The sequence below is a fragment of the Acidimicrobiales bacterium genome (genome assembly GCA_035630295.1).
Classification (GTDB): Bacteria; Actinomycetota; Acidimicrobiia; order Acidimicrobiales; family Iamiaceae; genus Iamia.
Genome location: DASQKY010000007.1, coordinates 1 through 45106, shown reverse-complemented (window position 1 = coordinate 45106; position 45106 = coordinate 1). Strand labels below are relative to the sequence as shown.

Annotated in this window: 45 protein-coding genes, 1 tRNA gene and 1 pseudogene; 30 read left to right on the top strand and 17 right to left on the bottom strand. The window is 72.0% G+C overall.

The genetic code is table 11. The features are described from left to right. From VEW93_02570 to secG, 5 genes are all read left to right on the top strand, one after another. A partial coding sequence (locus VEW93_02570) for an RNase adapter RapZ (protein ID HYI60669.1) occupies positions 1-313 on the top strand: 313 nt, incomplete at its 5' end. 78 nt (positions 314-391) lie between these two features. Next, positions 392-1402, top strand: a complete 1011-nt coding sequence (gap, locus tag VEW93_02565; protein ID HYI60668.1) for a type I glyceraldehyde-3-phosphate dehydrogenase — start codon at positions 392-394, stop codon at positions 1400-1402. Between the two features lie 5 nt (positions 1403-1407). Then, positions 1408-2556, top strand: a complete 1149-nt coding sequence (locus VEW93_02560) for a phosphoglycerate kinase (GenBank protein HYI60667.1) — start codon at positions 1408-1410, stop codon at positions 2554-2556. Positions 2557-2566: 10 nt separating this feature from the next. Continuing rightward, complete coding sequence (gene tpiA / locus VEW93_02555; protein ID HYI60666.1) at positions 2567-3340, top strand: triose-phosphate isomerase; 774 nt, start codon at positions 2567-2569, stop codon at positions 3338-3340. Between the two features lie 143 nt (positions 3341-3483). After that, the gene (gene secG, locus VEW93_02550; protein HYI60665.1) at positions 3484-3717 is read left to right on the top strand and encodes a preprotein translocase subunit SecG; all 234 of its coding nucleotides are present in this window, start codon (positions 3484-3486) and stop codon (positions 3715-3717) included. Positions 3718-3724: 7 nt separating this feature from the next. Here the strand turns inward: secG and VEW93_02545 are convergent, their stop codons facing one another. The 3 genes from VEW93_02545 to VEW93_02535 are packed head-to-tail and all read right to left on the bottom strand — an operon-like array spanning position 3725 to position 6245. Next, entirely contained in the window at positions 3725-3868 is a 144-nt protein-coding gene (locus VEW93_02545) for a hypothetical protein (GenBank protein ID HYI60664.1), read from the bottom strand. Then, positions 3856-5592, bottom strand: a complete 1737-nt coding sequence (locus VEW93_02540; GenBank protein HYI60663.1) for a family 20 glycosylhydrolase — start codon at positions 5590-5592, stop codon at positions 3856-3858. Before VEW93_02540 ends, VEW93_02545 begins: the two co-directional genes overlap by 13 nt. Continuing rightward, positions 5589-6245 carry a GNAT family N-acetyltransferase gene (locus VEW93_02535; GenBank protein ID HYI60662.1) on the bottom strand — a complete coding sequence of 219 codons (657 nt, stop codon included), beginning with the start codon at positions 6243-6245 and terminating at the stop codon, positions 5589-5591. The genes VEW93_02540 and VEW93_02535 overlap by 4 nt, the downstream gene beginning before the upstream one ends. 71 nt (positions 6246-6316) lie before the next feature. Here VEW93_02535 and VEW93_02530 point away from each other — a divergent pair, with 71 nt between their 5' ends. The 4 genes from VEW93_02530 (at position 6317) to VEW93_02515 (ending at position 8985) form a co-directional block, all read left to right on the top strand. Further along, on the top strand, positions 6317-6982 hold the full coding sequence (locus tag VEW93_02530) for a hypothetical protein (GenBank protein ID HYI60661.1): 666 nt from the start codon (positions 6317-6319) through the stop codon (positions 6980-6982). A gap of 31 nt (positions 6983-7013) precedes the next feature. Further along, positions 7014-7100: transfer RNA gene (locus VEW93_02525), tRNA-Leu, on the top strand. Between the two features lie 519 nt (positions 7101-7619). Beyond that, a complete protein-coding gene (locus VEW93_02520) occupies positions 7620-7826 on the top strand; it encodes a hypothetical protein (GenBank protein HYI60660.1) in 207 nt (68 codons plus the stop codon). Between the two features lie 163 nt (positions 7827-7989). Then, entirely contained in the window at positions 7990-8985 is a 996-nt protein-coding gene (locus VEW93_02515; GenBank protein HYI60659.1) for a DUF4917 family protein, read from the top strand. A gap of 101 nt (positions 8986-9086) precedes the next feature. Here the strand turns inward: VEW93_02515 and VEW93_02510 are convergent, their stop codons facing one another. Continuing rightward, complete coding sequence (locus tag VEW93_02510; protein HYI60658.1) at positions 9087-11282, bottom strand: hypothetical protein; 2196 nt, start codon at positions 11280-11282, stop codon at positions 9087-9089. 424 nt (positions 11283-11706) lie between these two features. Here VEW93_02510 and VEW93_02505 point away from each other — a divergent pair, with 424 nt between their 5' ends. Further along, positions 11707-12648 carry a toll/interleukin-1 receptor domain-containing protein gene (locus tag VEW93_02505; GenBank protein HYI60657.1) on the top strand — a complete coding sequence of 314 codons (942 nt, stop codon included), beginning with the start codon at positions 11707-11709 and terminating at the stop codon, positions 12646-12648. A 345-nt stretch (positions 12649-12993) separates the two neighbouring features. Here the strand turns inward: VEW93_02505 and VEW93_02500 are convergent, their stop codons facing one another. Next, positions 12994-13833, bottom strand: a complete 840-nt coding sequence (locus VEW93_02500) for a hypothetical protein (GenBank protein HYI60656.1) — start codon at positions 13831-13833, stop codon at positions 12994-12996. Between the two features lie 95 nt (positions 13834-13928). Then, complete coding sequence (locus VEW93_02495; protein HYI60655.1) at positions 13929-14828, bottom strand: hypothetical protein; 900 nt, start codon at positions 14826-14828, stop codon at positions 13929-13931. Positions 14829-14908: 80 nt separating this feature from the next. Between VEW93_02495 and VEW93_02490 the strand changes: the two genes are divergently transcribed. Both VEW93_02490 and VEW93_02485 read left to right on the top strand, forming a co-directional pair. Further along, positions 14909-15094 (top strand): hypothetical protein, encoded by a 186-nt coding sequence (locus VEW93_02490; protein HYI60654.1) that lies wholly within the window; start codon positions 14909-14911, stop codon positions 15092-15094. Positions 15095-15103: 9 nt separating this feature from the next. Beyond that, positions 15104-15349 (top strand): hypothetical protein, encoded by a 246-nt coding sequence (locus VEW93_02485; protein ID HYI60653.1) that lies wholly within the window; start codon positions 15104-15106, stop codon positions 15347-15349. A gap of 608 nt (positions 15350-15957) precedes the next feature. Here VEW93_02485 and VEW93_02480 read toward each other — a convergent pair. Then, complete coding sequence (locus tag VEW93_02480; protein ID HYI60652.1) at positions 15958-16227, bottom strand: hypothetical protein; 270 nt, start codon at positions 16225-16227, stop codon at positions 15958-15960. 160 nt (positions 16228-16387) lie between these two features. Between VEW93_02480 and VEW93_02475 the strand changes: the two are divergent. The 3 genes and pseudogenes from VEW93_02475 to VEW93_02465 all read left to right on the top strand — a co-directional run bounded on the left by VEW93_02475 (position 16388) and on the right by VEW93_02465 (position 19092). Beyond that, positions 16388-16976, top strand: a pseudogene (locus tag VEW93_02475) (IS3 family transposase). Positions 16977-17135: 159 nt separating this feature from the next. Beyond that, the gene (locus tag VEW93_02470; GenBank protein ID HYI60651.1) at positions 17136-18230 is read left to right on the top strand and encodes a hypothetical protein; all 1095 of its coding nucleotides are present in this window, start codon (positions 17136-17138) and stop codon (positions 18228-18230) included. Between the two features lie 22 nt (positions 18231-18252). Continuing rightward, positions 18253-19092, top strand: a complete 840-nt coding sequence (locus VEW93_02465; GenBank protein HYI60650.1) for an endonuclease/exonuclease/phosphatase family protein — start codon at positions 18253-18255, stop codon at positions 19090-19092. A 202-nt stretch (positions 19093-19294) separates the two neighbouring features. On the opposite strand, the gene VEW93_02460 is transcribed toward VEW93_02465, so the two are convergent. Beyond that, positions 19295-19486 (bottom strand): hypothetical protein, encoded by a 192-nt coding sequence (locus VEW93_02460; protein ID HYI60649.1) that lies wholly within the window; start codon positions 19484-19486, stop codon positions 19295-19297. 188 nt (positions 19487-19674) lie between these two features. On the opposite strand from VEW93_02460, the gene VEW93_02455 reads away from it, so the two are divergent. Then, the gene (locus VEW93_02455; GenBank protein HYI60648.1) at positions 19675-20076 is read left to right on the top strand and encodes a hypothetical protein; all 402 of its coding nucleotides are present in this window, start codon (positions 19675-19677) and stop codon (positions 20074-20076) included. 11 nt (positions 20077-20087) lie between these two features. Then, positions 20088-21131, top strand: a complete 1044-nt coding sequence (locus VEW93_02450; GenBank protein HYI60647.1) for a phosphotransferase — start codon at positions 20088-20090, stop codon at positions 21129-21131. A gap of 18 nt (positions 21132-21149) precedes the next feature. On the opposite strand, the gene VEW93_02445 is transcribed toward VEW93_02450, so the two are convergent. Together VEW93_02445 and VEW93_02440 are read right to left on the bottom strand one after the other, a co-directional pair. Then, a complete protein-coding gene (locus VEW93_02445; protein ID HYI60646.1) occupies positions 21150-24269 on the bottom strand; it encodes a BTAD domain-containing putative transcriptional regulator in 3120 nt (1039 codons plus the stop codon). Positions 24270-24984: 715 nt separating this feature from the next. Continuing rightward, positions 24985-25833 carry a maleylpyruvate isomerase N-terminal domain-containing protein gene (locus VEW93_02440; GenBank protein ID HYI60645.1) on the bottom strand — a complete coding sequence of 283 codons (849 nt, stop codon included), beginning with the start codon at positions 25831-25833 and terminating at the stop codon, positions 24985-24987. Positions 25834-26042: 209 nt separating this feature from the next. On the opposite strand from VEW93_02440, the gene VEW93_02435 reads away from it, so the two are divergent. Continuing rightward, entirely contained in the window at positions 26043-27203 is a 1161-nt protein-coding gene (locus VEW93_02435; GenBank protein ID HYI60644.1) for a glycosyltransferase, read from the top strand. A gap of 183 nt (positions 27204-27386) precedes the next feature. Next, positions 27387-28895 carry a glycosyltransferase family 39 protein gene (locus VEW93_02430; GenBank protein HYI60643.1) on the top strand — a complete coding sequence of 503 codons (1509 nt, stop codon included), beginning with the start codon at positions 27387-27389 and terminating at the stop codon, positions 28893-28895. A 31-nt stretch (positions 28896-28926) separates the two neighbouring features. Here VEW93_02430 and VEW93_02425 read toward each other — a convergent pair whose 3' ends face one another. Together VEW93_02425 and VEW93_02420 are read right to left on the bottom strand one after the other, a co-directional pair. After that, positions 28927-31374 carry a glycosyltransferase family 2 protein gene (locus VEW93_02425; protein HYI60642.1) on the bottom strand — a complete coding sequence of 816 codons (2448 nt, stop codon included), beginning with the start codon at positions 31372-31374 and terminating at the stop codon, positions 28927-28929. Between the two features lie 13 nt (positions 31375-31387). After that, positions 31388-33142 (bottom strand): hypothetical protein, encoded by a 1755-nt coding sequence (locus tag VEW93_02420; GenBank protein ID HYI60641.1) that lies wholly within the window; start codon positions 33140-33142, stop codon positions 31388-31390. A 451-nt stretch (positions 33143-33593) separates the two neighbouring features. Here VEW93_02420 and VEW93_02415 point away from each other — a divergent pair, with 451 nt between their 5' ends. The 5 genes from VEW93_02415 to VEW93_02395 all read left to right on the top strand — a co-directional run bounded on the left by VEW93_02415 (position 33594) and on the right by VEW93_02395 (position 36535). Further along, positions 33594-34328 carry a hypothetical protein gene (locus VEW93_02415; GenBank protein HYI60640.1) on the top strand — a complete coding sequence of 245 codons (735 nt, stop codon included), beginning with the start codon at positions 33594-33596 and terminating at the stop codon, positions 34326-34328. Between the two features lie 63 nt (positions 34329-34391). After that, on the top strand, positions 34392-34829 hold the full coding sequence (locus tag VEW93_02410; protein ID HYI60639.1) for a hypothetical protein: 438 nt from the start codon (positions 34392-34394) through the stop codon (positions 34827-34829). 109 nt (positions 34830-34938) lie between these two features. Next, positions 34939-35430, top strand: coding sequence for a hypothetical protein (locus tag VEW93_02405; GenBank protein HYI60638.1), 492 nt, complete (start codon positions 34939-34941; stop codon positions 35428-35430). After that, positions 35427-36020, top strand: coding sequence for a hypothetical protein (locus VEW93_02400; GenBank protein HYI60637.1), 594 nt, complete (start codon positions 35427-35429; stop codon positions 36018-36020). The genes VEW93_02405 and VEW93_02400 overlap by 4 nt, the downstream gene beginning before the upstream one ends. After that, positions 36017-36535 (top strand): hypothetical protein, encoded by a 519-nt coding sequence (locus VEW93_02395; protein ID HYI60636.1) that lies wholly within the window; start codon positions 36017-36019, stop codon positions 36533-36535. Before VEW93_02400 ends, VEW93_02395 begins: the two co-directional genes overlap by 4 nt. Positions 36536-36546: 11 nt before the next feature. On the opposite strand, the gene VEW93_02390 is transcribed toward VEW93_02395, so the two are convergent. After that, a complete protein-coding gene (locus tag VEW93_02390) occupies positions 36547-36876 on the bottom strand; it encodes a phosphopantetheine-binding protein (protein HYI60635.1) in 330 nt (109 codons plus the stop codon). Positions 36877-36939: 63 nt separating this feature from the next. On the opposite strand from VEW93_02390, the gene VEW93_02385 reads away from it, so the two are divergent. Continuing rightward, positions 36940-37182 (top strand): phosphopantetheine-binding protein, encoded by a 243-nt coding sequence (locus VEW93_02385; GenBank protein HYI60634.1) that lies wholly within the window; start codon positions 36940-36942, stop codon positions 37180-37182. A gap of 474 nt (positions 37183-37656) precedes the next feature. Next, entirely contained in the window at positions 37657-38400 is a 744-nt protein-coding gene (locus VEW93_02380) for a hypothetical protein (GenBank protein ID HYI60633.1), read from the top strand. A 196-nt stretch (positions 38401-38596) separates the two neighbouring features. On the opposite strand, the gene VEW93_02375 is transcribed toward VEW93_02380, so the two are convergent. The 3 genes from VEW93_02375 to VEW93_02365 all read right to left on the bottom strand — a co-directional run bounded on the left by VEW93_02375 (position 38597) and on the right by VEW93_02365 (position 41280). Beyond that, the gene (locus tag VEW93_02375; protein ID HYI60632.1) at positions 38597-39424 is read right to left on the bottom strand and encodes an aminoglycoside adenylyltransferase domain-containing protein; all 828 of its coding nucleotides are present in this window, start codon (positions 39422-39424) and stop codon (positions 38597-38599) included. Positions 39425-39583: 159 nt separating this feature from the next. Continuing rightward, complete coding sequence (locus VEW93_02370; protein HYI60631.1) at positions 39584-40864, bottom strand: DUF6596 domain-containing protein; 1281 nt, start codon at positions 40862-40864, stop codon at positions 39584-39586. Beyond that, entirely contained in the window at positions 40861-41280 is a 420-nt protein-coding gene (locus VEW93_02365; GenBank protein ID HYI60630.1) for a YciI family protein, read from the bottom strand. Before VEW93_02365 ends, VEW93_02370 begins: the two co-directional genes overlap by 4 nt. Before the next feature lie 148 nt (positions 41281-41428). Between VEW93_02365 and VEW93_02360 the strand changes: the two genes are divergently transcribed. From VEW93_02360 to VEW93_02345, 4 genes are all read left to right on the top strand, one after another. Then, positions 41429-41884: a hypothetical protein gene (locus tag VEW93_02360; protein ID HYI60629.1), complete on the top strand. Its 456-nt coding sequence runs from the start codon at positions 41429-41431 to the stop codon at positions 41882-41884. Beyond that, positions 41884-43395, top strand: coding sequence for a GMC family oxidoreductase (locus VEW93_02355; GenBank protein HYI60628.1), 1512 nt, complete (start codon positions 41884-41886; stop codon positions 43393-43395). The genes VEW93_02360 and VEW93_02355 overlap by 1 nt, the downstream gene beginning before the upstream one ends. Then, entirely contained in the window at positions 43392-43916 is a 525-nt protein-coding gene (locus VEW93_02350; GenBank protein ID HYI60627.1) for a hypothetical protein, read from the top strand. The genes VEW93_02355 and VEW93_02350 overlap by 4 nt, the downstream gene beginning before the upstream one ends. 101 nt (positions 43917-44017) lie before the next feature. Further along, positions 44018-44527 (top strand): DUF4383 domain-containing protein, encoded by a 510-nt coding sequence (locus VEW93_02345; GenBank protein HYI60626.1) that lies wholly within the window; start codon positions 44018-44020, stop codon positions 44525-44527. Between the two features lie 18 nt (positions 44528-44545). Here VEW93_02345 and VEW93_02340 read toward each other — a convergent pair. Then, positions 44546-45106: TetR/AcrR family transcriptional regulator (locus VEW93_02340; GenBank protein ID HYI60625.1), on the bottom strand; the 561-nt coding region annotated here is incomplete at its 5' end.

Below are 45106 nucleotides of genomic sequence, written 5' to 3'. Positions count from 1 at the left end.
CCTCGTCATCGACTGCCGGTTCCTCCCGAACCCCCATTGGGTCGACGAGCTGCGCCCGCTGTCAGGTCTCGACGAGCCGGTGCGCGACTACGTGATGTCCCAGCCCGAGACCGCCGAGTTCATCGACCGGCTCGACGCCCTGTTCGAGCTGGTGCTGCCGGCGTTCGTGCGCGAGGGCAAGTCCTACCTCACCGTTGCCTTCGGCTGCACGGGTGGCCGGCACCGTTCCGTGGCGCTCTCCGAAGCGATCGCCGGGCGCCTGGCCGCCCACGGTCACCACCCCACGGTCACCCATCGCGACATCGACCGATAGCCCGCTCGGTGCCCATTGGCACACCCTCATCCCACGTGGTCGGATAGGACCACTGACCCATCCAGGAGGACTTCATCCATGAGCGTTCGTGTCGGGATCAACGGCTTCGGCCGGATCGGTCGCAACTTCTTCCGCGCCGCGAAGAAGCAGGGTGCCGACATCGACTTCGTGGCGGTGAACGACCTCGGGTCGATCGACGTCATGGCCTACCTCCTGGAGCACGACTCGGTGATGGGCCGCCTCGATGCGACCGTCGAGGCGAACGACGACGGGCTCGTGGTCGACGGCGACCAGCTCAAGGTGCTCGCCGAGCGCGACCCCGCCAACCTTCCCTGGGGTGATCTCGGCGTCGACGTCGTCATCGAGTCCACCGGCTTCTTCACCACCCGCGACGCGGCGGCCGCCCACCTCACCGCCGGCGCGCCGTACGTCATCGTCTCGGCTCCAGCGACCAACGCCGACGCCACGTTCGTGGTCGGCGTCAACGACGACACGTTCGACACCGAGGCGCACAAGGTGATCTCGAACGCCTCGTGCACCACGAACTGCTTCGTGCCGATGATCAAGGTCCTCGACGACGCCTTCGGCGTGGAGAAGGGCCTCATGAACACCATCCACGCCTACACCGGTGACCAGCAGCTCGTCGACGGGCCCCACAGCGACCTGCGCCGGGCCCGCGCCGCGGCCATCAACATCGTGCCCACCTCCACCGGCGCGGCCCGGGCCACCGGCCTGGTGCTCCAGGCCATGCAGGGCAAGCTGGACGGCACCTCCCTCCGGGTCCCGGTGCCCACCGGCTCCATCACCGACTTCACGGGCCTGCTGAAGACCGAGGCCACGGTCGAGGAGGTCAACGCCGCCTACGCCGCGGCGGCGGCCAGCGGCCCGCTGGCCAAGGTGCTGGCCTACTCCGAGGACCCGCTGGTCAGCTCGGACATCGTGGGCAGCCCGGCCTCGGTCACCTTCGACTCGGGGCTCACCATGTCGCAGGGCAACCTGGTCAAGGTGCTGGGCTGGTACGACAACGAGTGGGGCTACTCGAACCGCCTGGTGGACCTGGCCCTCATCGTCGGCGCCGCCAACCAGTAGCGCCGGTGAGCACCGCTGACATCCCGCGCCTGGAGGACCTGGAGGCCGCCCTCGGGGGCCTGGAGGGCAAGCGCGTCCTGGTGCGGGCCGACCTCAACGTCCCCCTGCGCGACGGGACCATCGCCGATGACCTGCGCATCCGGGCCGCGGTGCCCACCCTGCGGTGGCTCGTCCAGCGGGGGGCCCAGGTGACGGCCTGCTCCCACCTGGGCCGGCCCCAGGGGGCGCCCGACCCGGCCTTCTCCATGGACCCGGTGCGGGCCCGGCTGGCCGAGCTGGTGCCGGGGGTGGAGGTGCGGGAGAACCTGCGCTTCGACCCGGGCGAGACGGCCGACGATCCCGCCTTCGTGGCCCGCCTGGTCGAGGGCCAGGACGGCTACGTGAACGACGCCTTCGGGGCCTCGCACCGGGCCCACGCCTCAATCGTGGGCCCGCCCCGGCACCTGCCCAGCGCGGCAGGCCGCCTGTTGGCCGAGGAGGTCGACGTCCTGCTCCGCTGCCGCGACGCGCCCCGGCGGCCGTTCGTGGGCATCCTGGGCGGGGCCAAGGTCAGCGACAAGCTGGGCGTCATCGGCGCCCTGCTGGAGGTGTGCGACAGCCTGATCATCGGCGGGGGCATGTGCTTCACCTTCCTGGCCGCCCAGGGCCACCGGGTCGGCTCGTCCCTGCTGGAGGAGGACCAGGTCGACGCCTGCCGCCGGCTGCTGGGCTCGGGCGCCCCCCTGCACCTGCCCTCGGACATCACCGCCCTGGGCCCGGGCGGGAAGATCGGCGACCCCTCGGCCGGGGGCGACGTCCGCCAGGTGGGCCGGGACGTGCCCGACGGCTGGATGGGCCTCGACATCGGGCCCGGCACCGCGGCCGAGTTCTCCGACGTCGTGGCCGAGGCCCGCCAGGTCCTGTGGAACGGCCCCATGGGCGTGTTCGAGGACCCCCGCTTCGAGGCCGGCACCCGCACCGTGGCCGAGGCCGTGGCCGACTGCCGGGGCTTCACCGTGGTGGGCGGGGGCGACTCGGCCGCCGCCGTGGCCCAGTTCGGCCTGGCCGACCGCATCGACCACGTCTCCACCGGCGGCGGCGCCTCGCTGGAGCTGCTCGAGCAGGGTGACCTGCCCGGGCTCGAGGCCCTGCGCCGCGGCCGCACCCCGTCCTAGGAGGACACCCATGGCTCGCCTCCCGCTCATCAGCGGCAACTGGAAGATGCACCACAACCACTTCGAGGCCCTGTCCACGGTCCAGAAGCTGTCGTACCTGCTGGGCGACGACCTGGACGGCAAGGTGGAGGTGTCGGTGCACCCGCCGCTCACCGACCTGCGGACGGTCCAGACCACCATCGAGCAGGACAAGATGGCCATCGCCCTGGGGGCCCAGCACTGCCACTGGGAGGACAAGGGCGCCTTCACCGGCGAGGTGGCCCCGTCGATGCTGGCCAAGCTCAACGTGCGCTACGTGATCGTGGGCCACTCCGAGCGCCGGGAGGTCTTCGGCGAGACCGACGAGTGGGTCAACGACAAGGTGCTGGCCATCCTGCGCCACGGGATGACCCCCATCCTGTGCTGCGGCGAGACGCTGGAGGAGCGGGAGGCGGGCCGCACCGAGGAGAAGGTGGCCGGCCAGGTCCGGGCCGGGCTCCGGGGTGTGAGCCCCGAGCAGGTGGCCGGCCTGGTGCTGGCCTATGAGCCCATCTGGGCCATCGGCACCGGCCGCACCGCCACGCCGGAGGACGCCCAGGCCACCTGCGCCCTGGTGCGGGCCACGGTGGTCGAGGTGGCGGGACCCGAGGCCGCGGCCGCGGTGCGGATCCAGTACGGGGGGTCGGTGAAGCCGGCCAACGCCGCCGAGCTGATGGCCCAGCCCGACATCGACGGGGCCCTGGTGGGCGGGGCGTCGTTGGACGCCGAGGAGTTCGCCCGGATCGTGCGCTTCGGCGACGCCTGACCACCGGGGCCGGTTGCCGGGCGCCCGGCGACCCGGGGCGGTGCCGGGCGACGGGGTGATGGGGTGATGGACCTCCGGGGGCCGGGCCCCGCTACCCTGTCAGCCGGTCGTCCGTGGCCGCCCGACCCGAGGGAGTCCCGTTGCTGTACGTCGTCACCCCGCTCCACCTGGCGGCCTCGTCGATCCTCGTCGTCCTGGTGCTGCTGCACAGCGGCAAGGGCGGAGGCCTCTCGGACATGTTCGGTGGTGGCATCGGGGCGTCGGCCGCCGGTTCCACGGTGATGGAGAAGAACCTCAACCGCATCACCGTCGTGGTCTCGGTGGTGTGGAGCTTCACCACCATCGCCCTCGGGATGCTCCTCACCACCAACGCCTGATCGTCCCTCAGCGGAGGTCCCTGGGGCCTCCCGCGGGGATGGCCATCGCTGCGGCCAGGTCAGGGTCGAGGCGGGCCAGGCTGTCGGCCAGGCCACCGGGGCGGGCCCGGGCCAGCCAGGTGGTGGCCTGGCCTCGGATCAGCTCGGCCATGTCGTCTCGCAGGTGGTCGGCGCCGGGCCCCTCGGAGCCGAGCAGGCGCCAGGCCCCGTGGCGGGCCAGGCGGGCGGCCTGGCTGACCTCGGCCACCACGTCGCTCGTGTCGGTGCAGGTCGGCCGGGCGCCGGCCACCTCGGCCAGGGCGTCCTCGATGGCGCCGAGCACGTCCCGGACCCGGTCCCGGTCGGGGGGGCCGAGCACCAGGTGGACCACGCTCGGGAGGAGGGCGGCGGAGAGGGGGCTGCCGTTGAGGGCCCGTTGGCCGGTGCGGGCCCACTGCCGGCCCAGGGTGTCGAGGGCGGCGGCCAGCCGGCCGGTGGGGTCGCCGAAGACGTGGTGGGACAGGACGGCGCCCAGGTCCAGGTCGTGGTTGGCGTCGGCTCCCCAGGCCAGCGCCCCGCCCAGGACCAGCGGTCCGACGCTGCCGCGGGGGGCTGGTGGTGGCCGCCGTCGCCCCAGTCGGTGACGAGGTAGCCCTCGGTGTCGTGGGCCCGGCCCACCAGGGCGGCGTCCAGCAGGTTGGCCCTGGCGTTGTCGATCCGGCCCACCAGGGAGCACCACGACGAGGTCCCGGGGGCGACCCAGAACGGCACGCCGGCCTTGGCCAGGGGGGCGACCTGGGGTGCGAACCCGGAGAAGGCCTCGGGCCCGGTGCCGAAGGCGGCCATGAGCTGGACCACCGGCTCGGGGAGGTCCAGGGGGCGACCGCCGGGCGGCGGGGCCTCGTAGCACCAGGCCACGGGGACGATCCCCTCCGGCAGGTCCCGGGCCTGCTGGGGGTGGCGGCGCAGCACGTCGGCCCACACCTGGACCTGGCGGCCCTCGGCCAGGAGGGGATCGGCCAGGCGGCGCAGGTGCTCGACGTAGACCGGGCCCAGGCCCCGGGCCTCCACCGCGGCCCGGCTGGCCCCCCGGCCCAGCTCGAAGGGCTCGTCGCCGCCGATGTGGACGGCCCGGCTGCGGAAGGCGGGGAGCAGCTCGCCGAGGAGGCCGAGGGTGAAGGCGGCGTTCTCCGCGGTGGGGGCCAGGACCGAGGGCGGGAGGCGCAGGCCGGGGATGGGCTCCCAGCCGTCGGGGCACTCGGCCCGGTCGCGGTAGCGGTCGTGGGCCAGCCAACGGCCCATGTGGCCGAAGCAGTTCTGGTTGGCCACCAGCTCGATGCCCTGCGCCGCGCACAGGTCGTCGAGCCAGGCCACGTCGTCCGGGGTGAGGGGCGAGGCGCCGGCCCAGACCTCGTCGTGGCCGGGATAGGTGAAGGTGTGCTCGATGTAGAGCTGGAGCTGGTTGAGCCGGGCCAGGGCGGCGATCTCCACCAGGCGGGCCAGGGTGGCCCGGGTGGGGACCCGGTCGCGGCTGACGTCCAGCATCAGGCCCCGGGTGGGGATGTCGGGGTGGTCCTCGACGTGGAGGGCCGGGAGCCGGCCGTCGGGGCTCTGGCCGCGGACCTGGCCGAGGAGCTGGGTGGCGTAGCGCAGCCCGGCGTCGTCGCCGTGCTCGATGCGGATGCCGGTGGCCGCGGAGATGGTCAGCCGGAACCCCTGGGCGGGGAGGCCGGCGGTGGTGGCGGTGTGGACGGTCCCGCCGGCGTCGGCGAGGTGCCCGGCCGGCCCGACCTCGGTGGGCGGGGCCCCGACGGGGACGGGATCGGCGACGGTGCCGCCCAGGGCCTCGAGGTGGCGGGGGCGGGGCACCAGCACCAGGTCCTCGACCCGGCTCACGGGAGGGACCGGACCATGAGCTGGGTGTGGTGGCGGCTGCCGTCGCGGGCCCGCAGGCCGGGCATGGGCACGGGCCGGCCCCGGGGCTCGAAGCCCACGGACCGGAAGAAGGCGAGCGCCCCCGTGTTCTCGGCCCAGGTCCCCAGGTGGCAGCCGGCCACGCCGTCGGCCCGCAGCGTGTCCAGCCACCGCTCGATCAGCTGGCGGCCGAAGCCCTGGCCCCGGGCCCGGGGGAGGAGGTCGATGTGGAGGTGGGCCGGCCAGCGGCGGTCGTGGAACCCGCTGGCCGGCAGGTCTCGGTGGACGGCGGCCCGCCCGAGGTCGGCCACCGCCCGCCACAGCACCGGGGCCGTGCCGGGGCGGGCCAGCAGGCCTCGCCGGAGGAGGTGCCGGGCCACCAGGGTGCCGGGCGTGGCCACCCTGGTGCTGTCCCGGCAGCCGAGGAGGTAGCCGGCCACCGAGCCATCGATCTCGACCACCGAGGCGGAGCCGGGTTCGTGGTCGGTGTACCAGGAGGCGAACAGGTCGGCGAAGCTCTCGGGGTCGGACCACTGCCACGCCACCGGGTCGCCCATGTAGCCGGTGTCGAAGCAGATGCGCCGCACGGCCGGCCGGTCCCGGGGCTCGTAGCCCCTGATGCGCCCTTCGGCCACGGCCCGACAGTAGGCGCCGCCGGCCGGGGCGGGGCCCGAGGGGGCGATAGCCGTCTCCTACCATCGGGGCGATGGCCGCGGTCCCGAGGTCGGCGTCGGAGCACCCGGCGACGTGGAAGTTCGACATGCCGATCTTCCACGCCGAGAGCCGTGCCGCGTGGCGGGCCTGGCTCCAGGCCAACCACGGCTCCGAGCGAGGCGTCTGGCTGTGCTCGTGGCGGGGGTCCACCGGCCGGCCGGTGTGCCCGTACCCCGAGGCGGTGGAGGAGGCCATCTGCTTCGGCTGGATCGACTCGACGGTGAGCGTGCTGGACGAGGAGCGGGCGCTGCAGCTGATGACGCCGCGCAAGCCCAAGAGCTCGTGGACCCGCCTGAACCGCCGGCGGGTGGCGGCCATGGAGGAGGCCGGCCTGATGGCCGAGGCCGGCCGCCGGGCCGTCGAGGTGGCCCGTCAGAACGGCTGGTGGACGATCTACGACCCGGTCGGACCTCGTCGAGCCCGACGCCCTGGCCGCCGCGCTGGATGCGAACCCGGAGGCCCGGGCCCAGTGGGACGCCTTCCCGCCCAGCGCCCGGAAGATGATGCTGTGGTGGGTCATCAGCGCCGCTCGGGAGGCCACCCGGCAGCAGCGCATCGCCGCCGTGGTCGAGAAAGCTGCAGTGGGCCAGCGGGCCCATGGCTGACCCGCTGGGGGCCGGTGATCTTTCGGGCCTCTCAGGCGAGCGTGGTACCGTGATCGACCGCCCGAGGCGCACCTCGGGGGCCACGTCGGAGTGGCGGAATTGGCAGACGCGCTAGCTTGAGGGGCTAGTGCCCGCAAGGGCGTGGGGGTTCAAGTCCCCCCTCCGACACCACTAAGGACACGGCCCAGGTCGGCCGTCGCCACCACCCGGTTCTCGTCCGGCTGGTAGCGCAGCCGCAGGCCAAGGGATGCGTAGACCTGGGCCTTCTCGGTCGGCTCGGCCGCGCTGAGGACGCGCTCCAGTCCGCCGACCGCTCACCATGCACCGGCTCGGTCCCGACAGGAGCACCACCTCTGCGTGCCAATGCGGCGGATCCGCCGTCCAGCAGGGGAGCGGCGCCCGTGCCACCAAGGTCTGGCGCCCCGGCGTGGGCGTGCAGCGCCTACCTGACCCGGGCATGTGCCGGCCGCCGTTCGGTTACCTGGGATGCCCCAGCACAGGTGTGGTGCACACCAAGTGTGCGTGGGCGCGTATGTTCAGCCATCGTCGGGCCCTCCTACGAAGGGTTCGGCCACGGCCCCGGGCAGTTGGCGCTGCGCCGAGGCCACTTGCACCTCGGAGGTCGAGGGACACCCAGTACTACCACTGGTTGTCCACTTAGTCAACGGACGCGGCCTAGCGTGCCGCCTCGTGGGCCGACAGGTGGATGCCGACGATCTGGTCGGAGCTGGTGAGATCGCCGACCGCCTCGGCCTCGCCCACGTCGCCTCGGTCCACAACCTCGTCCGCCGCCACGCCGACTTCCCCCAGCCCATCGCCACCATCGGCCAGAACCGCGTCTGGCTCTGGGCCGAGGTCGAGGCCTGGGCCCGAAAGACAGGGCGGTCGTCAGGCTGACACACCTCCTGCGCATGGTCGTGAACCCAGGGCAGGTCGCCGTCGAGGGCCCCGTTCGGGCGTACGCTGCTAGCTGCTGAAGGGCAAGTTCGTTGACCACCGCCAAAGTCATCTCGTACGACGCAGCGCAGGACTGGTGCTCCGACGCCGGAGGCAAGTGTCAGTGATCCTCGGCAACGGCTTCAGCATGGCGTACGACCCCCACGCATTCGGCTACGACGCACTCGCAGACCACGCAGAGGCCCAAGCCCACCTGTCCGCAGCAGCGTTGCGGCTGATGAAGGCGCTCGGGACGACCGATTTCGAGGAGGCCATGCGGGCGATCAGGGCGACGATCAGAACGCTCCGAGCCCTGAACCCGACCGGGTACAAGAAGACCCTCACGAGGTTGGAGGCGGCGGAGACGGAGATCCGGGAGGCGCTCGCTCAGTCGGTCGCGGGGCTTCACCCAGAGCGCCCGTACGAAATCGATATGCGTTGCTATCTCTCGGTGCGCCGTTTCCTTCGGCCCTTCGATCACATCTTCTCCGTCAACTACGACCTCCTCCTCTACTGGTCGCTGATGCAGGAAATCACCGACGGCGCAATGCGCTACCCCTCTCGCGCCCACGACGACGGGTTCAGAGACAGCGGCGTGGACGGCGATGACACGGTGTTGTGGGACATCTACGACCCGTTCAAGCAGACCGTCTACTACCTGCACGGCGCTCTCCACCTGTACCTGGGCGCCGACGGCCTTCGAAAGCTGACGTGGAGTCGGACAGGGGAGCCCCTCGTAGATCAGGTGCGCGAGCAACTCGCCATCCATCGATTCCCCCTGTACGTGGCGGAAGCCGACTCGCCGACGAAGCTCGACCGGATCAATCGCAGCGCATATTTGTCGCGAGGCCTACGCAGCCTGAGCAGCGTCGGGGGCTCGGTCATCGTCTATGGGCATTCCCTGGACCCCAACGACGCTCACATCTTCGAAGCCTTGGTCCGCTCGAAGGTGAAGCGAGTGGCAGTCTCCGTCTACGGCGACCCGAAGTCATCACGGAACCGCGCAGTCATCCAGACGGCGAAGGATCTCGTGGGCTGTCGGGCAGCCCGGTCCCCGCGTGCGCCCCTAGCCGTGAAGTTCTTCAACGCCGAGGACGTCGCGCTCTGGGACCCGGCCTAGACGCCCTGCATCGAGGCAGAACTCAAGTGAAGTTCCTGCTCAGAGGTTGCGACACCTTGTAGTGGCGTCACGTTGGTCACCCATCAGATGGGCATCCGTGCTCAATCCTCGAGATGCAGGACCTCGGCTGTCGGAGTTGGGCGGCCCGTTGCGCTCGCGGCCTGGCTCAGGGCGCGCTCGAGTGCTCCGATGGTGGCCGGGCTCCACTCGGAGCCCGTCCCGGCCACCACGAGCCCATCGGCATTGAGCTTCACAGCCGCCTCGGCCAACCGGCGCGCCATGTCCTCAAGGCCTCGTTTGCCGGTTTGCAGACGACCGTTGCTCTTGGCCTCTCCGATGTAGAGGCGGCCGTCGGCGATGCAGGCGAAGTCGATCTCTATGAACGGCCTCTTCTGCCCGTCGATCGTCAGCTCGACTTCGAAGCTCGCATCACCCGGGCGTCGGGACCTGTCGATGATCGATCGGGCGGCCCGGATGGGGATATCGCTGTGCTGCTCGATGAAGTCAGCCACGAGCGGGTCGAGGGCGTAGTACCAGAGTGGCTCGTCGGGCGGATCGCGCCAACGTTCGGCCGTGATCACGCTGTCAGCGGTGCAGGTCTTGCAGCGGAACGTCCCACCGAACTCGTCGGCGCCGTAGAAGTCGAGCCGATCACAGCGCCCGCACCGCAGCAACAGGCCGCGTCGAAGTACACCCGCAGTCACGAGACGGTCCATCGTCGGTCGGGCACCGTTGCCGCCAGCCTCGCTCAACACAGCTGACGCACCCCCGAAGTGGACGAAGCTGCGTTCGCCCACAGCGCAGCCTTGCTCGAAGGGCCCAGGCTTCCGTCGGTGGGAGAGCAACGCCAGCAGAGACCTCACGGGTCCATCGAGATCGTCGCCGAGAACTTGATGGCTTCCCCAGAGGTCCGCCACCCGCCCTGCCCGACGCCCCGCAGTGGAGGGCTCGGCACGCCAGCCGTTCGCTCTCGCCAGGGCCGACACCGCATCCATCGCGCTTGGCGAGCACACGAGCGGACGTGCGAACGATGCCTCGCGAGGAGACCCCGCCAGGACGAGCCCCTCGGCCTGAGACCAATAGGAGGCCCCGGCGGCGGAAGACCGAACGAGGTTCGCCGTTGCGTCGCCAACGCTGCGTTCGGTCTGCAGGACCCGGCCCGAGAGAGCCGAGCGCGCGGGCGGACGTACCGCACCATCGATCGTCACGTCAACGAACCAGGAAGCACTGTCGATGTTCGTCACGGCGACCGGGACCGGAGGATCGATCGGAGTCAAGACCGAGGTGCGCCCTCCTGAGACCCTCACGGGGTGGGAGGACTGGCGTGCCACGCTGCCCGGATCCCCCAAGAAGCGGCGGTCTGTCAGCTCAAGCGCGTCGGCAGAGACGAACTCCACGTCGTCGGGGAGATCAATTCCATCCAGTGCTTCTCGAAGCTCTGACGCCGTGAGACTCGCGCTTGTGAGGATGCGGCGCCGGGTTCGACCGCCCATTCGCGATCGGAAGTGGGTCGCTGCGACAGCGCGCCGGACCGCGTCTCCTACGACACCCGACCCGGTGAGCAGGTGGGTGGGCGCCCATGCCCCGACAGTGGCGAGACGGTCGGCGAGCATTCCGAGGGCATGGTCCTCCGGGTGGTCGCCGATCGATACCACGACTGTTTCTCGAGCGGTTCGGTAGCTGAGGTCGGCGAGGCCTGCCCTGGTGGCGACCAGGGGCAACGCAGAGAAGATCTCGTCAGCTGCACCAGGAGGCGCGCCGGCCGGCAAGAGCGCGTCAACGCACGGCAGCCCGCCGGGATGGATGGACCCAGTCATGGCCCACTCAGCCAACCCGGCAAGGTCCGCTTCGGCAACTCGAATCAGAGCTTCGGTCCTGTCGGGCGGCGAGACGCCGGCACGAGTGGCCACCATGAGGCCAAACCACGGGTCAGTCTCGCTGAGGTCGAAGGCAAGTGATCGAGCCTGTGGGCCCGTGACGAAGACGTTCGGGGTGAACGGCTCGGTGGTGTGGTGTTCAAACAGGAGCGGGTTAGAGATCGGTCGGCCGTCATCCTCATCCCACGGGTGCTGAGGGGCGCACCAGTTGCCGAAGGTCTCCGCAACCTGCTCTCGCAGATCGGGCCCCTGGGGGAGGTCGCCGAGCCGGTGTCGGGCCTCGGCTGCCGAGAGGGGCAGCATCCCGGCGTCGCTCATGTCCTCAACTGCCTGCCGTACCTCGTGGTCGGGCAGGTCCCGCAGGTACATCGGCCTGTGGACGACCGCATCGGGGTCAAACGTGCGCAAGAGCTGGAGCAACCAGCGAGATGCGACCGGTCTTTCGTCTCGCACGGGGACGAGGACGCCGCCTGCCCCGCCCCAACGGGCTGACAGCCACCGAAGTGAGTCCCTCACAGGTTCAAGCCAATCCGACCCGTACTCGAAGGCGACCGCCGGACGAGGCGGTCGCGCAAGCGTGCGCACCACCCGGTAGTCGTCGCGAGCCACAGGGAAGTTGCTAGCGCACTCGTCGGTCAGACCGTGGCGTGGCGTGTTCCATCGACGAGCCGTGGCTCGGGATGTCCTGGCGCGGTGCGGCTACGACGACAGGTGACCTGCGAGGGTCGGCGGTTCGTCGCCCCAGGGGCGGCGGACCGCTCGATCGGAGATCTTCCCCTGGGTCGGTGCACATTCAGAACGTTCAGGTCGCGTCCCACGACGGCCCTAGTTTGGTGCCGTGCCGATGTCGAGGGCCGAGCGGTTCCAACTTCGCCATGCGATCGTCAAGGCGCTGGGTGAGCCCAGGTGGGAATGGGACGCGATCAACCTGCTCTTCGCCGAATTCGACCTGCCGATGGTCGAAGACGGCTGGGACGGCCGGTCGGTGACCGATGTGATAGCGGCCGTCGCCGACGAGTCGTCGCTTATAGAGCTATACGCCGTGGCGGCAGGAGTCTCGAATGAAGAGGTGCTCGCCAACGCATCCAGCCCGCTCGACGAGGCCGCAGGATGGAAGCCAGAGTACGTCCGGCTCTTCATCTCTCACTCGGCGGTGCACAAGGCATTCGTGTCCGAGGTCTCTGATCACCTCGCGGTCCTTGGCATCGACGGATTCGTGGCTCATCACACCATGGAGGTCGAACGGCCCTGGCAGGCGCAGATCGAACAGGCCCTGCGAACCATGGAAGCATTCGTCCTGCTCATCCACGAAGAAGTCTCGGGGAGCGCATGGTGCCACCAAGAGGTTGGCTGGGCTCTCGGACGCAGGGTTCCGTTCTTCGCACTGCGACTGGGAGCGGACCCGGTGGGCTTTCCCAGCCATGTGCAGTGGCCAAGCCTCCAAGGAGGATCCCCCCGTGGCGTGGCAGATCAGATCGCCGAGTGGGTCGTGAGGCAGTCGGGCCTCGGCGACGTCGTCATCGACAGGTTGCTCCAGGCTCTCGGTCGTGCACGCAACTACTACGACGCGGAGGCTGTGGCCGCCCGGATCGCATCGCTCGGGAATCTCAGTGATGCTCAGTTCGAGCGTCTCGATGGGGTCTGGTGGAGCAACGATCAGGTGTACGGCGGAGCCCTGCCCACGAAGAAGATGCGCCCGTTCTACATTTCCCGCGGCCGACCTTGGCCTCCTGCGAAGCCGGCTGAGGAGCAGTCGAAGAACGCCATGGACGAGGAGCCGTTCTAAGAGCTGATCTGTCCCGGGGTTTCGTCGGTAGGCGTCGGTCCGGTCGCTCCCAGCCCCCATCACGGTTTCGGGCGCCGGGGCCGATGCTTGCCGCTGAGAGCCGGCCCGTTGTCGCCTATGAAGGCGGCGAGTGGGGGTTGGCCACCGCCAGCACGCTGAATCGGCCCCGAGACCGACGAGCTCAGTGACACCCATCGGGCCTCTGCGCTGTCCGTACGCAGCAGTCCTGATCGGGACGTCACGGGCGGCGACGACCGCTCAGTCCGTCAATCGGCTCGTCGCCGCCGTGACGCTCAGCCGTACGAACTGCCGCGTCGTCGGGTGTCCGGTGTCCGGTGTCCGGCTCTACCGCTGCCTGCGCAGGCGCCTGCTCCGGGCGCGCCGCGTTGCTTCGAGCGGGAGGTGCCGTGGCCTGCCGATCGCATCAAGGAGCCAGGTGTCCGGAACGAACTGGTCCTCGCTGAACCCTCCGCCGACGGAGAGCTTCTTCCAGAGCAGGTACCGGTAGTAGAACGGGTCTGGTGGAGCCGGTGTCGAGACGCCTTCGCAGACGAGGTCGAAGGTGTCGCCTTCGGGGACGGGCCGGGTGAGGCGCACCGTGCTCCGTGCTTCGAGGAACGCTAGGTGGCGGCAGTAGATCTCGTAGATCTGCAGCGGGTTGAGCTCGAGGGCGTCGGCGGCTCGTGTGTACCGGTCGTCGTGAGCGTCGATGTAGTTGCTGTCGAACACCGACACGAACACGGCGACACTGTCGAGCTGCACGAACAGGGTCCCGGCGTTCTCGTCGGTCAACCAGAAGGTGAAGTCGCGTGCCTGGCGGTCCCAAAGGGTCCGGTAGGCACGGACGGCGATGGCGTCGGTCGGAACGTCTCCGTCGAAGAACCCTCGGAACATCGAGCGGAGCTTGATGAGCAGGTCCCGGATGAACACGAAGTCGCCGGCCTCTTCGTCGGTCGAGTTGGCCGTCACTCCTTCAGGCGAACCGGAGATCACCACCAGCCCGTACATGGCCTTGCACGCCCAGGCGCCCAGGTCCGCTGCGGGCACGGCGAGGAGCGCCTCGGTTGTCTGGGCATCGAACGCTGCGGTCATGACGGTCTCGAGCCGGCGCATCTCCGAGTTGCAGGCGGTGTGAACGGGGATCTGCAGCTTTCCGTACTGGCGGCGCGAGTCGCGGATGATCATCTGCGTGTTGTCGGTGCGGCGAGCGAGCCATCGGCCGAGGACGTGCTCGTTGTTGGTCGGGGCTCCGTCGAGCGGCTTCCCGCAGCGGAGGCAGCTCACGGTTGGCGGCCGCGGAGGTGCCCGATGAGCTCTTCGACGGTGCAGATCCGCGGCACGGTGGGCTCGAGCCACAGGTCGGCGTCGAGCGACTCGATCCACTCCGCCCCAGGAGTCACCACGACGGCCAGCACCTCGGCGACGCCCTCCGGGAGAAGGTCCGCGTAATTGGTGACGATGTCGTCCCACTGGGTCCGCCACTCGCGCAGCTTGCCGATGATCCACTCGGCCCGATTGCGGGTGATGTTGAAGGTTCCCTCGTCGAGCGCCGCGTTCCAGGTGGATCCATAGCAGTCGACGGCGACGAGAAGGTTGCCGATCTGGACGGAGGCGTCGACGTCGGTGATCTCGGTGCCGTCGGGTCGCTTGAGGTGCTTGCCGGAGTTCCAGGGTTGGGTGCCGAGGGGTGTGATCTCGGCGTGCACGAGTGCCTCGAAGCCCTTCTCGAGTCGCTGCTGGACCGGCTTCGAGACGTCTGAGCCCCACAGCGCCGCGGGGGAGGTCTGGAGGTGGGCGCCGTCGTAGAGGATGCGGCTACCCATCCGTCGCAGCGGCCGCTGAAGCGGTGGCTGCGAGAGTGGCGTCGGGTCGATCCCGGCGTCGAGAAACCGGAGCGCTGCGTCAAGGCTGTCGGCGGTGAGGGTCCTGCCGAGGGACTCGTCTGCACTAGCGGCTGCCTGGGCCAGGTCGTCGTCGGTCGGTGCGTCGATGATGGCGAAGCCGTGGTGCTCCAACGTGGACGGGGGCTTCCCGTCGGCCGCCATCCGCTTCGAGAGGCACTCGAGGACCGCGTCGAGGTCGGCAGCCCCGAAGCCGTGCTTCTCCAGGAGGTCGTCATCGAGAGCGGACAGGTGCGCGGTGCGCTCGGAGAGGTGGGCCACGGTGCCGGAGCGGAACACCAGGGCACGGGGGTCGGTGAACCAGAACCGAATCCGGTCCCGTCGCCGTACGGGACCAGCTTCACCTCACCGTCCGGCGGGTGGATCAACGGGGCCAGCTCCTCGAGGGGCCAGTACTCGGCGGCGACGACGCGATGGTCGTGGTGGTGGTCGTCGCCCGTGAGGATCCCGGAGAACGCTGCGAGGACGTTCGAGTTCGCGATGGTCCGCTCGTCGCGCAGGACGATGAGGTCGGCGATCCCGCCGGTGTTGTCGCTGATGTCTAGGTCGAGCGGGTGGGTGCTAAGGACCGTGACGAGCTGGCCTTTCGCGACGCGCCGGCGCGCCACCATGAGCGCGGCGTAGGCCTCTGCTGCGGCGAGCAGGTCGGCGACGTCGTCGAGCTCCTCGGCCCTGAACTCCGGCATCTCATAGGCGGCCGGCGGGTCGTCGTCGAAGTCGCACCACGTGTGGATGGCGAGCTCGGCGATGCCGCGCACGGCTTCGTGCTGGTAGATGTTCCTGAACCACAGGCCGGGTGACACGGAGCGGACCGCGGCGAACGCCCGGAGCCCGTCGGCCCCGTCGAGCAGGCTGCTGAGTAGCTTCTCGACCGCATCGCAGGCTGCGACGGCAGCTTCGAAGCCGCCGCTTCGGCCGTCGAGGACTTGACCCACCGCCAGGATCGTCCCGAGTGCGGTGGCGAGCTCGCTGTCGGGGTCGCTGGCGCGGTCGCGGAATGAGAACAGGTGGTTCGAGATGTCGATGACGCCGGAGATCAGCGTCTGCGGTTCGGACACCGGGCCAGTCCAATCGATCACGGGTGGAGCGACCAACCCGCTTCTGGGCGCTGCCGCCGACTTCCGTAGACGAATGTCGGCCTGTCAGTGGCTCTCCGCGAATCAGGGGAGTTGGATCGGCGGCCTCGTCGCATTGACCCAAAGCTGTCTGAGGACCGAGTCCCATCACCCTTATCGTGCTGAGTGACGCACGGAGCCCGCCGCCTCGTGGAGGAGAAGGCATGGAACGTGACACCGGTGGGACAGTTCCCACCGACGGAGGGTGTCAGCCCGAGCCCGTCTCTCGGCCGGGACCAGGGGGCGGCGACCGTCGCCATCCCGCAAGTGCTGGCAGTGGTGCTCGGCGACTGCTACAGCGATAGAGCCTCTGACCTGGGGATTGCTCGTGGTGGTAGTGGCCCACTCGGTCCTCCGACACGACTAAGGACACGGCCGAGATCGGCAGTCGCCACCGCCCGGTTCTCGTCCGGCTGGTAGCGGAGCCCGAGGCCGAGGGACGCGTAGACCTGGGTCTTCTCGTGCGGCTCGGCGTCGTGCAGGATCTGCTCCAGGCCGCCGAGCTCGTCGAGGATGCGTTCGATGTCCTCGGCGCTGATGGTGTCCGGCGCCTTCGGGCCCATGAGATCCCGTGCTGCGGCCTCCTGCTCCGATTTCAGCTCGGCGAGCCGGGCTGGACCACGGCCGGGTCGGTGCCGGCCTCGATCGCTGAGACGAGGTTGCGGGTCGCCTGGTCGATGTCGGCCAGGCGCTGGGTTCGGCAAGCCCAAGGCTCGCAAGGCCTCCTCCAGACCGGGCACGCCGTCCCATGACGACCTGGTCCGCCGAGTGTTCACCGCCGTCGCCCCCAACGAGTTGTGCTCACCGACATCACCGAGCACCGCACCCGGGAGGGCAAGGTCTACTTGTGCGCGATCAAGGACGTGTTTTTCGAACCGGATCGTCGGGTGGGCGATCGATGAGCGGATGAAGGCCCGGCTCGTAGTCGCCGCCATCGAGATGGCCGTCGCCCGACGCGGCGATGACGTCGCCGGCTGCATCGTCCATTCCGACCGCGGAGCCCAAGGCGAACTCAACCGGTTAATTTCGCGCTCGCGAGGTCCACCGAACTCTAGCTCGACACCGCATGGTCGGCTCGATAGGCCAGGTCAGCTCCGCCGGCGACAACGCTGCCATGGAGTCGTTCTTCGTCCTGCTTCAACGCAACGTCTTGGACCGGCGCTATCGGGCCACCCGCGACGACCTACGCCTCGCCATCGTGACCTGGATCGAACGCACCTACCACCGCCGTGGACGTCAAGCCCGCCTTGGCCGCATGACCCCGATCAAATACGAGATGATCATGACCTCACAGACGGCAACCGCCGCCTGATCAACTACTGTCACCTCACCGCGCGGCAGTCCCCACTGCCCCTGGCCGAGCGCCGCGGCGTTGTAGGTTTCCGCCATGAGAGGAATGGCGTGGGTCGCGGTGCTGGCGAGTTTTGGAGTGGCGTGCGGTGCGCAGTCGGATCGGGTGGAATCGACGTCGGTGACCGTGCTGACCGATGTGAGCGAGTCGAGTTACCTCGCCGACGTGTTGGGGGGTCCGGCGAGTCGTGCCCTCTTGTTGCCGACGGACGCCGGGCTCCTGGTGGTCGGAGGCCTGGAGATAGGTGAGTCCGATGAGTTGGCCTCGGTGTTCGACGAGGCCGCGGTCGTCCACGAGGACGGGTCGGTGGCGGTCCCTGCGCCGGTTCCGGGGGGACCGGTTGCCAATCTGGCCGGGAGTGCTGGCGATGGCCGGGCCTACGTCGCCGGGACGCGCTGCAACTCCGGGACGATGGGCGCGGACGACGGCTCACTCGCGTGTGAACCTGGCGAGCCGGTTCTGCTCCATCTCGATTTGGCCACCTTGACCTGGACCGAACTCTCCTTGCCCGCGGAGGCACCGGCGCCGGCCGGGTTCCTGGGAGACCAACAGGTGTATGCCCTTGCGGACGACACGCTCGTCTACACGGTTGAGGCCGCCGACGGTGGTGCAGCCGAGGGTTGGGTGAGCACCGACGGCGGCAGGGAGTGGGAACGGATTGCCGAGGCCCCGGGATGGAGTTGTGCCGCACAGGGAAGATTGCTCGCGATCGACGATCGAACCGAGCGTCCGGCGGCGCCGGAAGAAGGTGAGAGCGAGGCGACCATCACTTCCGACGAGGTCGACGCGACCTTGCATCTGGCGGTCAGCATCTATGACCCGGCCGCGAACAGATGGGGCGAACCGGACGACGATGCCCCGCAGCTCTCGGTGGTGGCCGGGGCGACGTCGATCTCGTGTGCGCCCGAACAGGGCGTCGTGGCCTTTGTGCTCACCGGCGGGCGGGCCGGCGCAATCATTGGCTATTCGCCCGATGGCCCCGACGGCGGCTGGTCGACTCGTGAGGACCCGAGGGGTTCTCGGTTCATGGAGCTGTTGCGGTCAACTGATGGCCTGCTGTTGCCGCAGATGGGCACCGAGGACCTGGTTCGTCTTGAGGGCGGGCTGGGCGCGGAGGCGGAGACCGTTCCGTTACCTGAGGGCTCAACGCCGATTGCTGGAATCGGACGTTCGGTGCTGGTCGTGGACGGTGGCGTTCCCCGGCTTGAGAAGTAGTCCGAGTTCAGGAGATCGCACCATGACGAAGAAGCTTGCCCTTGTCGTCGTGGCCTTGGCTTCGTTCGCTGTAGGAGCCTTCCTTCCGGCCGAGCCAGCGTCCGCTGCTGGGGTGGTCCAGTGGAACATCGATGGAGCATTTCTGTCACAAGGAGTGTCACGCAACAGTCAGGCCGATGAGTTTTCCAACTACTTAACTTTTATGCCCCCGACGTTTGGCACGCTGAATGAGGTCTGCGAACCTCAGGTTCTCAGAATCGCGGCGAACACTGATTATGAAGCTGCTTACGCAATGGTGTACAACGGAGGCGCAGCACGGCCGGATTGCGGTAACACTTCGGATACTCAATATTACAACGCCGTGTTCTACCCCGAGAATCTGAGCTTCGTTGATGTAGACTTTTGGAGGTTCTCAACGTCTCCCGATAGCGCTCCTGGCAGGGCTCTCTTGTGTGTGAAGGTCGCATTCATATTTTCGATTTCCACGGGTTGCTCCGCTCACCTTTCACCGTACAGCAGCTTACCGTCAGCGAACGAAACGCAATTGGCGGAGACGATCTGGGTCGGTAGCGCTTATGGTAGTGACGGGCCACGCACTTATCTTGCTGGTGACTACAACGCTCGGTCGTGGCGCACCGCCCTTGACACCTTTTATTCTCAGTATTGGGAAACGAATGCCCGCACCAGTAAGCGCTGGACCATAAAGTCCACGTATGGCTGTGACTCAAATAATAGCGGTGGTCGAGGGATCGATTACATCTTTGGTAACAAGTCGGGAAACCCTAGCAGTGGGCTAGGATTGGTGGCCGTTGATACGGGTTCGAAGTCCGATCACTGTTTGGTCATGCGGGCCTTCGACTGAGTGCCGAGCTGTACTGTGGTCGAAGTTCCTTCTCCGCATTTAGTAACCCTCGGTAGGACCGTGTGGTCGGCCTTGGCGTCGTCATCAGCAACTCGAGCATATGTGCCGGGGCCACCTGCCGTGGCGGGGCAGAATCGGCCGAAGCCGAAGCCGAAGCCGAAGCCGAAGCCGGCGTCAGCGTCGAAGGCACGACGGTCCGGCGTCAGCGGCGGACCTCGAGCACCATGTTGAACGGGGTCTCGGCGGCGCGGCGGACCGTCCCGAAGCCGGCTGCGGTGCACACCTCTCGCGTGGCCAGTGCGCCGTAGAGCCCGAGCTTGTCGCCCACGACCACGGTGGCGGCGTGGGCCACCGCCGCCAGGTCGCCGGCGACCCGACCGACGAACGCTTCCATGTCGGCAGGGTCCGGTTCGGTGGACGTGATCGTGGCGGTCGGGGTGGTCGGGGTGGTCGGGGCCATAGCTGCTCCTCGGGTGCGGGGTCTTCGGCGCACCCTGCGATGCGGTCGTTGCAGGAGCGCTGCAGCACGGCGGGATCCCCGTTGCAGGGAGTCTGCAAGGATGGGTCGCGACGATCGGCTCCATGACCACGAGAACCACTCCCTCCACCTCGGTCGTGGACCGCTTCCTCGACGCGGTCGTCGGTGGTGAGGGCATCCCGGCGGACCTCTACGCCAACGGGGCCCACCTGGATGCCACCGTGCCCGGGTGGCGCCTGGGCGCGGACGGGCCCGAGGCCATCACCGCCGAGTACGGGCGGTGGTTCGCGGCGCCAGGCCGGTTCGAGGAGCTGGATCGGTCGCCCGTCGCCGACGGGGAGGTCGTGACCTACCTCCTCACGTGGGTCGAGGACGGCGTCCCCCATGCTGCCCACCACTGCCACCAGCTCAGGCTGGACGAGAGCGGTCGCATCGTCTCGGACACGGTCTTCTGCGGCGGCCGCTGGGATGCTGCGCTGCTGGCGCAGATGGCGGAGCAGGGGTGATGATCAGCGGTGTGGAGGACGCTCCCCGGAAGGCGCCGGCGGCCTCTCCGCGGCCCGTCGCGTCCTCGGTGGAGGAGCTGCTCGACGGCGTGACCAGGCTGGGCGACCACCGCCCGGTCGACGCCCGCTCCGGAGCCACCTTCGAGCGGGTGTCGATCGACGGCGAACCGGGGCTGGTGAAGTACGTCCACCCCGACTCGGACTTCACCATGCGCGTCTCGGGCGACATCGGTTGCCGGCCCCTCCGCGTGTGGGCCGCCGGCCTGATGGACCTCGCCCCCGACTTGATCGATCACGCTCACCTCGGCGCGGCGCCCTGGGGGCGCAACGACTGGGGGGCTGCACTCCTCATGCGCGACCTGGAACCTGAGCTGGTGCCGCCGGGCGACGAGCCCATTCCCGAGGCCCAACATCTCACCTTCCTTGACCACTGCGCCGGGCTGTGCGCCCGGTCGTGGGGATGGGAGGACCACTTCGGCCTCCTCCCGCACCGCCTCCGCTGGGCCTGGTTCGGAGCCGACCAGATGGACGGCGAGGCGGCATTGGGCTTCCCCGAGCCCGTCCCCCGGATCGCGACCGAGGGCTGGCTCCGATTCGCCACCTCTTGTCCACCTGACGTCGCACGTGTGGTGGACGACCTCCGCCACGACGCCGGACCCCTGTCGGAGGCCGTGCAGGCCACGCCGACGTGCTTCCTCCACGGCGACTGGAAGCTCGGGAACCTGGGCACCGCCGCCGACGGCCGTACGACCCTGATCGACTGGGCCTACCCCGGGGCCGGGCCCGCGGCCCACGAGCTGACGTGGTACCTGGCCCTCAACCGGGCTCGCCTGCCTCACGGCCACACCAAGGAGTCGACCGCGATCGCGTTCCGCTCTGCCCTGGGACGCCACGGGATCGCGACCGACGGGTGGTGGGAGCGCCAGCTCGGCCTCTGCCTGCTCGGGGCCGTCGTGCAGTTCGGGTGGGAGAAGGCCCTGGGAGAGGGACCTGACCAGGCGACTGAGCTGGAGTGGTGGGTCGAGGCGGCGCGGGAGGGGGCCCGCTCCCTGTGACCCGCGAAGGCGGCCCGGCTACGTCCCGGACAGCACCGTGTCGACGAGGCGCCGGGCCGCGTCCGGGTCGTCGCTGGCGGCGACGAGTGCCGCAGCCCGGGCGTCGGCGGCGACTCGCCAGTCCGCCACGTCGTGGGCCGTGGCCAGCTCGGCGACGGCCCGCCAACCGTCGAGACCGGCGCACGCGGCCAACCCGTCGACCACCTCCTGGAGGTCCTGGACCGGCACGCCACCGGCCATGCCGGCGAGGGCCCGGGCCAGCAGTGCGTGGCGATGGGCGCCGCGGGCGATGGCGTCACGGGCCACGTCGAGGGCCAGCTCGGCGGCTCGGTCGTGGTCACGATCGGCGAGGGCCAGGCGGGCCCGGAGACACCCGAGACGGTGGCGCTGGCACCACGCCATCGTCCCCTGCCAGGAGTCGACCACCCGCAGACGGACCTCCAGCTCGGCTGCACCGGGGAGGTCGCCGACGAGGACGCGCCCGTCGGCCAGGTCGAGCAGAGCCGCGTACCCGGCTTCGAGCATCGTTCCCGAGTCGAGGCTCGCCTCGACCGCAGCGTGGTTGCGATCGTCGGCCTCCTGGGCGCGCCCGGTCCACCGGAGCACCCACGCCCGAGCGTTGGCGGCAGGGCCGAGGAACCGAAGGCCGACCGTCCCTGACCGTTCGACGACCCGGTCCATCTCGTCCGCCGCGGCCAGGGCATCCGCCGGCCGTCCCATCTGACCCAGGGCCAGCACCCGGGTGAAGTGACCGTGCAGTGCCGCGAAGGGGTGGGCCAGGTGCGCGGGGTCGACCAGGGCCAGTCCGGCGGCGTCCAGGGCGTCGATCGGGCGGCCCTGGTGCAGGCGGGCTTGGGCCAGCCACACCTCGGCCACACCCCGGACCTGGTGGGGGGCGGGGCTCGAGGCGGCGGCCTCCAGCCGGGCGACCCCACCCTCCAGGTCGCCGGCTCCGTGCCGGGCCCGGCCCCCGAGCGCGAGGCAGCTGCTCCGCACCGCTGGATCATCGGCTCTCTCCACGCCTTCGTCGGCGAAGCGCCGGGCGTCGCCGTACCGGCGCTGGTAGTAGGCGACCCACCCGGCCACCTCCAGGGCGTCCCCGCCGCCTCCCGCGGCGAGCGCGGCCTCCGCGTCACGGGCGGCGTCGTCGAGCGAGAGCCGAGCGATGCGCAAGCGGGCCCGCGCCGTGAGGGCCCGGGCCGAGGCGACGAGCGAGACGGCCGCGTCCAGGTGCTCCTCGGCGGTGTCGAGATCGAAGCGGCCCGCTGCCACCTCGGCGGCCGCGACGAAGGCGTCGCTGGCGGCGTGGCGATCGCCGCCCTGGCGGGCATGGGTCGCCACGGTGAGGGGATCGGCACCGGGGCGGTCCCGGAGCGAGCGGGCCGCCGCTCGGTGCACGAAGGCCCGGTGGGCGCTGCCGACGGAGCGATCGAGCGCCTCTCGCACCAGCTCGTGACGGAACGCGTAGCCGGCCCCTCGCTCGACCAGCAGGCCGGCACCAGCAGCGGCATCGAGGTGCTCGAGGATGGTCACCGCCGGAACCCGGAGGACGTCCGCGAGCAGGTCGAGGTCGGCGTCCGTGCCCAGCACCGCCGCGGCCTCGATCGTCGGCACCGCCGGGCGGATCCCACCCAGCCACTCGTGCACGGCGTCGACGATCGACACCGGGAGCTGCCCTTCCGGGGCGCCGGCCAGGGCGACGAGGAGCAGGGGGTGGCCGCCGCTGCGCCGGTGGAGATCATCGGCCCGAGCCTCACCCACCAGCGCAGCCACCGCGGCGCGATCGACCGGGCCCAGTGCGATCGTCTCCGCCCCCGGGAGCTCGGCGCCGCCCGGGCGCGCCGTCGTCACCACGCACGCCACACCGGGGCGCCGGGCCACGAACGCCAGCCAGCTGACCGTCGACGGCCCGGCCAGGTGGAGATCCTCCACGACCAGCACCGTCGGCTGGCCCCCGCCGGTCCGAACGGCGGCGCCGAGCAGGGCGGTGAAGAGCTGCAGGCGCCCCGCGTCGGCGTCGACCAGCGCGGTGGCCTCGGTACGTTGGGGTCGGTCGAACCCGAGCAGGGGACCCAGGACGTCGACATCGGCTTCCAACACCGCGTGCGCGGCGTCGGCGCCTAGGCCGGCGAGATGCGTGGCCAGGGCGTCGATGACCGGTTGGAGGGGGAGATCGCGACCGAGGGCGTCGCAGCTCCCGCGGAGGACGGTGATGCTCGGATCGTCGATCTGAGCGGCCCACCCGCGCACGAGCGTGCTCTTGCCGATGCCCGCTGCACCGATCACCTGGGCCACGCCGACGCCGCCCCCGATGGCACGGGCGAGGACTCGGTCCAGCCGCACGACCTCGGCATCGCGGCCCACCATCGGAGGCGGCGTCGGGGCCGAGGCGTCCACTGGCCGATCACCCTGCAGGAGGACGGCGTCGTGGAGAGATTCGGTCTCGGCCGAGGGCGACACACCCAGGTCCTCGGCCAACCGGGCCCGCACCCGGCCGTACGCCGCGAGAGCCGAGGCCGAGCGTCCGGCCGCCGTCAGAGCACGCATCAGGACCCGCAGCGCCGGCTCGTCGTAGGGGTCGTGGGCCAGGGCGACCTCCGCCAGCGCGCCGGCGGCACCGTGCTCACCGGCTCGCGCCGCGCCCTCGGCCGCGATGAGGCGGGCCCGGCTCGTCAACGCCGACGCGGTGACCCGCTCCGCCTCCAGCCACGATCCCTCGTCGTCGGGCAACACCGGTCCACGGGCGAGGGCCAGGGCGGCTTCGGCCGCGGCCCGCGCCGCGGCCGTGCGGCCCTCGGACAGGGCGGTCTCGGCGTCGCTCACCCGAACCGCCAGCTCCTCGATGTCGAGCCAGGCACATCGCAGCGCGTAGCCGCCGTCGGTGCGAACGAGTCGATCAGGCCCCAACGCGGCGCGGAGGCGGGAGACCAGCACCCCGACCTGCTCCGCCGGCCGTGCCGGGAGGTCGGCGCCCCACAGGACGTCGGCCAGCCCCTCGATCGGCACCGGTGCGCCCCGGGCCACGGCGAGCACCTTGAGGAGGGTTCGGCCCTTGCGGCTCCCGAGGTCCCGCTCTGCCCGTCCCTCGACCGACAGGCCGCCGAGGAGGCGCACGCGCAGCTCTCCCTGCCTGTCCACATCGCGATCATGCCCCCTGCCTGGCCCGGGCGCCCTCCCAACGCGCAGCCCCGCAGAATGTGAGAGGCCGCTCACGCAGTGTGGTGAAGACATACACCGCGCTGCTTCCCCTAAACCCGCCCGGCCGAGCTACTTCTCGTTGCGGAGGATGCCCCGCACGGCACGGCGAGTGAGCCCACCCTCGTGGGTCGCGGTGCGAGTTCCGTTCGGGTCGTGGGCGGCGGGGAGGGGTGTACCTGCCCGGCGGTCGCCACCAGAGCGTCGGCCACACCAACGACGTGTTCAAGGATCTGGACCAAGGTTCTCGGCGGCCGGTCCAGGGACGAGGTCATGGAGTTCCTGCGCGACTCGGCGCCAGCCTTGCGGCTAGGTGCGGACTTGGTACCGTCCGAGACCCGATCGGTGATCGAGGGAGCCGAGCAGTGGAGGTGCACGAGTACTGGCCGGCAGACGGGGGACTCGTGGAGGTAGCGGGGGAGTCATCGAAGAGTCGGGGATCGGACCTCGATGTCCGTCGTCCCACCGCGAGGAGGTCGCCACTCAGCCCGCCAGCCGGATGCTCCCACATCACTCGGGTCGGATCGAGGCGACTGAGCGTCTCGTACCACCGTCGGAAGTGCAGTCGCAGGCTCGTGTTCCGCTCGAAGTCCCGCCGCGACCGCGTGTGGTCGGATGCCTTGCGTTGGCGCAGCTCCTCCTCGCCTGGGTCGGCGTGTCACTGCGGGTGGCCGATGATCCCTCGGGTGTTCATGATGACGGCGCCGAGCTGAGGGTCGCCGTGGATGCCGATCGGTCCGTGGGCATCCTCGCGGTAGTTGTTGGAGAGCAGGCGCCAGGCCTGCTCAGTCGACATCGTCACGACGGCATCGAGGTGGTCGATGACGCGCGGGACGAAGGTCCACTCCTGCTCGTCGCGGAGAAGACACCACCTGTGCCGCTGTCCCTCGCCGTCCACCTCGACCAGCATCGCAGTTCCGGTCGGGTGGTCGACTTGACGAAGACGATGGGGATAGGCCCACCGCAGGGTGTCGAGCACCGGGCCGACCAGATCCGGGCGCAGGTCGCTGGGCTGGCCGATGGCTTCGTGAAGCTGTTGGCGGTGGATCCAGCGCTCGGTCAGCTCGCGTCCGTGATCGAGCCACACCGGTTGCGGCTCGTCGCTGGCCCACGACACCGTCGCGGTGCGAGCTCGAGGGTCCTGTCTCGCGAGCGTCGTGGCGACATGCTCGTCCAGGAACGCGAGCAGCTGGACCATCAGCTGGGGGCTGATGCGGCGGGCGGCATGCACCCACTCGCGCTGGAGGTCGTCGAGCCAGTCGATGAAGCCGGCCTCATCGATGCCAGCGGGTGCGGGAGTGCCGTGATGGTGGTCGCGGTTCGACGAGATCACGCTCAGATCGACACCGACGAGGTGGCTGACGAGGCCGAGCACCGTCCAGCCTGGGCACGGCGTGTCGCGCCGCCACTCCTCAGGCGCCAGGCCGGCCAAGAGGTCGAGCAGCCGCAACCGGTCGAGGCGGAGCAGCGGTGCGAAGGCGACAGGCGGGTCGAGAGGAACGGCCACCAGCCCAGTCTCGCTGAGACGCCGAGGGCGTCCTGGCGTCGGTCGGCGCCGGAGGGGTTTCGGTACGGTGGCGCGGTGACAGCCGGCCGCCCCTGCATCACCCGGCGCGTCATGGTCAGCATGGCTCGACGCCGACGGATGCGGAGATGGTGACGGACGTCGCGCCGGGATCCTCGTCGACGCCGCCGCGGGCGCTCGTCGTGTGCCCCGTGCTCCCGTACCCCGCCACCTCGGGAGGGCGGAAGCGGACGCTCCGCCTGCTCGAGGCCGCTGAGCGGGCTGGCGCCCGGCCCCACCTGCTGGCGACCGGCCACGCCGAAGAAGACAGGTCGGCCGCCGCCCTGCGGGGGCGGGGGTGGGACGTCGACCTGAGCCTCGAGGTCGATCCCGGACCGCTCGACCGCCTCCGTCAGCACCTCCGGCGTCGGCCCACCCCCTACGACAAGGATCTGGCCGCCCGCCTGCGGCACTGGCACCACGACCCGCCAGCCTTTGTGCAGGCCGAGCACCCGCGTTCGGCGTACTACCGCAGCCAGTACCCGACCGAGCGGTGGATCCTGAGCATGCACAACGTCGACTCCGCCGCCCTGGCATCGGTCGCCCGGACCTCCCGCCCGGGCGTGGCGTGGGCTCGGGCTTGGAACCGGTCCCTGGCGTCGAGGACGGTCGAGCGCACGGTCGTCCCAGCGGCGACGGCGGTGCTCTGCGTCGGAGATGACGATGCCGCGCAGCTCGAGGCGCTCGGTGGGACGATCGTCGTCGCCCCCAACGGGATCGACCGGGAGATCTTGGCCATCCCCGACACGCTCCCAGCCGACGAGGTGGTGCTCTGCACCGGTCGGCTCGACTACGCGCCGAACGCGCTCGGCATAGAGCGCTTCGTCCGGGAGGGATGGCCCCGGGTGGCCCAGGCGCGGCCCGGCGCCCGGCTCCGCGTGGTCGGCGGCGGCATCCAAGCGTCGTTGGCCCGGGCCATCGCCGACGCCCCCCGGGCCGAGGCCCCCGGTGTCGTCGACGACATCGTCGTCGAGCTGACGAGGGCCCGGCTCGTCGTCGTGCCCGTGTGGCAGGGCGGCGGGGTCCGGCTCAAGGCGCTGGAGGCGCTGGGGGCAGCCCGTCCGGTCGTGGGCACCCCCTTCGGGATGGCGGGCTCGGGCTTCGTCCCCGACCACGACGGGCTCGTGGCACACCAACCCGCCGACCTGGGCGACGCCGCCGTTGCCCTGTTGGCCGACCCGGAGCGATCGGCTGCGCTCGCCGCCAGTGGCCGGGCGCGGGTGCAGCCCTTCGAGTGGAGCCGCGCCCTCGCCCCGGCCGAGGCGCTCTACGCCCGGCTGGTCGAGGAGGCCTCGACGTCGCACGACTCATAGGGCTGGACCATGGCGTCGATCGACGAGCCAGCGACCAAGATTGGCGGATGCGCCTCGCCGTTCGCTCTGGTCCCGAGTGCTGCTGATGGTGACGGTGCTGGCCCTGGCCGTGACCCTGGTGATCCACGTCTCGCCGTGGGTCACCAAGGGGTTCGTCGGCCGATGATCCAGCGGAGAGCCGTCGTGACCCTCGCCGCCCTCGGGCTGGCGCTGGCCTCCTCCTCCTGGCGCATCACCCGGCGGCCCCTCTGGATCGACGAGGCCTTCTCTCTCGGTGCCACCAACCAGTTGGTCTCCACCATCAGGAACACCGGAGGGACCATGGCCCTCTACTACGTGCTGCTCAACGGGTGGACGGCCGTCGTCGGCTCGTCAGCCCTGGCCCTGCGCAGCCTGTCGGTGGCCCTGGTCCTGGTCGTGATCCTCGTCCTGTCGAGGCTGGTCCACCGGCTCCTCCCACCGAACCAGGCCGACCTCACCCTGGTGGTCGTCGCCCTCATGCCTGCCGTGCTGAACCTGGCCCAGAACGCCCGCGCCTATGCCCTCGTGCTGGCCCTGACGGTGAGCTGCTGGACGTGCCTCACCCGCGCCGTCGAGGCCGACGCCCGGGACGATCGACGATCGACCCGGCTCTGGTGCCTCGCCCTGGTGCCCCTGGTGGTGGCGGGCGAGCTGTCCCACGGCCTGTTCCTCCTCCAGGTGCCGCCGCTCGTCCTCAGCGTGGCCGTCCACCTCCGCCACCGGCGGCGACTGCTCGTGACCCTCGTCCCGGCAGTCGTTGCCGGTGTGGCGACGCTGGCCTTCCTGCTGCTCGCCCTCGACGCCGAGAACGTCGGTGACTGGATCCTCCCGATCAACCGGGCCCAGATCGAAGCCCTGGCCACCCACCTGTTGGCCCGCCGGTGGCCACTCCGCGCCGGGCTGGGCGTCCTGGTCGGGGTGGGAGCGGTGGCGCTGCTGCGGCGCCCGGCCCCCGACCCCGTCAGCCGGTGGAAGGCCGTGGCCCCCCTCTGGTGGGCGTTCTCACCCGCCGTCCTCCTGGTGGCCCTGTCGGTGGTCCGGCCCTCCCTGCTCGGCCGCTACGTGTCCGGCTCCCTCCCGGCCCTGGGCATCCTCATCGCCGTCGGTCTCCACACCCTGTGGCGGGCGGTCGTGCCCTCCCTCCCGGTGTCCAGCCCCGACACCTCGCGGCGCCCGAGCCGCGCCGGACGTTGGGCCCTCGGTGCCCTGCTCGTGGTGGCGGCCATCAGCGTCCCGATCCTCGACCGGGTGCCCCGATCCGGCGAGCGCTTCGAGGACTGGGACGCGGTGGCCGACCACATCGGGTCCCACGCCCAGCCCGGTGACGGCCTCGTCTTCATCCCCATCGGCGGGCCGCAGGACAACCCCGACCTCCTGCGGGCCCCGTTCGAAGCGGCGTGGACCGGCCGGTCCGGCCCCCGGGTGGACCTGGTCGCCCTCAGCCCGCCCCGACCCCTGGGCCAGGTCCGGCGCCTCGATGCCGTCCTGGGCCCCGTCGAGCTCAGCGCCCGCATGGCGGAGCACGAAAGGGTGTGGGTCGTGTTGGTGCCGACCGGATGGTCCACGTTCCTGGACATCCGATCCCGGGAACCGGCGGCCTCCCGGCTCCGTCGAGGACCGACCCTCGTCTTCCACGGCGGGATGCAGGTGGTCGTGCTCGAGCGGGTCTGACGACGAGCCTCGGCCGGTCAGGCCAACCGGGTCACACCGCTGCTCGTACCGTCACGCCCAGGGCGGCGGGGAGGGCCGACCACCAGGCGTCGGCGGCCCGGGACGCCTCGGCCAGGGGGGCGGGGCGAGCGGCCATGGTGCCGGTGACGGCGTCGAGGGCACCGGGCAGGTCGTCGGGGTCGGTGACGGCGAACGCCTCCGGCAGCCCGGCCAGGCCGGCGAGACCGACCGCCTTGGCCTCGTAGTAGGCGGAGGCCGCCCCGAGCACCGACGGCACCCCGGCGCCCAGCCCGAACAGGGCGGCGTGGTACGACTGCGTGGCCACGGCGACGGCGCCGGACACGGCGGCGACCAGGCGGGCCGGGTTCGAGCCGCACTCCACCAGGCGCCAGCGGGCCCGGAGCGGGACCATGGTCCGGAGGGTGGCGAGGGTGACGATCTCGGGCTCGGGCGGCTGCGCGTTGAGGGCCACGCCGAGCACATCCCAACCCCGTGCCGCGGCCAGCGCGTCGGCGGCCAGGGCCCACCGGCGGACCGGGTCGCCCTCGGGCGCACCGACGTAGTCGGCCCGGCGGACCGTGACGGCCAGGGTCGGCCGGTCGAGGGCGGCGAGCGCCGGCGCGTCGGCGGCCGGAGCCAGCCCCAGTGCGTCGTCGCCGGTGACGGTGACGACGTGGGGGTCGACGCCGGGGAGGCTGGAGGCGAAGGCGGCCGATGCGTCGTCGCGGCAGCCGAGGGCGACGGCGCCGCCCAGGAAGGCGGCCATCAGGTCGCGACCGTCGTCGTCGATCACATACCCCTGGCCGGAGTAGGCCACGGGGACCCTCGCAGTGCGGAGGGCGGCCGCCAGGAGGGCCCGGGGGACGATCGTGCCCTCGGCCCAGCGTGACGACAGCCCGCAGCCGAGGAACACGGCGGCGTCGTAGGCGGCGGGGTCGAACGGCCGCCACCGGGCCTGGTCGGCCCCGGCCCGTTCGGGCGCGTGCTCGAGGACGGGCGGCAGGGCCCCGAGCTGGTCGGCGGTGAGACCGTGGATCGCCATGTTCAGGGGCAGGAGCCAGCGGGCCCGGCCGCCGAACGCCTGGACGGGCGGGCCATCGGTGATCACGTCGAGGGCGACGTCGGGTCCGAACGCGGCCCGGGCCCGGTGGACGGCGCGCACGGTGATGGCGTCGTCGCCCAGGTTGGCCACTCCGCCCGGGCCCACGAGCAGGATGCGGGCGGTGGGCGACGGGACCCGCACCGGCGGGGGCGGGGTCGGGGCGAGGGTCGGGTCGAGGGCGATGGCCTCGGGCGTGGCCCACAGCGGGCCGGTGGAGGGGTGGATGGCAACCGCGGCCACGCCCGCGAGGGCGTCGTCGCCGCGGTGGCGGCCGACGGGGTCGAAGGCACGGGCGATGCGCTCCTGGCCCAGGCGGGGGTCGGGCACGGTGTGGTGGAAGCCGGTCGGCCACTCCCGGTACACGGCGGCGAGGGTGGGCACGAAGGCCACCAGCCGGCCCTCGGTGATGACCTGGTGCAACGACGACCAGTCGTCGACGTGCTCGAGCAGCGGGTCGGTGGGCCATCCGCCCATCTCCCGGTAGGCGGCCACGTCGCTGACGGCGATGGTGCCGATGTAGTTGGAGCGGAAGAAGGCGGCGGTGGGCGGCTCGTTCGACACCGTGCCGAGGGCGGCGCCGTCGGCGTCGGTCTGGACGATGGTGCCGAACGTGACGCTGGCGCCGGTGCGGACGGCCATGCGGTAGAGATCGATCACACCGGCGGCGACGGCGACGTCGTCGGCGTCGAGCTGGAGGGCGTGGCGGGTGCGGGCGGCGTGCAGGAGGGTGTTGCGGGCGTGGCCCAGGCCCAGGTTCTCGTCGGCCCGGATCACCCGGATGCGGGGGTCCTCGGCGGTCAGGGCGGCGGCGACGGCGGGGGTGGCGTCGGTGGAGGCGTCGTCGAGGACGAGGATCTCGCCCTGCTCCTCGGGCGGCAGGAGGTCGAGGACGGATTGGGCACTGCGCACCGAGGTCGCCAGCAGCGCCCCGTGGTTCCAGCACAGGGTGAAGACCGACAGGCCGGGCCGGAGATCGGGGGCGGGGCCCAGCCGCTCGCGGAGGGCGGCGGCCGCGGCGGCGCGTGCCGGCGCCTGAACCGTGCGGCGGACGGCCGCGGCGTGGGCGACGACGGTGCCGTCGAGGGCGGCGACCTGCTGGCCCACGGCATCGACGTGGTCGCGCAGCCGGTGCAACTCGCCGCCCACGGCCTCGACGCCGCCGCGGGTGTCGAGGCGGCCGTCCCAGCCGAGCTGCTCGACCCGGGCCAGGGCGGTGCGCACCTCGGCCAGCTGGGAGCCGATGGCCTCGACGGACCGGGCCAGGTCGTCGACCGCGCCGGGTGCCCGCCGGGCCCGGGCCACGAAGCCCCGGGCCCGCTCGACGCCGCCGGCCGCCGGCTCGGGGGTCGGCTCGGGGGTCGGCGGCTCGTCGGTCATCGGCCGGCCCGGATCATGCGTGGGCACCGGTGAGGAGATCGTGCTCGGCCGAGCCCGACAGGAGGTGGTCGACGACGGGGCCCAGGCGGCTGGCGACGGCGGCGGGGTTCAGGTCGAGGCCGGCCAGGGCCTCGTCGGACACCACGAGCGGCACGAGGGCTGGCGGCAGGTCACGGGCCAGGTCCAGGGCGGCGGCGGCGGGCATCACCTGCAGCGGCAGGCAGCCCTGCTCGATCGCCTCGAGGACCCGCAGCGGCTCGAGGTCACCCTCGGCCCGCCACCACAGCCGGGTCCGGGCCGTGCGTAGCAACGTCCGCACGGCGACGGCATCGAGCACCGGCGGGTCGAGATGAGCCCACAGGATCCCGGGCAGGTAGGTGGGGCCGGGACCGTGGTGGCCGGCCAGGGCGAGGGCCAGGTCGGCCTGGTGGCCGTCGCGGGCGCCGTCGCGGATGTGGTGCTCGACGACCGCCCACGCGTGGGGCCGGCCGGGGGCGGCGTCGGCCAGGGCCCGGATCTCGTCGTGGAGGTCGAGCGCGGGACGCAGGGCGACGGCCCCCTCACGCCACCCGAGCGGTGCCGGCGCCGGGGCGACGGGCTGGCCGGTGGTGGCCCGCAGGGCGACGGCGACCCGCTGGGGCAACGAGGCCCCGGCGAGGGTGGGCGGGGCACCCTCGCCCCAGCGGGGCCGGGGGGCCACGTCGTTGGCCCGATCCCAGGCGTCGGACCAGGCCCGGCGCAGCTCCTCGTAGGCGGGGGGCAGGCCCTCGATGATCGGGGCCATGAACGGCCCCATCTCGGGACCGAGGGCCATCTGGCGGACGTGTTCGGGATCGATGGGGGCGGCAAACCCCGCGGCGGGGTCGGGGTCACCGGCGATGGCCAGCTCGGCCATGGTGATCAGGCACGGGCCGCAGCGCCCGCAGCTTCCCGCCGTGCCCTCGGTCCCGCACACCTGGAGCGACCGCCGGGCCAGCGGCGAGTCGAGCAGGTGGGCGACGCGCTGGCCTCGGGTCCTCTCCGGGTTGCCGGCGACGACCTCGGTCCGGCCGGTTCGCAGCGGGCCGATCAGGGCCGAGTCGACCCCGGTGCTCGTGTGGACGTGGCCCGGGTGACCGGCGGTCAGCATCAGGCGGTGCATCCGCCCGGCGACCTGGAGGCCGGCACCGGTGAGGGCCGGCGCCGCGGTGTCGATCCCGCGGCGGTGGGTGCTGAGCAGGGCCTGAGCCGAGGACTCCACCTCGACCACCTCCAGCCCCAGCTCGGCGGCGACGAGGCGGTGGCCAGCGACGATCTCGGCCTGGACGGCTTGTGTGATCGGCGAGGCCTGGCGCACCGACACGAGGTGCGTCACCCGGTCGCCGGGCGGCTCGTCCAGCAGGTCGAGCAGGGTCGACCACGAGTCGACGCCCCGGGTGAAGAAGAGGCCGACCGCGTCGCCGTCGGCCGGGGTGTCGTAGACGTCGTCGACCCGCACGGCGAGGGGTGGGAGGTCCCACCAGTCGGCCAGCGCGGCCATGATCTGGGGCGCGCCGGTCGCCATCCGGGCATCGACCGGGCCCTCGACGTGGAGATCCTCGCCCCGCACTGCGGCCAGCATCACCAGCGGGGCAACGCCGGGGGTCGCGGTCGGGTCGAGCAGGTCGGCCTGGGCGATGGGCACCCGCACCTCGAGGGGCGCCAGCGGGGTGCCGTCGGCCGCCTCGAGCTCGGTCCGCACGACGAGGTGGCCGGCCTCGACACGGGTGACCGGGGAACGGGCGCGCACCGCCGCAACCTAGTTGTCGGCCCGCGGAAGGGAGCCGTGTGTGGGTCATGCGGCTGTGAACGAGTCGGCGGCGTAGTTCCACTTGGATGGTTGCAGACCGGTCGTGGTCCCGACGGCGGCCACGAGCAACCAGGTCGCGAGGCCCGCGATTCCTCGTCGGCAGGCCATCGCAGCGATCGTCCCACCGACCACGGTGTCACACACACGACGTCGCGGCTCCCCCCAGATCGTCCGACTGGCACTCCTCGCGGTTGTATGAGGGGCGCCACTTCTCATGGTCGATGTGATCTCCTGGGAGCCCTCCAACCATTGGGATTGGTAGGTGATTGACAGGTTGAGTGCGCATCGTTACCGTCGCTGACTTGGGCCCCAGGCGGGGTTGCGAGGCGGGCCGCGGCGCGAGGCGAGGAGAGGGTCGATGGGGAGATCAGGGACCCTCGGCTTGGCTGTCGTGGCCGCCGTCCTCGCCGCTGGTGCGTTCACCTGGGTGCGCGCCGACGACGACGCCTCGACCCCGGTCGGGGCCGTCGACCGGTTGTCCCGGCCGGGTCTCTCTCTGCCCCGCCCCGGGGCGGCCGACGCCGCCGCCGTCACCGAGGCCCTCGGCGACGAGGTGATCTTCGCCGAGGGGGGACGCTCCTCCCTCGACGCCGAGCTGGTGCGCTGCCTGGTGCCCGAGCACGCCGCCCCCTTGTCCGAGGCCGGTCCCGTCACCCGCGGGTCGGTCGTGATCGGCACGTACGCCCTCGAACCGGCCTTCGGGGAGGCCATGACGGCCCGGCACCTCGCCCAGGCCTGTCTCGACCAGGCGACGCAGGGGACCGACCTCGGGCTGGACGACGCCGAGCTCTGCCGGCCCGGCGGCGACGCCTTCCCCCGCCCGTCGGTGATCCTGGACGGCCCGGCCTGCGCCGAGCTCGGCGCCGGGGTCCGCCCCCTCGACGTCGACGGCCTGGTGCGCCTCAACGAGGCCCGCGCCGCCGAGGTGGGCATCCTGGCCGTGCCCGCCGACGACGGGTGCCCCACCCTCGAGGCGGCCCGTTCGTGGGCCGAGGACCACCTCGACGGCCTCCTCGCCGGGGCGACGATCGACGTCACCGACGAGGGCGCCGGGTGCTACCGGCCCTCTGTCGCCTGGGACCACGACACCGTCACCGTGGCCGCCGTCGGCCGCCAACCGGGCTGAGCCGCACCCCACGGCGCCCTCACACCCCTTCTGCACCCCCACCCCCCACACCAAGGAGACACCATGAGCACCGCGATCGCAGACCGCAAGACCGGGACCAAGGCCAAGCTGGCCGGGGTCGCCGCTGCGGCGGCGGCCCTCGCCTCGACGGCGGTGGTCCTCACCGCGCCGGCGCCGGCCGGCGCCGACGAGTACGACTGCGCGTACCAGGCCACCGTCACCTCCGACTACTTCTACGACGGCCAGAACTGGTACGCCGAGACCGCGGCCCAGCTCAAGTCCACCTACACCGGGTGCTACTACATCTACGCCGCCACCCAAGACTCGTGCGCGTCGGCTCGCCTCCGCTACATCGGGGAGGGAGGCGTGACCTTCACCAGCCCGACCCACGCCGTCTGCGAGGCGTTCTACTTGAACATGTCGGGGAGCGCCATCACCAGCGGGACCAAGTTCCGGATCGAATCGCAAGCGTCCCCCGAAGCGTTCCACCTGCGGTACTGACAGAGCTGGCCCGGGTCCCGCCGGTCGCCGCCCGCCCTCGACGGGCGGCGGTCCCGGCCGCCCCAGCCCGCCGGATGCCCGACCCGACCGACGACGAGCGACCACACCCATGAGCATCCTGGGCCTGCGCGCCCCCACCGACGACGACAGGCCCTGGATGGTGGCCGCCCTGGCGAACGGCCACCGTTCCCAGCGGTGGTCGCTCCGGGGCCTGTCGCCGTCACCGGGCCTGGTCGAGAGCCTGCTCCGCGACCAGGTGGCGACCCAGGCCGTGGCGGCCCCACCCGGGAGGCCGGGCCTGGCCCTGTTCCAGGTCGTGAAGGTGCACGAGCCGACGCACTCGGCCGACCTGGAGCTGATCACCGCCCCCGGCGACCTCACCCTCGTGCGCGACACGCTGGCCCGGTTCACCGCCGACGTCTTCGCCAGCGGCGGGCTGCGCCGCCTGATCCTCGCCACCCTCGACGGGCACGCGGACGTGGCCGCCCTCCTGCCCGGCGCCACGCCCTCGTTGCGGCTCCGGGAACAGGAGTGGACCGACGACGGCGTCCTGTCCGACCTGCTCGTCCACGAGCTGTGGGCGCCGGAGGCGTCGCCGTGACGGGAGCCGAGCTGGCCTTCGGGCAGCCGCTGGCCGGTCGGCGCGTCGCCCTGCGCCCCCTCGACCGGCGGCGCCTGGCCGAGCTGCACGCCCTGCTCGGCGCCGGAGACCCGCGGGCCTGGCCCCTCCGGGGCGCCCTGCCCTCGCTCGATGAGCTGGAGGAGCAGCTCTGGGGGGCGTCCCGGGTCCAGTACGCCCTCGTCGCCCGCGGTGACGACCGGACGGTCGGCCTGGTGCAGGGGCTCGACGAGGACCTGCGGTCCGGCACCGTCGCCGTCGGCATCGCCGTCGGCGAGGAGCTGTGGCGCGCCGGATGGCCATTGGAGGGGCTGGTCCTCTTCCTCAACCTCCTGATCGCCGGTCACGGCTACCGCAAGCTGACCCTCGAGGTGCCGGCTCACGGCGTGGACCGCTTCGTGGGCTCCTCCCACCGGTGGTTGGAGGACGAGGGCCACCTGGCCGCCCACGCCGTGACCGAGCACGGCGTCGAGGACGTCGCCTTCTTCTCCCTGTTCGCCCGCGACTGGGACCGGGACCTCGCCCTGCAGGTCACCGGCAACGCTCGTGCCGGGGCCGGCGGCACGTCGTGAACGACGTCGGCCTGCGCGACTGCGGCGAAGCCGAGGTGTGGGCCCTCCAGGGCTGGCTCGACCAGTGGGTGGGGACCACCCGGTGGCCGCCGCCCGGGCTCACCCCCGGCCCGGCCGCCCGGGCCGGCCTCATCTGGGCCGACGCCCCCATCCAGAAGGTGGTCGTGGCCGGGGGGCGCGACATCGCGCTGTGCACGCTGCACGACCTCGACCTCTTCAACCTCCACGCCACGCTGTCATGGCTCGCCGACCCCACCTCCCCCGCGGCGGGGGACGGCATCGCCGCCTTCGTGGCCCTGGCCCTCCGGAGCTTCCCGGTGCGCAAGCTCACCTTCGAGGTGGCATCCGACGGCGCGGAGGGCGGGGCGCTCGTGTCCGTCCCGGTCCACCGCGTGGGCCGGCGCCCCGCCCACCTCCGCCGAGACGCCACCCGCTTCGCCGACGTCGACATCTACGAGGTCAGGAGAGGCGACGTGGCGGGAGTCGAGACGGCGTGGGAGGGCCGCGTTGGTTGATCCCCTGCCCGTCAGCGCTCCCGGGCGACCTCGACCGGGGGTGGGGGAGAGGCCTGGTGGTCGCGCAGCGTCCCGGCGTAGTGCAGGAGATCGCCCACGGAACGCAGCTCGGCGACCAGGTCGGCGGGGAGCTCGATGCCGAGGGCCGTCTCGACGGCGCCCACCACGACCACGCGGTCGACGCCCCACAGGCCGAGGGCTGCCAGCTCGTCGGCCGGCTCCAGGGGCCCCGGATCGTCCCCGGTCGCCCCGGCCCACACTGAGCGGAGCCAGGGTGCGGACACCTCCACCGCCGAGGAGGTGGTCGTCGTGTCCCTCTCGTCGGACCCGCTGGATGTCACCGCCGGCATGGTACCGAGACGTCGCGGAGGCGACCGCCGATCATCCCGCAGGAAGGAGCTGAGGTGGCGCACGAAACGATCGAGGGGTTCGGGCGGGAGCTGGCCGAGATGCTGGAGGTCGACCCACCCGGGGTGGTGAGCGTCGGCGACGACCTGTTCGCCGATTGGGGCCTCGACTCCATCCAGTTCTTCCAGGTGATCGTCTTCGTGGAGGAGATGGCCGAGGTGGACGTGCTCCCGCCGAACCCCCCCGAGGTGTTCACCGTCGGCGACGCCTACGCCTACTACCGGTCGCTGCTGGCGTGACCGCCCGGCGCGGACCCAGGCCCAGGCCTCGACCCGTCGTCCTCTGGCGAGATGCGCCGACGAGGGTGGCTCAAGCGGTCGGTGCCAAGAGCGACGACACAGCGACCTGGCTGACGCCACCCGCTCGCTGGCCGCCGTCGCCGCCTTCAGCCCCGCCGTCCCCGACGGTCCCGACGGCACCGCGGCGACCGACGACGGACGCCCCCGTGATGTCTGGGGAGCCAGGGATCGCCTGGCGGGAACCGACATCGGGCTGTGGTGCGGCACGGCCGATCCGCTGCTCGATCGGGTCCAGCGCTTCGCCGGCGCCCTCGACCCCGCGCCGGCGGTGGCCGACTGGACCCCCGGCGACCACACCCGCGGCTACTGGGACCGGATCACGCCCGCCGCCCTCGCCTTCGTCGGCCGGTCCCTGACCTGACGCCGCCTCCGCCTCGCCCGCCCGCCAGCGGCGACGGCCTAGAGTCCACCTCGATGGGTCAGGGGCCGACGGAACCCGAGGACCGCCACCCGGTGCGCGCCCTGTGGGCGGTGCCCCGCAGCGCGTCCACCGCCTTCGAGCGCATGATGATCGAGCGGGGCGACCACGCCGTGCTCGACGAGCCGTTCTCCGCCGTCTACTACCACGGGCCCGACCGCCGCAGCCCTCGGTTCCCCGAGACCGAGCCCGACGCCACCGTGCCGGCCATCATCGCCGAGGTCGAGGCGCTGGCCGCGTCGGGGCCGGTCTTCGTCAAGGACATGGCCTACCACCCGGGCCCCGCGCTCGACGCCCTCCTGGGCGCATGGAACAGCACGTTCCTGATCCGCGACCCCCGCTGGTCGATCCCCTCGATGGCGCGCATCTGGCCCGACATGACCGACGAGGAGGCCGGCTTCACGGCCCTGTCCAGGGCCGTCGAGACGCTGCGGGCGGCCGGCACCGAGCCGCTGGTGATCGACAGCCACGACCTGTGCCGAGAGCCCGAGGCGGTGGTGGGGGCCTGGTGCGACACCATGGGCCTTGCCGCCGCCCCCGACGCACTCACCTGGGAGTCGGGCATGCGGCCCGAATGGGAACGCTGGCGCGACTGGTACGGCGCCACCTCCCGCAGCAGCGGCTTCCTGGCGCCCCCGGACGGCAGCCCCCCGGCACCCCAGGACGCCCGGATCGCAGCCCTGGTCGAGCGCAACCTCCCCGTCTACGAAGAGCTACGCACCGCCTGCCTGGTCCCGTAGCAGGGGTGCTGAGCGGCCCGGTCTGTCCGGGCCGACCCGGGCGGCTCACCCTTGGCGGTCGGACACCGAGATACCGACGTCCTGATGAAGGTCGCTAGAGGCCCGTGGTGCTGACGCCGTACTCGGCCTCCGCCCGGGCCGAAACCCGCGGACCTTTGCGAGATGACGGCCGCCCAGACTTCGCGCCCGGCCCGGCTCAGGGCAGGTCGGTCCCCGAAGCGATGACCTCGTCCACGAAATCCGCCGTTCGCCGGCCCCGCTGGGCCGGTGACCACCGCAGTTGGTCGGGTTGGGACCGGACGTAGGCCAGGGCGTCGATGATGAGGGGGTGCCACCTCGACGGGAAGACGTCGAGGGCGTACTCGCCGGCGGCCTCCTTCGACACGACCTCACCGGTCGCCATGGTGCAGTGGAGGCGGGGCGGGCCCAGCGTTCCCCAGGCCGTCCAGTAACGCGGCCGGCCGGTGAACCACCGGCGGGGAGAACGGTGGACCCGCCCGGCCCACGGCCGCCAGTAGCTCTCCAGGTTGCCGTGGTTCCAGGAGCGCAGCAGCTCGAGCTGGGGGTCCAACCCCAGGGTGGACGGGTCGGGCCCGCGCACGGGTATGCCCCGTTCGGCGAGGGTCTTCCAGGCCACGGGGCTGACGTCGGACCCCGCCGGGCCCGTGCCGAAGGACACGCCGACGTGGTGAGCCACCGGTGTGATCGCGCTCACGGGCTGAGACAGGTCGGTGGATCGGATGAAGACGCCGTTGCACGTGCCCGTGGTCGGGGACCGGCGCCGGCCTAACGCCGACAGCGCCGTGTGCATCCCGCTCTGCTGGTGCTGGATGCGCAGGCGGCGCAGCTGGGCCGGGGTGAGGTCGTCGTCCACCACGGCCACGAAATCGATGTCGCTGCGTCCGTCCCGGTAGGCGTCGTACGCCGTCGAACCAACCACGTAGAAGCCAGTGACCAGCCCCGGCAACAGACGGTCTACCTGGGCCAGGTACCGCTCGACCGCTCGCTCGACCGTCGGGTGCATGGCCGGCGAGTTTCGCGTCCCCCCCGTCCATGCCAAGGGGGATCCCTCACCTTCAGGGCCCTTCCCCGCCCCACCCTGACCGTGGACACCCACCTCGTGGCCGGGCGCCGGCCAACGAAGAGGGCTACCCGGGTGGACGACGAGAGGGGCCGACTGGCCTCAGCCGAGGTCGCGGCGCTTGCGGTCGAGCAGGCCGCGTTCACGGGCGTTGCCGCAGAGGTCGACGGCCCGCTCCAGCTCCGACCTGGCCTCCTCGACCCGGCCCAGTCGGGCCAGCAGCTCGCCCCGCACGCTCGGCACCAGGTGGGAACGGGCGAGCTGCTCCGAGGCGACCAGGTCGTCGACGACCCGGAGGGCGGCGGCCGGCCCCTGGGCCATCGAGAGCGCCACCGCCCGGTTCAGCTCGACGACGGGGGAGGGGGCCAGCCGCCCGAGGGCCTCGTAGAGCACGACGATCCGCTCCCAGTCGGTGGCCTCGACCGAGGCGGCCACGGCGTGGCCCTCGGCGATGGCGGCCTGGAGGCCGTAGGCGCCCAGGCCCCGCCCCACCTGCCCGGCCCGGGCCAGGGCGGCGCGTCCCCGCCGGATGGCGGCCCGGTCCCACCGCCGCCGGTCCTGGTCGGCCAACAACACCGGGTCGCCGTCGGGGCCGGTGCGGGCCGGGAACCGGGCCGCGGTCAGCTCCAACAGCGCCAGAAGGCCCTGCGCCTCCGGCTCGTCGGGCACCAGGCGGGCCAGGACCCGGGCCAGCCGGACCGCCTCGTGGGCCAGGTCGGGCCGGATCAGGTCGTCGCCGGAGGTCGCCGTCGACCCCTCGGTGAAGATGACGTAGAGCACGCTGAGCACGGAGCCCAACCGCTCCTGACGCTGCTCGGGCGGCGGCACCTCGAAGGGGACCCGGGCCGCCGACAGCGTCTTCTTGGCCCGGGTGATCCGGGCCTGCACCGTCGCCGTGGGCACCAGGAACGCCCGGGCGATCTCGTCGCTGGTCAGGCCCCCGACGACCCGCAGGGTGAGCGCCACCCGGGCCTCGGGGGCCAGCAGGGGGTGGCAGGCGATGAAGACCAGGGCCAGCACGTCGTCGTCGATCCGGTCCGGGTCGGACAGGAGGTCGCCCGCCGCCGCCGGGTCGGGGGAGGCCGCTGCCCCCGTCACGGTGCCGCCCTCGCCCAAGCCGTGGGCGAGGGCGGCGTAGCGCTCGTCGCGCCCGGCGCGCCGCCGGAAGGCGTCGATCGCCCGCCGGCGGCCCACCGTCATCAGCCACCCGGCCGGCTGGCGGGGCACGCCGTCGCGGGGCCAGCTCACCAGCGCCTCGGCCAGCGCCTCCTGGGCCAGGTCCTCGGCCAGGGCGAAGTCGCCGGTGTCGCGGGCCAGCGCCCCGACGATGCGGGCCGACTCGATCCGCCACACCGTGGCCACGGCCTGGCGGGCGTCGCTCACAGCTGGCCGGTGGACTCCCGCCACGCCCGCTCCTTCTGGACCCACTCGTTGTCCTGCGGGAACTCGTCAATGCTGGCGACCCGGCGGATCTCGGTCTTCAGGCCGGGGCCGGCCAAGGGGGCCCGCTTGGCCCACTCGACCGCCTCCTCCTTGGATGCGACGTCGAGGATCCAGAAGCCGCCGAACAGCTCCTTGGTCTCACCGTAGGGCCCGTCGGTCACCACCGGGGGCTGCGACGAGTAGTCGACGACGACGCCCTGGGCCGCGTCGTCCAGGCCCTCGGCGGCGACCAGGACGCCGGCCGAGATCAGCTCGTGGTTGAACCGGCCCATGGAGTCCACGACCTCCTGGAAGTCCACGTCCTGGAACTCGGCGGAGGCCCCGTCGGTGGCCCGCATGATCAGCATGTACTTCATGGGTTCATCTCCCTGTGTGGCGGGCCGTCCGGACCCTCTCACCCCTAGGTCGAACGGCGCGGCGCCGGATCGACACCGGTGTCGAAGAACTTTCTGCGCCCCGGTCGTACCACCCACGGGCCCACCCCGCGCCACTACGGTGCGGGCCGTGGCCGGGCCAGTCATGGGTCGGGGCCGGGACGTCCTCTCCGGCCGGCGCCGGGGCATCCTGCGCCGCCTGGCCGTGACGGCCTGCCCGCCGGACGTCGCCCGCCCCGAGGTGCTCGACCGGGTCGTGGACCAGGTGGAGGTGACGGCCGCGGCGCTGCCGCCCACCAGCCGCGGGGCCCTGCTGGCCGCCATCGACCTGGCCGGCCTGCCGTCCCCGGGCCGGCGATCGCGCCGGGCCAGCCCGTCGGGGTGGGGACCGCTGCGCCGCACCGTCCGAGACGTGCTGGTCCTCGCCTACTACGACCAACCGGAGGTCAAGGCCCGCCTCGGCTACGACCCCGACGCCTGGACCGCCGAGGTCGCCGGCCCCCGGGCCGCTCGCTGGGCCACCGCCATCGAGGACCATCGGGCCGTGGTGCTGGCCCGCGCCCCCCGGCCGCCGCGGGAGGGTTGATGGGCGCCATCCACGACGGACGGGCCCTGGTGGGGGAGCGGCGGGGCTGCGACGTGGTCGTCGTCGGCTCCGGCGCCGGTGGCGCGGTGGCCGCCGCCGAGCTGGCCGAGGACGGGCTGTCGGTGATCGTCGTGGAGGAGGGCCCCCACCGGCCGACGGAGAGCTTCAGCGGCGACGACATGGCCATGGTGCGGGCGCTGTACCGGGACGGCGGCGCCACCACGACCCTGGGTCGGCCACCCATCACCTACAACGAGGGTCGCTGCGTCGGGGGGTCGACGGTGATCAACGGGGCCATGGCCTGGCGGACGCCGGAACGGGTGCTCCGCCGGTGGCAGCGCGACGAGGAGATGCCCGGCCTCACCCCCGAGGCGCTGGACCCCTGGTTCGCCAGGGTCGAGCGCCTCCTCTCGGTGGCGCCCCAGGACCCGTCCTCGATCGGCCGCGACCAGCACCTGCTGCGCCAGGGGGCCCAGCGGCTGGGGTGGCGGGTGGTCGACAACCGCCGCGCCCAGGTGCACTGCGCCGGGTGCAACCGCTGCCTGTTCGGGTGCCCGACCGGGGCCAAGCAGTCCACGCTGGTGTCGTACCTGCCGCGGGCCATGGCCTTCGGGGCCGAGGTGTACGCCGGCTGCCGGGTCGACCGGGTCCGGTTCCGGGGCAAGCGGGCCGTGGGCGTCGAGGGCACGGTGGTGCCCGAGGGGGGCGGGCCAGCGGCGCCGTTCACCGTCGACGCCTCGGCGGTGGTGGTGGCGTGCGGGGCCATCCACACCCCGGCGCTGCTGGTGCGCTCCGGTGTCCGCTCGCCCTCGGGCCGCATCGGCCGAGGGCTCTGGGTCCACCCGGGCGCCCAGGTCACGGCGGTGTTCAGCGAGCCGGTCGAGGGCTGGAAGGGCGTCCACCAGGCGTACCAGGTCCGTGAGTTCGAGGACGACGGGGTGATCATGGCCGCGGTCAACCTGCCGCCGGCGCTGGTGGCCCGATCGCTGGCCCTCGACGGCGCCGCGCTGGGCCGGGCCATGGAGGACTACCCGAGGATGGTCACCGCCGGGGTCCTGGTGGAGGACAGCAGCAGCGGCCGGGTGCGGGTGGTGCGGGGCCGGCCTGTCCCCACCTATGACGTCACCGCGGCCGACGCGGCGCGGATCGCCCGGGCGGTGCGACTCCAGGCCGAGGCCCTGTTCGCGGCGGGCGCCGTGCGGGTCCACCTGCCCTTCGGCCCCGGGGACCGTGTGGTCACGGGCATGGACGAGCTGCGCGGCCTGCCCGACCCCCGGCCCCGGGACCTGGACCTGCTGACCGTGCACTTGATGGGGACCGCGGCCATGGGCGGCGACCCCGGGCGGCACGTCTGCGACCCCGACGGCCGCGTGCGGGACACGGTGGGCCTCTCCGTGCTCGACGCCAGCCTGTTCCCGTCGCCGGTCGGCACCAACCCGATGGAGACGATCATGGCCCTGAGCGGACGCGGCGCGGCCGCCCTGGCCGAGGACCTGGGGAGGGCCCGGTGACCCACCACGAGCCGCCGCCGTCGCGCCGATTCCTGGAGCTGGCCACGTCTCCGGCCCGCGACCTGCAGGCCGAGATGCGGCGCGGCCGGGCGCCCGACCGGGCCAAGCTGGCGGGCCAGGAGCTCCGTGGCGTCAACACCGCCGGAGGGCTGCGGCTGGCGGGGGCCGATCGCTTCGTCAAGGGCTTCACCGGGGATGGCGGCTACAACCGGCGCGTCCGGCGCGGCCCCCGCACCGGCCGGTGGCTCCCGGCCGACGGCCCGGAGCCAAAGCCGTTCGCCTTCTTCTCTGTCGACGCCGTCGACCCCGAGGCCACCGACAACCGGTACCTGGACGCCCTGCTGCTCGACTACGGCCCCCACGCCCGCTCCGCCCTCGATCCGGCCGGCCGCCTGCGCGACTACCTCGTCGCCCTCGACGCCGACCACACGCTCCTCCTGGGGCACGCCTTCGTCGCCCTGGGTCGCCGGCGCATCCCGGCCACGTTCTTCGTCCTCGAGCCCCTCCGCCCCGCCCCCTGAGCCGAGAGGCCGGAGAGCGTGTGGTGGGCGCGGGCGGCGCAGCCACCGGTTTGACGCTCCGCACAGTGGTGAGACGGAGGTCCCACCCTTGAGGAGATCCCATGGCTGCTCGCCGACCTGCTGCCGCCGCCCCGTCCGAGAGCGGCCGCGTCGCCGACCTCGGCGGCCGTCCCGTCGATGCCCCGCTGGCCCGCCGGTTCGCCACTGTGGTCGCCATCGCCTTCCTGGCCGTGGGCGTCCTGGGCTTCGTGCCCGGCATCACCAGCGACCTGGGCGACATCACCTTCGCCGGCCACGAGTCCGAGGCGGAGCTGCTCGGCATCTTCCAGGTGTCGATCCTGCACAACATCGTCCACCTCCTCTTCGGCATCGCGGGCGTCGCGGTCGCACGGACCGCGGCGGCGTCCCGCAATTTCCTGATATGGGGCGGTGCGATCTACCTCGTGCTGTGGATCTTCGGGATGTTCGTGGCGGGGGACAACCCGGCCAACTTCGTCCCGGTGAACACCGCCGACAACTGGCTGCACTTCGTGCTCGGCGTGGGCATGATCGCCCTCGGCCTGCTGCTCACGCGCGACCGCACGACCACCCGCCGTCGCAGCACGGTCTAGGCGGGCGATCACCCGAGGTCAACGGAGCAGCGGCGTCAGCAGTTCGATGATCGCCTGCTCCGTCGACTCGGGGTCGAGACCGCCGTCGAAGCGCAGGATGCGCCAGGTGGTCGCATCGCACACGGCAACGATCTGAGCAAGGCGTCGCTCCCGGGTCGGCTCGTCCGACCCGGGAGCGACGTGCTCCGCGAAGGCCCGGCGGCACCAGTCGACGTGGTATGCGCGACCCCGCGCCACGATCTCGGGCAGCCCCGGCACGAGCGGCGCCTCGGCGTACGTCTTGAGGATCAGGAGCCCGTACCGCTCGTAGTGCTCCACCAGGGCGCGCACCGTCTCGCCCGGTGTCGACCGTGCCGCTGCCTCACGGGTGGCGGCGATACGGCCCAGTTCGCGCTCCACCGTCGTCGTCATGAGCGTGGGCTTCCCCCCGAAGCGGCGGATGACGGTCTGAGCGGTCACTCCGGCGTCAGAGGCGATGTCGTCGATGCGCACCCGCTCATACGGAGTCGTCCGCAGTCGCTCGAGCATCGCATCGACGATGCGCTCGCCCGTGAGCTCCGTCGCGTCCGCACGCGCCGT

Bases quoted from the DNA above. Each gene is read 5' to 3' on its own strand.
- gap (HYI60668.1), top strand. From the start codon at position 392: ATGAGCGTTCGTGTCGGGATCAACGGCTTCGGCCGGATCGGTCGCAAC.
- tpiA (HYI60666.1), top strand. From the start codon at position 2,567: ATGGCTCGCCTCCCGCTCATCAGCGGCAACTGGAAGATGCACCACAAC.
- VEW93_02545 (HYI60664.1), bottom strand. From the start codon at position 3,868: ATGGCCGAGCTGATCCGAGGCCAGGCCACCACCTGGCTGGCCCGGGCC.
- VEW93_02530 (HYI60661.1), top strand. From the start codon at position 6,317: ATGGCCGCGGTCCCGAGGTCGGCGTCGGAGCACCCGGCGACGTGGAAG.
- VEW93_02505 (HYI60657.1), top strand. From the start codon at position 11,707: ATGTCGAGGGCCGAGCGGTTCCAACTTCGCCATGCGATCGTCAAGGCG.
- VEW93_02500 (HYI60656.1), bottom strand. From the start codon at position 13,833: ATGATCATCCGCGACTCGCGCCGCCAGTACGGAAAGCTGCAGATCCCC.
- VEW93_02480 (HYI60652.1), bottom strand. From the start codon at position 16,227: ATGGGCCCGAAGGCGCCGGACACCATCAGCGCCGAGGACATCGAACGC.
- VEW93_02465 (HYI60650.1), top strand. From the start codon at position 18,253: ATGACGAAGAAGCTTGCCCTTGTCGTCGTGGCCTTGGCTTCGTTCGCT.
- VEW93_02460 (HYI60649.1), bottom strand. From the start codon at position 19,486: ATGGAAGCGTTCGTCGGTCGGGTCGCCGGCGACCTGGCGGCGGTGGCC.
- VEW93_02455 (HYI60648.1), top strand. From the start codon at position 19,675: ATGACCACGAGAACCACTCCCTCCACCTCGGTCGTGGACCGCTTCCTC.
- VEW93_02425 (HYI60642.1), bottom strand. From the start codon at position 31,374: ATGACCGACGAGCCGCCGACCCCCGAGCCGACCCCCGAGCCGGCGGCC.
- VEW93_02410 (HYI60639.1), top strand. From the start codon at position 34,392: ATGAGCACCGCGATCGCAGACCGCAAGACCGGGACCAAGGCCAAGCTG.
- VEW93_02405 (HYI60638.1), top strand. From the start codon at position 34,939: ATGAGCATCCTGGGCCTGCGCGCCCCCACCGACGACGACAGGCCCTGG.
- VEW93_02380 (HYI60633.1), top strand. From the start codon at position 37,657: ATGGGTCAGGGGCCGACGGAACCCGAGGACCGCCACCCGGTGCGCGCC.
- VEW93_02375 (HYI60632.1), bottom strand. From the start codon at position 39,424: ATGCACCCGACGGTCGAGCGAGCGGTCGAGCGGTACCTGGCCCAGGTA.
- VEW93_02365 (HYI60630.1), bottom strand. From the start codon at position 41,280: ATGAAGTACATGCTGATCATGCGGGCCACCGACGGGGCCTCCGCCGAG.
- VEW93_02355 (HYI60628.1), top strand. From the start codon at position 41,884: ATGGGCGCCATCCACGACGGACGGGCCCTGGTGGGGGAGCGGCGGGGC.
- VEW93_02345 (HYI60626.1), top strand. From the start codon at position 44,018: ATGGCTGCTCGCCGACCTGCTGCCGCCGCCCCGTCCGAGAGCGGCCGC.